The organism is Kitasatospora albolonga, from assembly GCF_039535905.1.
In the GTDB taxonomy this organism is placed as follows: Bacteria; Actinomycetota; Actinomycetes; order Streptomycetales; family Streptomycetaceae; genus Kitasatospora; species Kitasatospora albolonga.
Genome location: NZ_BAAAYB010000014.1, coordinates 1 through 55526, shown reverse-complemented (window position 1 = coordinate 55526; position 55526 = coordinate 1). Strand labels below are relative to the sequence as shown.

Sequence of the window (55526 nt, the reverse complement as noted above, 5' to 3'; positions counted from 1 at the left end):
GGCTGTTCCACCGGATCCTCGGGCCCCGGGACGGCCAGTCCCCGCTCCAGCAGCGCGAGTACCTGATCGAGCGGGTCGCCTTCGTCGCGGCGATCGAGCACTTCACCGCCTTCCTCGGCAACTGGGTGCTCAACTCCCCGGGCCTGGACCGGGCCAAGGCCGACCCCACCATGCTCGACCTGCTGCGCTGGCACGGCGCGGAGGAGGTGGAGCACCGCAGCGTGGCCTACGACCTGATGGTCCACCTGGACCCGGGCTACCTGCGCCGCCTGCGCGGCATGGCCATCGCCGGGCCCACCCTGGTCCACCTGTGGGTGCGGGGCGTCCGCTTCCTGCTGGCCGCCGACCCCTCGCTGCGCGGCTCCGTCCGGCCCACCTGGCGGGAGGCGCAGCAGATCGCCCGGCGCGGCCTGCTCCCCGAGCCCGCGAAGGCGTTCCGCTCGGCGCTGCGCTACTTCCGCCCGAAGTACCACCCTACTCAGGAGGGCTCCTCCTCCCAGGCCCTCGCCTACCTGGCCGCCTCCCCGGCCGCCCGCGCCGCCGCCACCCACTGACGGGCGGCCCGACCGGGCGCGGCCGGGGCCGGTCGGGTTTCACCCGCGCCGGGCCGCCGGCCGGGGGCGCCCTGACGGGCGGTCAGACCGAGCGGACACGGGAAGGAGCCCCGGCCGCCGCATCCGCCCCGGCAGCCCGTGGCCACGGCCGGCGCCGTGCCGCAGGCGGCCGCTGCGGACGCGGCACGGCCGACGCCGGTCACCGGGGCACCGGAACCGGCCCGCCACGGCCGGCGGAGCCGCAGGTGCGGTACCCGCCGGCCGGCCAGCACCGCCCTGCCTGCTTCGCCCGCTCGCCAGCCCGCTCCGCCCGTCCGCTCCGCTCGCCCCACCCCCACCCCACGCCCCGCCGTTCCTGCACCGAGAGGATCCCGTCCGGATGGACCTGGACCTGCCGCCCGACCTCTACGGCCGTCCCCGGGCGGACCGGTACATGAGCCGGCTGACGGCCTTCGCCGACTGGCTCAACCCGCGGTTCGGCGGCCCCGGGCTGCGCCGCAACCCGCGCCGCCCCGCCGCCCGGCCGGTGCCGCCGCTCCAACTGGTGGTCGTCTCGCACCGGTTGATCGCCGACGGCGTGGCCGAGCTGCGCCTCGCCGACCCGGGCGGCTCCCCGCTGCCCGGCTGGCAGCCCGGCGCCCGGCTCGAACTCACCCTCCCCTCCGGCCTGGTGCGGCACTACTCGCTCTGCGGCGACCCGTCCGACCGCCGCTCCTACCGGATCGCGGTGCGCCGCATCCCCGGGGGCGGTGGCGGTTCGGTCGAGGTGCACGACGCGCTCCACCAGGGCGTCCGCCTCACCTCCCGCCGCCCGCGCAACGGCTTCGCCTTCTGCGCCGAGCCCACCGTGCTGCTGCTGGCCGGCGGCATCGGCGTCACGCCGATCCTCCCGATGGTCCACCAGGCCGAACGCCTCGGCCTGGACTGGAAGTTGGTCTACGCGGGCCGCGACGAGGCCTCCATGCCCTTCCTCCCCGAGCTGCGTGCCCTGGGCGCCGACCGGGTCGAGGTGCTCACCGGCCCGCCCACCCCCGCCGAGGAGCTGCTCGCCCGGGCCCGCCCCGGCTCCGCCGTCTACTGCTGCGGCCCGACCCCCATGCTGGCCGCCGTCCAGCGGGCACTGGAGGCCTCCCCGGCCGCCTCGCTGCACTTCGAGCGCTTCGGCGCCGCCCCGGTCGTCGACGGGAAGCCCTTCACCGTCCGCCTCGGCGACGGCCCGGAGCTCCAGGTCCCCGCCGACCGCTCGGCACTCGACGTGCTGCGCGAGCAGAACCCCGCCCTGGCCTACTCCTGCCACCAGGGCTTCTGCGGCACCTGCCGACTGCGCGTCACCTCCGGCACCCCCGAACACCGGGACCGTCGCCTCACCCCCGAGGACCGCGCCGCCGGCGCCTTCCTGCCCTGCGTCTCCCGCGCCCCCGAGGGGGAGCACCTCACCCTGGAGGACCGATGAGCACCGGGACTTTCGGCTACACCGAGCAGGACCTCACCCGCTTCCGGGAGACCCAGCAGCTCGCCTACCACTGCGCCGAGCAGGTCGCGGCCTGGATCGAGCCGGGCGTGACGGAGCGTCAGGCCACCCTCAAGCTGCGCCAGTGCCTGGTGAAGGCGGGGGTGCAGGACTTCTTCCACGTCCCGTTCGCCTGGTTCGGCGACCGCACCGCCTTCCGCCACTTCCACACGCCGCTCCAGTTCTTCGCGGGCAAGCGCAAGCTCGAGGAGGGCATGCCGTACGTCCTCGACTGCGCGCCCGTGGTGGACGGCTACACCGCCGACATCGGTTACGGCGGCAAGGTCGGCGAGAACCCGATCTGGGACAAGCTGGCCGCCGACCTCCAGGTCTACCGGGAGCTGATCCTCCGTGAGGTGCGGGCCCGCAAGCCGCTGAACGAGGTCTACCAGGCCGTCGACGCCCAGATCGCCGCGCACGGCTACGACAACCGGCACAAGGTCTACCCGGGCCGGGTGATCGGCCACCAGGTGACCAGGAACACCGCCCGCGGCCCGGCCGGGGTCAACCTCTTCGGCTTCGGCGTGCGTACACTCCAGACGCTCGGCCGTGAGCTGATCAGCGAGCGGCTGCACGGCCGCTCGCCGCTCTGGGCCGACGGCCGCTCCTCCCGGCACGCGCCGACGCCGGGGATCTGGGCGGTGGAGCCGCACATCGGCTTCCGCGAGGTCGGCATCAAGTTCGAGGAACTGCTGGTGGTCACCGACGACGACGCCTACTGGCTCGACGACGACCTGCCGCACGTCCGCCGCTGGACCACCACCGAGGGGGCCGCCCGATGATCCGCCGCCGTACCGTCCACTCCCACGGCCTGCCGCTGGCCGTCTTCGAGCAGGGCGACCCGTCGCACCCGACCGTCATCCTGGTGCACGGCTACCCCGACACCCACGTGGTCTGGGACGACGTGGCCGCGGACCTGGCCGCCGACCACCACGTGGTGCGCTACGACGTGCGCGGGGCCGGCGAGTCCGGCGTCCCGGCCGACCGCGACGGGTACCGGCTGGAGTTGCTGGGCGCCGACCTGTTCGCCGTCGCGGACGCCGTCAGCCCGGACCGGCCGGTGCACGTGGTGGCCCACGACTGGGGCTCGGTGCAGTCCTGGGAGGCCGTCACCGAGCCCGGCTCCGAGCAGCGGATCGCCTCCTACACCTCGATGTCCGGCCCCTGCCTGGACCACATGGGCTTCTGGATGCGCAAGCGCTTCCGCCGCCCGACGCCCCGTCACCTGCGCCAGCTGCTGGTGCAGGGCGCGCACTCCTGGTACATCACCGCCTTCCACCTGCCGCTGCTCGCCCCCGCCACCTGGCGGCTCTGGCTGGCCCGCGCCTGGCCGCGGGTGCTGCACGACCTGGAGGGCGTCAACCCGCGCCCCGGGCACCCGCAGCCCACCCTCAAGCAGGACGCGGTGCGCGGCATCGAGCTCTACCGGGCCAACATGCGCCCGGCGGTGCGCGCCCCGCGCGAGCGCTACACCGAGGTCCCCGTCCAGCTGCTCACCCTCGACCGGGACCATTACGTGGAGCCCTTCCTCTCCGAGGGCCTGGAGCACTGGGCGCCCAAGCTCACCCGGCGCACCGTCCACGGCACCCACTGGTCCGCCCTGCTGGAGCACGGCGCGGTGGTGGCCGGGCACGTGCGGGAGTTCACCGCCGCCGTCTCCGCCGGGCAGGACCGAGGCCCGGCCGCACCCGGCGAACTGGTGGTGATCACCGGCGCGGGCAGCGGCATCGGCCGGGCCACCGCACTGGCCTTCGCCGCCGAGGGCGCCCGGGTGGTCGTCGCCGACCTCGACCTCGAATCCGCCGCCCGCACCGCCGAGCTGTGCACCCTGAGCGGCGGCACCGGCCACGCGTACCGGCTGGACGTCAGCGACGGCCCGGCCGTGGACGCCTTCGCCAAGCAGGTCGCCGCCGACCACGGCGTGCCGGACGTGCTGGTCAACAACGCCGGCATCGGCCACTCCGGCACCTTCCTGCAGACCACCGAGCAGGAGTGGCAGCGTGTCCTGGACGTCAACCTCTGGGGCGTCATCCACGGCTGCCGCGCCTTCGGCACCCTGATGGCCGAGCGCGGCCACGGCGGACACATCGTCAACCTCGCCTCGGCCGCCGCCTACCTGCCCTCCAAGGCACTGGCCGCGTACGCCACCAGCAAGGCCGCGGTGAAGATGCTCTCCGACTGCCTGCGGGCCGAGCTGGCCTCCTCCGGCGTCGGTGTCTCGGCGATCTGCCCGGGCCTGGTCAACACCAACATCACCCGCACCTCCACCTTCTCGGCCACCACCGAGGCGGAGCAGTCGGCCAAGCAGGAGCGCGCCTCCAAGCTCTACGCCCGGCGCAACTTCCCGCCGGAGAAGGTGGCCGTCGAGATCCTCAAGGCCGTCCGCACCGGCAAGGCCGTCGTCCCGGTCACCCCGGAGGCCAAGGGCGCCTACCTGCTCAGCCGCTTCGCCCCCGGCCTGCTCCGGCTGGCCGCCCGGCTCAACGTGACCTGAGGCCCCCGGGCCGTGGGCCCGGGACACACCCGGGACCCGCGCCTCATCCGCCCGGGACCGGCCCCACCGCAGACTGGGACGGACGTACGGCCCGGCCCCGCTCCGACGCACCGTCACCTCCGACGCACCGTCAGGGCGGGCCGGGCCCACCGCCGTCCAGCCAGCCGCTCCGGCGGCGAAGCGGAGGACCGAACCATGACCACCACACCCACCCCGCTGCCCGCCCTCCGGGTCACCGTGCACCTGGCCGCACCCGAGGACCGCTCCGGCGAACTGCTCGGCTACGGCCTGCTCGCCGCGCCCCGGACGGTGCTGGTGCCCAGCCCGCCGGCCGAGCTGGCCGACCCCTGGCAGCGGCTGTTCGTCCGGATCGCCGAGGTGCCGGACGGCGGCAGCGGGCCCGAGGGGGAGACCCCGCCCGAGGCGATCCGGGCCGGCGGTGTCTTCCTCACCGCGTACAAGGGCGAGGACTTCGACGTCTCGGCCGCCGTGCTCACCCTGGTCAGCGCCTCCCGCTACCGCAACGCGGTGGCCGTGCACACCCGGGCCCGGCTCGGCGAGGTGCTGCGGAGCCACCACGGCGACCTCTGGGAGACCTTCGCCGAGCTCGGCTACCCGGTGGCCCGCCCCGAGGTGGACCGCGGCCCGGGGGACTGGTGGTACGAGAAGGGCAACGACGCCCTGGAGTCCTTCCTCAACCCGATCTGCTGCGTGAGCTACTGCAAGCCCTGCGCCGCGGTCCGCTGAGCGGGGCGGCTGCCGTGCCCCTCTCCTGGCCGCGCTCGCCCCTGGTGCAGGACCTCGCCCTGGCGGTGGTCGCCACCTCCGCCGACGTGCTGTTCTGGGGCGGCCTGTTCTCCCCGGCCGCCACCGGCGGGGACCGGCTGCCGGTGCTGCTGCTGGCCCTGCCGGAGTTCGGCGGCCTGCTGCTGCGCCGGCGGCACCCCGCCGGTGCCTTCCTGCTGCTCTGGGCACTGGCCACCGGCACCGCCGCGCTGACCCTGTACCAGGACACCTTCTACTTCACGCCCTACCTGGGCTTCCTGATCGCCCTCTTCACGGTGGCCGAGCGTCGCCGCCTCCCGGTCGCGGCCGGGGCCCTGCTGCTCAGCCTGGCCCCGATGGCGCTCAAGGTCCGCTACGTGGTCACCGACCAGTCGATGCCCGGCTACGAGCTGGCCGCGCTGGTCTCCACCCTGGTCTTCTACCTCTGGCTCACCAGCGCAGCCTGGGCCGTCGCCCGCTGGACCGGGGCCGACCGGGCCGCTGCCGAGCGCGACCGCGAGCAGCTGGAGCAGGCCCGCCGGGCCGTGGTGCAGGAACGCACCCTGATCGCCCGCGAGCTGCACGACGTGGTGGCCAACGCGGTGGCCGTGATGGTGATGCGCGCCGAGGCCGGGCGGGTCGCCGCCGCCGGCCCGTCCGCCGAGGCCTTCGGGCACATCGAGGAGGTCGGCCGCTCGGCGGTCGCCGAGCTGCGCCGGATGCTGCGGCTGCTGCGCTCCACCGGCCTGGTCGGCGAGGAGAGCCTGGACCGGCACGGCCTGGCCGACCTGGAGCGGCTGCTCGCCGAGGCCCGCCGCACCGGCCTGGACGTCGAGCTGCGTACCGACGGCGTCCCGGTGCCACTGGCGGACAGTGTCGACATGACGGTTTATCGCCTGGTGCAGGAGGCCGTCACCAACATCGCCAAGCACGCCGGCCCCGGCACCCGCGCCACCGTCCGTCTCCGCTGGACCGACGCCCTCCGGGTCGAGGTCACCGACGACGGCGCCGGCCGCACCCCCGCCGCCCGCCAGGCCCTCTCCACCGGCCACGGCCTGCTCGGCCTGGCCGAACGCATCGCCGTCTTCGGCGGCGAACTCACCGCCGCCCCGTACCACTCCGGCTTCCGCATCACCGCCACCCTCCCGCTGGGCTGACCAGCGGCCACGCGCCGATACTGGGGAGAGCCACACCCCTCACTCCTGGAGGACACGATGGCCACCGGAAGCGTCAAGAGCTACAACATGCACCACGGCTACGGCTACATCACCCCCGACGACGGCAGCCCCGAGCTCACCGTCTACCACGACTCGATCCTGGCCCCCGAGCCGCACGAACTGACGGCCGGTCAGCACGTCGAGTACGACCCCACCATCCAGGAGTTCCGCCCGGTCGCCGAGCGCGTCCGCCCGACCGACTGAGCCTGCGGAAGGTCTCGGGCACCGGGGCAGGATTCGAACCTACGTCCACCCGGAAGTCGAGCCAGGCGCTCCACCGCAGAGCTTCCCGGTGCCCGAGGCCCCCGATCCTGGCCGTGCGGCCGTGCGGGGGTCAACCGATTTCCGCCCCCGCCGGCCGGAGCGGCCGCCCGGAGAACACCCCAGCAGACCGGAGCAGCCCCGCCAGCAGCGGATCCGCCACCGTGACGCCGTGCACCAGTTCCGGGGTGGCACGGAACGGCGCCGCCTGCGACACCCGCCGCGCCCTGGTCCAGCCGCTGAACGAGGGCTCCACCCCGTGCCGGCGGCAGACCTGCTCCACCAGCCACTGCGGACAGTCCGCCTCGCCGCGCAACACCAGCCAGGGCAACGGGAGTTCGGCCCAGATGTCGGTGTCCGGATGCAGGCCGCGGCCGGACCGCCGGTGCCAGTAGGCGACGTCCGCGGCCACCAGCATCATCACCTTCCCCGGGCAGACCTTGGCCAGCACCTCCTGCGCGCCCATCCCCTCCAGCAGGGCGAACCAGCCGTTCCGGGCGGTCCGCCAGGCACGGGCCGCCTGGTTCCAGCCCGTCGAGTCGTCGCCGCGGCGCACGATCATCGCCTCGCGGTCCACGTCCAGCCCCTCCCAGAGCGACTCCAGTTGCTCCGCGACCTCCACCAGGATGCGGTACCAGTGGCCGAGCAGCTGCCCCTTCTGGAGATCGGTCAGCCGCTCCAGGACCGGGAGCACGGGGTGCACGTGGGCGACGGCGAACCACTGTGCCCGTGCCGGGTCCAGCCGGTGGAACAGTGCGGACGCCACCTCGTCGTAGGCCAACTGCTGCCCGGAGATGGTGAATTCACTACGCAGGTTGGCCCGCGCCGTCAGGTAGGCGATGAAGGCCGCACTGTCCGGGTCGGCCGCGAACAGCTCGTACGGCAGCCGGGAGGCCAGGCCGTTCTTGCCGATCAGGGTGATCTCCCGCTTGCGGATCTCGGCCACCAGCCGGATCAGCTTGGTCTCCATCCGGGCGAGCAGCCGGAACCGCTTGTTGTACTGCCGCTTGGACAGCTCCCCGAGCCCCTCCCCGGCCCGCTCGGCCCGGTCCAGCCGGTCCTCCCGGAAGTCGCCGCATCCGAACTCCTTCCGGATCTCCGCCCCGGCCCGGCGGATCGCCGCCTCGATCGCCGTCGGATCGTCACCGGCCTCGGCGGGAAGCGCCCCCACCGTGGCGAACAGCTCGGCCGCGGTGGTGAGTTGGCGCTGCAGGCCGACCGGGCGGGCGAAGTCCTGGAGCATCGAGGTGTAGCCGTGCCAGAGGTTCTTCAGGGAGTTCTCGGACGCCTTCGCGAGGGCGGCCGCAGTCCGTTCGTCCACGGTGCCGGGGGTCGAGTCGAGGAGCTCCCTGATCAGCTCGGCCACGTCCTCCGGCCGCCTGCGCCGGCCGATGGAGGTGTGCAGCTCACGCAGGATCTGTTCGGTGCGGGCGGACATGCGCGCCAGGGTGGCACCGCGCGGTCCGGGCACGCCAGCGGTTTTCCGGGGCCGCCGTAGACTCCCGGGCATGACCGATCCTGCCGACCTGACCGCCGTCGCCGCCGACCTCGCGCCCACCGGGGTGCTCCGTGCCTCCGTCAACCTGGGCAATCCGGTGCTCGCGCACGGGACGCCGGAGGCGCCCGGCGGGGTCACGGTGGCGATCGCGCGGGAGGTCGGCGCGCGGCTGGGGCTGCCGGTGGAGCTGCTCTGCTTCGACGCGGCGCGGGACTCGTACCGGGCGATGGCGGAGGGGCGGGCCGACCTCTGCTTCCTGGCGGTGGAGCCCGCGCGGGAGGCGGAGGTCGCCTTCACCGCGCCGTACGTGATCATCGAGGGGGTGTACGCGGTGCCGGAGGGCTCGGCGATCCGGGAGGTCGGTGAGGTCGACCGGGAGGGCGTGCGGATCGGGGTGAAGGAGGGTTCGGCGTACGACCTGTACCTGTCCCGGACGCTCCGTCGGGCGGTGGTGGTGCGGGGCGCGGAGGGCACGGCGGTCTTCGCGGCGGAGGGGCTGGAGGTGGCGGCCGGGATCCGGCAGCCCCTGACCGCGTACATCGCCGCCGAGCCGGGGCTGCGGCTGCTGGACGGCCGGTTCATGGAGATCCGGCAGGCGGTCGGCACGACCAAGGGGCGCTCGGCCGGGACGGTCCGCTACCTCACCGAGCTGGTCGAGGAGTTGAAGGCCAGCGGATTCGTGGCGGACGCGCTGCGCGACTCCGGACAGTCGGACGGGTTGGTTGCCCCGGCGCGGTGACCACCCCCTAGGCTGACCGGGCATGGAGATACCCACGGCACTCTGGTCCTTCGCCCTGGTGGTCGGGCTGCTGACCCTGACCCCCGGCCTCGACACCGCCCTCATCCTCCGCACCGCCGCCCTCGGCGCCCGGGCCCGCGCCTGGGGCGTGGTGGCCGGCATCGGCAGCGGCACGATGATCTGGGGCACCCTCAGCTCGCTGGGCATCAGCGCGCTGCTCACCGCCTCCCACCTCGCCTACGAGACGCTCCGCTGGGCGGGCGTCGCGTACCTGGTCTGGATGGGCGTCCAGATGCTCCGCAGCGCCGGCGGCCCGGCCGCCCCGGAGGACGACGGTGACCTGGGCACCGGCGGCTTCTGGGCCGGCTGGCAGCGCGGCACCCTGACCAACTTGCTCAACCCCAAGGTCGGCGTCTTCTACGTCGCCGTCCTGCCGCAGTTCATCCCGGCCGGGGTGCCGCACCTGCCGATGGGCGTGGCGCTCACCTCGATCCACGTCGCCGAGGGCCTGCTCTGGTCCGCCGTCCTGATCGCCTTCGCCCGCGCCCTGCGGACCTGGCTGCGCCGCCCGTCCGCCCGGCGGGTGCTCGACCGGGTCGCGGGCACCGTGATCGTCGCGTTCGGCGCCAGGCTGGCGGTCGCCGACTGACGGTCCCTCACCCGGCTTCGGGGTAGGGGCGTTCGTCGTCGCGGTGCTGGACGCCGCGTCCCGCCAGCCGCCACGACCGGCTGTGGGCGCTCAACCCCCAGCCCCCGGACGCGGCCCGGGCCGCCGCGGTCCAGGCCGCGAACTGCGGCATCGCGTGCCCGAGCATCACCAGCCGGGCTGCGGTGCGGTAGGCGTCCGGGGTCGGGGCGATCCGGATCCGCAGGCTGCTCAGCGGGTCGAGACCCGAGTCGAGCGCCGGGACCCAGGCCACGTGCAGCAGGGTGCCGTCCTTCCACGGGCGGTCGTCGAACGCCAGGTCGACGGCCGCCGCCGGACCGACGCCCAGGGCGGCCCGGACGTCGTTCGGCCGGAGCGGCCAGGACAGGTGGCGGGGCAGGCGGCGGTTGCGTGCGGACATCCGCCCGAGAATGGCACGGCCCCCGGCGGAACGCGAGGTCGTTTATCCGCCGGTCCTCGGGCCGTCGAGCGGCCAGGCTGGTCGACATGACGACACTTCAGACCGCCAACGCCCTCCGGATCGACGCGATCGACCCCGCCACCTGCGAGCGGCTCCGGGAGCTGGACGACGCGGGCCGCCCGCCGGTCCTCTCCACCGACGAGACCGGCGGCGCCCCGCTCCGCTGCTGCCTCACCAAGGCCCGCCCCGGCGACCGGATCGCCCTGGTCTCCTACCGCCCGCTCGCCCCCTGGGCCACCGCCACCGGCGCCGACCCCGGCCCCTACGACGAGCGCGGCTCGGTCTTCATCCACGCCACCCCCTGCCCCGGCCCGGCCGACGCCTGGCCCGCCACCATGCACGGCGGCCCCCGCGTCCTGCGCGCCTACACCGACCGCGGCACCATCCTCGGCGGCCGCCTGGTCACCGACCCCGCCGCGTTGGAGACGGCCGCCGCCGAACTGCTGACCGACCCCGAGGTGGCCCTGCTGCACGTCCGCGCGGTCGAGTTCGGCTGCTACATGCACGCGGTCCACAGGATGTAGGAATGATAGGGAGTGGGTATCATTGACGCATGCTCTATCAGACTCCCCACCTCGATGCGGCCGATCAAGACGTGCTCGGACAGATCGATGCGAAGCGTGAACAGCTGCGGCACGCTGTCCAGCAGGCGCCGACGAAGTGGACCCTTGAGCTGCGGAAGGCCTTGACCGCGAGTGCGATCGCAGCGTCGAACACGATCGAGGGTTTCCGCGTCACGGAGCAGGACGTCGCTGACTTGATCGATGGCGAGAAGGAGGTCGACGCCAGTGACGAGGACAAGGCGGAGACGCTGGCGTACCGCCAAGCGATGACGTACATCCAGTCGCTCCACGATGTGCCCGACTTCCGGTACAGCAAGGAGCTGCTCAACGCCCTGCACTGGATGCTCCAGGGTCACCACCATCCACTGCGGCTTGCCGGGCAGTGGCGGCGGGGAGCCGTGAGGATCACGGCTCCCGGCGACCCGCTCGCCACCGACTACGAGGGTCCTGATCATGACCTTGTCGCCGGACTGATGGGGGAGCTGGTCGGCTGGCTCAATGACGGTGACCTGGCGGAGCACGTCCTGGTCCGTGCGGCGATGGCCCATCTGAATCTGGTCAAGATCCATCCGTGGACCGACGGGAACGGGCGCCTCTCGCGGTCGTTGCAGACGCTGGTCATCGCCCGGGGCGGCGTACTGGCGCCTGAGTTCTCGTCCATCGAGGAGTGGCTCGGCCAACCCGGCAACACCTGGGAGTACTACAAAGTCCTGCGCGTCGTCGGAGGGCCGGTGTGGTCGCCCGAGCGGGACACCCGACCGTGGATCAAGTTCAACCTGCTCGCCTACCACCAGCAGGCCCAGCGGGTTCAGCATCGTGTTGACAGGTCCAACCGATGCTGGATGGCCTTGGACGAGGAGGTCGGGCCGCTCGGGGTGAGCGAGCGTCAGGTGACGGCCCTGCACGAGGTGGCGATGGCGGGTCGTGTTCGACGCGCGCGGTACGAGCGGGCGGAGGCCATCACCACTCAGCAGGCCACGCGCGACCTGCAGTTCCTCACCAAGACCGGTCTACTGGAGGCGGTCGGACAGACGAAGGCCCGGCACTACGTAGCCGGTCCTCGCTTTCCCGAGCGGGTGATGGGCATCGCCCGTCAGCCGTACCAGCCGATCGACCCCTACGAGGCATAGGTGAGTCTTTCAAAGCGCGAACCGGGTGCTGAATCCGATGAGACGGTGACCGTGCGGTGCCGGGAGAACCGGGACGTTTGGGTGCGGTTCGGTGAAGCGGAGCGGACCGGGGACGGGCGGGTCCTGTTCACCGTCCGGCTCGGGGCGCCGGGGCTCGTGGCGCGGGCGACGGGGTGATGGCCTGGGAGGGGCGGGCCGGGGTGGGCGGGTTCCTGGGGGAGCTGCTGGCGGACTTCCGGCCGTGGGAGGGCCGGCGGGTGTGGGAGGGCGACGACCGGGACTTCGCGGTGGCGGCGGAGTTCCGCAGTCCTGGGCTGGTCGGGCTGACCTGGACGGTGCGGCCGTGGCGCGCGGTTGAGGGCGGGTGGGCCGCGGAGGTGACCACCTGGGTGGAGGCGGGGGCGCAGCTGTCCGGGTTGGCGGGGGAGTTGGAGCGGGTGCTCAGCTGACGGGGCGCGTCGGGGTCGGCGCACGCGCAGGGCGGCAGTTGGCAGCGGAGTTCCTTACCGGTGAGCCGGCCGGCGGCGCCGAGCGGCTGACCAGGGCTGTCCGGCTCGCCGCCGCGTTCACCCTGGCCATGGAGCCCGGCCCGCTGCTGCCGCCCAGGCTGCTCCCGAGGCCGTGGAGGAGGGCTGAGCGGTCGTCAGCCGCTGTCGCTGATCCGGCCGAGGCCGGTTGCGAGGTCCTCGGCGTTCATGCAGGGGGTGACGCTGACCTCGGCGTTGAGCTCCCAGAGCGGTTCCATCATCGGGACCAGCGCCGCCTCCTCCGGGAGGTCCGCGAAGAGGTAGGCACAGCGGCGGCCGTCGGTGGGGGAGAAGTACGCGGCCTCCGGCCTGATGGTGCTCATGAAGCCCTGGAGGGACTTCTGCATGGTGCCGTCGGCGATCAGCCGGTTGGCGGTCTCGGTGTCGAACTTGATCCTGATGAGCATGCGCATGGTCCTGGTGCCTTCCCGGTGGAGGGGACCCCCTACTCCAGGCTCCCGCCGACCGCCACCGGGCGCACCCGGACGGGTGAGGCGGGATCAGGCGGGGTCAGGCCGCGCTGGCGGGCACTGCGGGTTCGGCCACGGGCGGCCGGGCGGCTTCGTGGTGGATCGGGCCGTCCCCGGCGGAGAGCGGGAGGCAGGAGCCGCCCCGGCGGTGCGCGACGATCTCGGCGGCGACCGAGACGGCCGTCTCCTCGGGGGTGCGGGCGCCGAGGTCCAGGCCGATGGGGGAGCGCAGGCGGCCGATCTCGGCGTCGGTCAGGCCGACCTCGCGCAGCCGGGCGTTGCGGTCCCGGTGGGTCTTTCGCGAGCCCATCGCGCCGACGTAGCCGACCGGCAGGCGCAGCGCGCGCTCCAGCAGCGGGATGTCGAACTTGGCGTCGTGGGTCAGCACGCAGAGCACGGTGCGGCCGTCGATCGCGGAGAGCTGGGAGTCCAGGTAGCGGTGCGGCCAGTCGACCACCACCTCGTCCGCCTCGGGGAATCGGCGGGCGGTGGCGAAGACCGGGCGGGCGTCGCAGACGGTGACCCGGTAGCCGAGGAACTTGCCGATCCGCACCACGGCGGCCGCGAAGTCGATCGCGCCGAAGACCAGCATCCGGGGCGCCGGGACGTACGCCTCGACGAAGAAGGTGACGGTGCCCTGATCCTGGTCGTCGCAGGGGCGGCCGTCCAGACCGAGCGTCAGCTGCCCGGTGCGGCCCGCCTCCAGCATCGCCCGCGCCTCGGCGACCACGGCGCGCTCCAGCGGGCCGGTGGTGGAGGGGGCGGGGGAGAGCGAGCCGTGGTGGGTGTCGGCGGTGACGGCGACGGTGGCGCCGATCAGGCCGGCCGGGCCGGCGATGGCGCGGGCCAGGGCCACCGGCGTGCCGGAGGCGATGTAGGTGATGCCGGCGTCCAGGGCGGCGTCGGCTCCCGGGACCACCGGCTGGACGAAGACGTCCAGGATGCCGCCGCAGGTCAGGCCGACGGCGAAGGCGTCCTCGTCGCTGAAGCCGAAGCGCTCCAGCACCGGGGCGCCGGAGGCGATGGCCTCCTGGCAGAGCTCGTAGACCGCACCCTCGACGCAGCCGCCGGAGACCGAGCCGATCGCCTCGCCGGCCGCGTCCACCGCGAGGGCCGCGCCCGGGTCGCGCGGGGCGGAGCCGGAGACGCCGACCACGGTGGCCACGGCGAAGGAGCGCCCGGAGGAGTGCCAGGCCAGCAGCTGCTCGGCGATGTCCTGCATGTTCGGAGGCTCCTTACGAGGGATTGAGGGGTGGAACGGACCAGCCGCTGTGCGAGAGGGCAGGCCCCCCGCACAGCGGCTCTGGTACTAGTGAACTCCCAGCCAGTCCTTGATCGGCGTCAGGGCGAAGTACACCAGGAAGACGGCGGTCAGGATCCACATCAGCGGACCGGGCTCGCGCCACTTGCCCCGGCCGGCCTTGATCACGCAGTAGGTGATCACACCGGCCGCGACGCCCGCGGTGATGCTGTAGGTGAAGGGCATCAGCACACAGGTGAGGAAGGCCGGGATGGCCACCTCGCGGTCGGACCAGTCGATGTGCCGGGCCTGGCTCATCATCATGGAGCCGATGACGACCAGGGCGGCCGAGGCGACCTGGACCGGGACCATGCCCGCGATCGGGGTGAAGAACAGCATCAGGGTGAAGACGCCGCCGGTGACCACAGAGGCCAGGCCGGTACGGGCACCCTCGCCCACGCCGGTGGCGGACTCGACGAAGACGGTCTGGCCGGAGGCACCGGCCACGCCGCCGATCGCACCGCCGGCGCCGTCCACGAAGAGCGCCTTGGAGAGACCGGGCATCCGGCCCTGCTTGTCGGCCAGTCCGGCCTCGGTGCCGACGCCGATGATGGTGGCCATCGCGTCGAAGAAGCCGGCCAGCACGAGGGTGAAGACGGCGACGGAGGCGGAGATGGCGCCCATGCCCTGGCTGCCGAAGGCGCCGAACAGGTCGACGTGGCCGAAGAGGCCGAAGTCGGGGGCGTCCACCGGGCTGCCGGGCCACTTGGGCACCTGCAGGCCCCAGACCTTGTCGTCCAGACCGGCCGCCGCGTTCACCACGAACGCGATCACGGTGCCGACCGCGAGGCCGATCAGGATCGCGCCGCGGGTGTTGCGGACCAGCAGGACGAAGATGGTGAGCAGGGTGATCGCGAAGATCAGCACCGGCCAGCCGGCCAGCTCGCCGGTGGGGCCGAGCGAGAGCAGCGGGCCCTTGCCCTGGAAGACGAAGCCGGCCTTGTTGAGGCCGATCAGGGCGATGAAGAGGCCGATGCCGATGGTGATCGCGTGCTTGATCGGCAGGGGGATGCCGTTCATGATCTTCTCGCGCAGGCCGGAGACGACCAGCAGCACGATGGCGATGCCGTAGATGACGCAGAGGCCCATGGCCTGTTCCCACGTGGTGTGGGGGACCACGATCGCCGATATCGCGCCGGAGACCGAGAGGCCGGCCGCGGCGGCCAGCGGGACGTTGCCGACCACGCCCAGCAGGATCGTGGTCACGGCCGCGGCGAGCGCGGTGGCCGTGGTGAGCTGCGCGTGGTCCAGGTGCACGCCGTTCTTGTCGGCGCCGCCGAGCAGGATCGGGTTGAGCAGCAGGATGTAGGCCATCGCCATGAAGGTGGTGAGGCCACCGCGGAGCTCGTTGCCGAAGGTGGAACCGCGCGCGGAGATCTTGAAGTAGGCGTCCAGCGCGTTCTTCGGCGGCTTTGCCTCGGACGGCGTGAGGGAGTCGTCCGTGGCGGGTCTGTCGTCAGTGGTGCCGGGCTCCGTGGAGATCCGGGTCATGTCCACTCCCAAGGTTCATAGGGGGTTGGGGTGGGCGAGTCGACCTGATTGCCGGTTGGAGGAGGCACAGGGGGACATATCGACTCACGAGGTGCACTCAAGCGGTGCGGGTGGGGCGCACTGCTGCTGACCCCGGCGTGGGAGATGCGGCAGCGAGGGTGGTGCCTGATGGTGCGTCATGTTCTTTCTTGCGGTCTTGCGGGTGGTGCGCCCCGGGGCGGCGGGAAGACGTTGTGGCCGCCCCGGGGAGGTTCGGGTGTTAGAGCGTGCCCGTCAGGTGCTCCGGCCGGACCGGGATCCGGTTGAGGGCGATGCCCGTGGCGGCCCGGATCGCGGCGACGATCGACGGCGTGGCGGAGACGGTGGGGGCCTCGCCGACGCCGCGCAGCCCGTACGGGGCGTTCGGGTCCGGGAGTTCGAGCACGTCCACCGGGATCGGCGGGGTGTCGAGGATGGTCGGGATCAGGTAGTCGGTGAAGGAGGCGTTGCGCACCTTCCCGTCCTTGACGATGATCTCCTCCATCACGGCCAGGCCGAGGGCCTGGGTGCAGCCGCCCTGGATCTGGCCGACCACGGAGAGCGGGTTGAGCGCCTTGCCGACGTCCTGGGCGGCCGTCAGCTCGACGACCTTCACCAGGCCGAGCTCCACGTCCACGTCGACCACCGCGCGGTTGGCGCAGAAGGTGTACTGGACGTGGCCGAAGCCCTGCCCGGTCTCCTTGTCGAAGGGGACGGTCGGGCGGTGGTGGTGCTCGCGGGTCAGGTCGATCGCCTCGTCGCCGAGCAGGTCGACCATCGAGACCAGCACGCCGGCCGAGTCGGAGACCACCTTGCCGCCGACCAGGTCGATGTCGTTCTGGTCCCAGCCGTAGCGGCGGCGGCCCTTGGCGATCAGCGCCTGCTTGACCGCCTCGGCGGCCAGCTTCACGGCGCCGCCGGTCATGTAGGTCTGGCGGGACGCGGAGGTCGAACCGGCCGACCCCACCTCGGTGTTGGCCGGGTGGATGGTGACCTGCTCGACGCCCAGCTCGGTGCGGGCGATCTGGGCGTGCACGGTGACGCCGCCCTGGCCGACCTCGGCCATCGCGGTGTGCACCATCGCGACCGGCTCGCCGCCGATGACCTCCAGGCGGACCCGGGCGGTGGAGTAGTCGTCGAAGCCCTCGGAGAAGCCGACGTTCTTGATGCCGACCGAGTAGCCGATGCCGCGCACGATGCCCTCGCCGTGCGAGGTGTTGGAGAGCGCGCCGGGCACCGAGCGGATGTCCAGGTGCTCGAAGTCCATCGGCGGGGGCAGCGGCATGTCCTTGACCCGCTGGAGCAGCTCGGCCACCGGAGCGGGCGAGTCGATCTGCTGGCCGGTGGGCATGAACGAGCCCTCGGACATCGCGTTCAGCTGCCGCAGCTCCACCGGGTCCATGCCCAGCTCGGCGGCGAGCTTGTCCATCTGCGACTCGTAGCCGAAGGCCGCCTGCACCGCGCCGAAGCCGCGCATGGCGCCGCAGGACGGGTTGTTGGAGTAGAGCGCGATGGCGTGCATCCGCACGTTCGGGATCTCGTACGGGCCGTGGCCCAGCGAGGCCGCGTTGCCGACGACCGCGGGGGAGGCGGAGGCGTAGGCGCCGCCGTCCAGCACCAGGCGGGCGTCGGCGTAGACCAGCTTGCCGTCGCGGGTGGCGCCGTGCTCGTAGTACATCTTGGCCGGGTGGCGGTGCACGTGGCCGAAGAAGGACTCGTCGCGGGAGTAGACGATCTTGACGGGCTTGCCGGTGTGCAGGGCCAGCAGCGAGGCGTGGATCTGCATCGACAGGTCCTCGCGGCCGCCGAAGGCGCCGCCGACGCCGGCCAGGGTGAGGCGGACCTTCTCCTCCGGCAGGGCCAGCACGGGGGCCATCTGCTCGCGGTCCACGTGCAGCCACTGGGTGGCGATGTAGAGGTCGATGCCGCCGTCCTCGGCGGGCACCGCCAGGCCGGACTCCGGGCCGAGGAAGGCCTGGTCCTGCATGCCGACCTCGTAGTGGCCGGAGACCACCACGTCGGCCAGCGCGCGGACCTCGTCCGTGACGCCCAGGCCGGAGACCAGCTTCTGCTCGTGGCAGATGTTGTCGTAGCCGTGCGACTTGAACTCGTGCGGCTCGTGCACGTAGCCGTAGGTCTGCGGGTCGAGGCACTGCTCCTCGGTGACGATCGGGGTGAGCACCTCGTACTCGACCTTGATCTTCTTCACCGCGCGGCGGGCCGTCTCCGGGTGGTCGGCCGCGACCAGCGCGATCGCCTCACCGTGGTAGCGGACCTTGTCGATGGCCAGGGCCGGCTGGTCCTGGATCTCCAGGCCGTAGAACTTCGAGCCCGGGATGTCCTCGTGGGTCAGCACCGCGTAGACGCCGGGCACCTTGAGCGCCTCGGAGATGTCCACGCTCAGCAGGTTGGCGCGGGGGTGCGGGGAGCGCAGCGCCATGCCCCAGAGCATGTCCTCGTGCCACATGTCCGAGGAGTAGGCGAACTCGCCCTTGACCTTGAGGTTGCCGTCCGGACGCAGCGGCGAGCCGCCGATGCCGTCCTTGGAGGCCGTGTTGATGTTCTGCAGGTTCTTCTGACCCTGGATGGTGCGAGTGCTCATTCGCCCGCCGCCTTCGCGCACTTGCGGGCGGAAGCGAGCCGCACCGCGTCCATGATCTTCTCGTAGCCGGTGCACCGGCAGAGGTTGCCCGACAGCGCCTCGCGGATGTCGTTGTCGCTCGGCTGGGCGTCGTTCTCGAGCAGCGCGTCGGTCTGCACCAGCAGGCCGGGGGTGCAGAAGCCGCACTGCACGGCGCCCGCGTCCACGAAGGCCTGCTGGACCAGGCCCAGCTCGCCGTTCTCCTCGCTCAGGCCCTCGACCGTGCGGACCTCGCGGTCCTGCACCTGGCCGGCCGCGACCAGGCAGGAGCAGACCGGGGTGCCGTCCAGGTAGACGGTGCAGGAGCCGCACTCGCCCTGCTCGCAGGCGTTCTTCGAACCCGGCAGGCCGACCCGCTCGCGCAGCACGTACAGGAGGCTCTCGCCCTCCCAGACGTCGTCGGCCTCGACCGGCTTGCCGTTGGCGGTGAAAGTGACCCTCATGCCGCGCTCCTGATCTGCTTGCTGTAGTCGTTCCAACACCAGGTGAGGGTGCGGCGGGCCATCACGGCCAGCGAGTGCCGGCGGTAGTCGGCGGTGCCGCGCACGTCGTCGATCGGCGAGGCCGCGGCCTTCACCAGCTCGCCGAAGCGCTGGATCACCTCGGTGCCCAGCAGGTCGCCGGACTCCCACAGGCCGCGCTCGGCGAGCACGCCCTCCAGGTAGGCCTCGGCCTCCGCGGCGCGGCGCGGCGTGGGGGCAGCCGAACCGATCCCGGTACCGACCGTGCCGTTCTTCGGGTGCAGGGCGAAGCCGAACGCGCAGACCGCGATGACCATCGCGTTCCGGGTGCCGATCTTCGAGAACTGCTGCGGGCCGTCCGCCACCGGGATGTGGACGGCGCGGATCAGCTCGTCCTGCTCCAGGCTGTTGCGCTTGACGCCGACGTAGAACTCGTCGATCGGGATCATCCGGGTGCCGCGGACGGAGGCCGCCTCCACGAAGACGTCCTTGCCGGCCGCCAGCAGCGCGGGGTGCGCGTCACCGGCCGGCGAGGCGCCGCCGAGGTTGCCGCCGACGCCGCCGCGGTTGCGGATCTGCGGGGACCCGACGGTGTGCGAGGCGAGGGCCAGACCGGGCAGCGGCTCGGAGAGCTCGTTGATGATCCGGGTGTACGGCACCGAGGCGCCGAGCTTCACGACGGCGCCGTCGTTGGACCACTCGGTCAGCTCGGTGATGCGGTTCAGGTCGAGAATCGCGGATGGCCGGTGCACGTCGAAGTTCATCTCGACCATGACGTCCGTACCGCCCGAGATCGGCACTGCGGACGGGTACTCAGCCTTCGCCGCGAGCGCCTCGTCCCAGGTAGCGGGCCGAAGGAACTCCATGCGGGTCTCTCCTCAAGTCGTCACGCCGGACAGTGGGCACATTGCCCGGGGATTTCACTGGTTGTTCGGCGTGTGGCCAGTGAACCGCTGTGACCCGGCCCACTGGGAGTCACCGATGGCATGAAGCCCTCGCCTCGACGTCGCCCGGCATCCTGTACGTTCCTCTAAGGCGGACAATTGCCCTGTACAGCGATGTGCGAGGCCCCACTTACGACCGTAATCCGCCCGTGATTCGGAAGCTACGACCCCGTGACCACGCGTCGGTTGATACGTAACACCGACCTCCGGACCGATGGGGCACACTGTCCCCCCAGTGCCCAGCGGCACGACCAAGCACAGACGAAGGAGTCGCCGGATGCGCGTCCGAGACCTGCTCGCCCCCGGGGCCCCGAGGCTGCGGCTGCTCGCCGCCGAGGACGAGCTCGACCGGCAGGTCAGCGGTGTCATGACCACCGACCTCCAGGATCCGGGCAGGTACCTGCACGGCGGCGAGCTGGTGCTCACCGGCATGCTCTGGCGCACCGGCCCGGACGACTCCGAGCGCTTCGTGCGCACCATCGTGGCCGGCGGCGCGGTCGCCCTGGCGGCCGGCGAGGCCGAGGTCGGGCCGGTCCCCGAGGACCTGGTCGCGGCGTGTCGCCGGCACCGGATGCCGCTGCTGGCGGTGCCCGACGACATCGCCTTCGGCACCGTCACCGAGTTCATCGGCCGTCAGGTCTCGGCCGACCGGGCCGCCGACCTGGCCGCCCTGGTGGACCGGCACCGCCTGCTGGTCTCCGCCGCCGGCGGCGGAGGGCTGGACGCCGTGCTCGACCTGCTCGGCGGCGACCTCGACCTGGACTGCTGGGTGCTCGCCCCCACCGGCCGGGTGGTGGCCGGCCCCGCCGACCGGCTCACCGCCGAGGAGCGGGACCAGCTGGTCCGGGCCAACCTGGCCGCCCAGCGCCAGCGCCGCCGCCCCCCGCACCGGGCCCGGCTGGCCGGCGGCTCGTACTCGCTGCTGCCCGCCCCGGCCAGCTCCGAGGCGGACGTCTCGCTGGCCGACTGGGTGCTGGTGGTGGCCGGCGACGTCACCGAATGGACCGTCAAGCGCCAGCAGCTGGCCGAGAACCTGGCCCGTCTGGTCGCGGTCGAGCGGGTCCGCCGCGACGAGGGCCGGCGGCTGCGGCGGCGGCTCGCCGACGAGGTGCTGACGCTGCTTCAGCGGGACGCCGACCCGGGCGAGATCAGCCGTACGCTCTACGCCTCGGCGGCGATGGCCGCCCGGTACGAGGGCGATTCGGTGGGGCCCCTGGTGACCGAGGGGTCCTGGTTGGTGCTGAGCGCGGAAGGGACGGGGCTGCCGGACGGGGCCTGCCGGTCAATCCTGGAGGAAGCTCTCACCGACGCCACCGACGGAGCCCTGGTGGCCGGCGCCGGATCCGGTGCGGTGGTCGTGCTGCCCGCCCCCGCCACCCCCGTGCCCGCCGACGCGCTGCGCGAACTGCTCGCCCCGCTGGAGGCCGGCCTCGGCTCCGAGGGCCGGATCACCCTCGGCGTCTCCGCCCCCGCCTCCGAGGCGGGCGGCCTGCGCGGCGCCCTGGAGGAGGCCCGGCACGCCCGCCGGATCGCCGCCGCCCGGGTCGGCCGGGTCTGCGTGGCCGGCCCCGAGGAGCTCGCCTCCCACGTCCTGCTGCTGGCCGCCGTCCCCGACGAGGTCCGCCGTGCCTTCCGCAGCCGCCTGCTCGACAAGGTCATCGCCTACGACATCGAGCACCAGGCCGACCTGGTCCGCACCCTGGAGGCCTTCCTGCGCTCCGACGGCTCCTGGACCCGCTGCGCCGCCCAGCTCCACGTCCACGTCAACACCCTGCGCTACCGGATCGGCCGCATCGAGGAACTGACGGGCCGTGACCTCTCCCGCCTGGAGGACCGGGTCGACTTCTACCTGGCCCTCGAACTGGCCTGAGCGAGGCCGCGACACGCCGAAGGGCCCGCCGTCCCCGGAGGGGGAGGGCGGGCCCTTCGGGTCCGACGGTGCGTCAGCCGTTGGCCGGGATCACCGTGGTGAGCCACTTGAAGACGTCGGGGACCATGGGCTTCCAGACGTCGCTGGAGTGGGCACCGCTGGTCTCGACCGGCTGGACGGTGGTGGCGCCCTTCGCGGCGGCCTTCAGGGCCAGGGCGTCCTCGAAGCCGTCGCCCTTGTTGCCGCTGACGTAGAGGGCGACCTTGGGGGGCTGGGCGGCGTTCTTGATGATGTTCAGCGGGTTGGACTTCTCGCGCAGGGCCGGGTCCTTCGCGGTGAGCGAGGCGGGCTCCTTGGCCGGGTCGTTGTACCCGGAGAGGCTTATCCCGGCCCGGTAGCGGTTGGGGTGCTCCAGGGCGAGCTTGGCGGCGCAGTGGGCGCCGGCCGAGTACCCGGCGACGGCCCAGCGGTCGGAGGACGGGTCGGCGCGGAAGTTGTCGAGCACCATCTGCGGGACGTCCCGGGCCAGCCAGGTGGCGGCGTTGACCTTGCCCGGCACGTCGGCGCAGCCGGTGTCGGCGGTGTTGCCCAGCAGCAGGGTGCGCGGGGAGACCAGGATGAACGGCGCCACGGTGCCGTTCTCCATCAGCGGCTTGAGCTGCTCGGAGACCTTGAGGGTGCCGTACCAGGTGGAGGAGGAGCCGGGCCAGCCCGGGAGCAGCTCGACCACGGGGAACTTCTTGTCCTTGTACTCCGGCTTGTCGTACTGCGGCGGCAGCCAGACCAGCACCTCGCCGTCGACCCCGGAGGCCCGGCCCTTGAGCTCGGTGCGCTGCACGTCGCCCGGCACCTTGGGGTCGTCCACCTTCTTGAACTGCTGGATCACCTTGGGCTCGGCCGAGTGCGAGGCCTTCGGGTCGTCGGGCGTGACGTGCGGCACGGCGCGGACGTGGTCCCCGGTGCCGAGCAGGTCGTCCCAGCTGCCGTAGATGAGGTTGGCGTTGTTGACCATGACGAAGACCGTCAGCACGGCCGTCACCTGGCAGAACAGCAGCATCACCAGCCGGGTGAGCGCCCTGGCCGCTCTAGGCCCGCGGACCTTGCCCCAGTACAGCATCGCGACCGCGATGGAGATCGGCACGAGGATGATCGTGACGATGAGGAAGGGGGTGCCTGTCAGTTGCATCGAGTTCTCTTGTCCGGTCGCCAACCGTCACGGAGACCCTGATCGCCCCCGGACGCTTCGATGGGATCAGACGTTTTCGAACGGATGGTCAGTTGCCCCCGAAGCTGAGTGAAAGCTGAGAGGAACGTCACAGTCTCCATGAGAACCGTCTGAACGGCCCGGACCAGTGTGCCACCCGCTTGGGCGTACGCGTCGAACGGGTCCGGCCCGTTCCCAGCGAGTTGCCGTGCGGCGGCGGCCGCTTCCTGGAGACTGTCGGAGTGTCATACCGCCCTCGCCGCACCGCGGCTCTGGTCCTGGCCCCGTTCCTGGCCCTGCTCCTGACGGCGGCGGTGGGGTGCAGCAGCACCGGGGGGAGACGGGCGGAGCAGGCCCGCTCCGCGGCCGCCACGGCGGGCGGCGCGGTGAACACCCCGCGCTGGAAGGTGGCGATGGTCACCCACGCGGGGGCGGGCGACGCGTTCTGGGACGGCGTCCGCAAGGGCGCCGAGCAGGCCGCCGCCAAGGACAACATCGACTTCCGCTACACCAACGACGCCCAGACCCAGAACCAGGTGCAGCTGGTCCAGGCCGCGATCGACCAGCGGGTGGACGGCCTGCTGGTCTCGCTCGCCAAGGGCGAGGCGATGGCCGAGGTGCTCGGGAAGGCGAAGGCGGCCGGCATCCCGGTGATCAGCATCAACTCCGGCCAGGAGTTCTCCGCCCGGTTCGGTGCGCTCACCCACGTCGGCCAGGACGAGACCACGGCGGGCCGGGCCGCAGGGGCCGAACTGGCGAAGCGGGGGCGCAAGTCGGTGCTCTGCGTGATCCACGAGCAGGGCAACGTCGGGCAGGAGCAGCGCTGCGGCGGCGCGAAGGAGGGCTTCGGCGGCCCGTTCCAGACCCTCTACGTCACCGGCACCAGCCTGCCCGACGCCAAGGCCGCGGTCTCCGCCAAGCTCCAGGCCGACGGCGCGGTCGACACCGTGCTCACCCTCAGCGCCCCGCTCGCCGCCACCGCCCTGCAGGCCGTCGCCGACACCCGGCCGGGCGTGGAGCTGGACACCTTCGACCTCGGCACCCAGGTGGTGGACGGCCTGAAGAACGGCACCGTCGGCTTCGCGGTCGACCAGCAGCCCTACCTCCAGGGCTACGAGGGCGTCGACCTGCTCTGGCTCTACCGCTACAACCTGGACGTGCTGGGCGGCGGCGGACCGGTGCTGACCGGCCCTCAGATCCTCACCAGGGAGAACGCGGCCGCCCTCGCCACCTACGTCGCCCGGGGCACCCGGTGAGCCGCGAGCTGCTCACCGCCGGCCCGCCCGAACGCCGGCGCCGGGCCCGCCCCGAGCTCGGCGCGGCCCTGGCCGCGCTCGCGGTGCTGGTGGTCTTCGCCGTGGTCGCGGACGGCTTCCTGCGGCCCGCCTCGATCGGCACCGTGCTCTACGCGGCCTCCACCATCGGCATCATGGCGGTGCCGGTCTCGCTGCTGATGATCGGCGGCGAGTTCGACCTCTCGGCCGGCGTGCTGGTCACCACCGCCGCGCTCACCTCCTCGATGGTCAGCTACCAGCTGACCGCGGTGACCTGGGTCGGGGTGCTGGTCTCGCTGGCGGTGGCGCTCGCGGTCGGCTGGGCCAACGGCTGGCTGCTGGCCCGTACCGGCCTGCCCAGCTTCATCGTCACCCTCGGCACCTTCCTGATGCTGACCGGCGCCAACCTCGGCGTCACCAAGCTGGTCTCCGGCACCGTCACCACCAAGCCGATCGCCGACATGGAGGGCTTCGCCTCCTGCCGCTGGCTGTTCGCCTCCGAGCTGACGGTGGGCGGGATGTCGCTGAAGGCCACCGTCTGGTGGTGGCTCGGCCTGGTCGCGGCCGGCTCCTGGGTGCTGCTGCGCACCCGGTACGGGAACTGGGTCTTCGCGGTCGGCGGCGACGCGGCGGCCGCCCGGGCGGTCGGCGTCCCGGTGGCCGCGGTGAAGACCGCGCTCTACCTGGGGGTCGGCTTCTGCGCCTGGGTGCTCGGGCAGCACCTGCTGTTCTCCTTCGACACCGTGCAGTCCGGCGAGGGCGTCGGCAACGAGCTGATCTACATCGTCGCGGCGGTGATCGGCGGCTGCCTGATCACCGGCGGCTACGGCTCGGTGCTGGGCGGCGCGCTCGGTGCGCTGATCTTCGGCATGGTCAGCAAGGGCATCGTCTACGCCCAGTGGAACCCGGACTGGTTCAAGTTCTTCCTCGGCGCGATGCTGCTGCTGGCCGCGCTGCTCAACTCCTGGGTCAAGCGACGGGCGGAGCGTGGCGGCCGGTGAGCCTGCTGGAACTCGACGGCGTCGGCAAGAGCTACGGCAGCGTACGGGCCCTGGAGGGCATCTCGCTGACGGTGGCGGCGGGCCAGGTGCACTGCGTCCTCGGGGACAACGGCGCGGGCAAGTCCACCCTCATCAAGGTGATCGCCGGGCTCCACCGGCACGACGAGGGGCGGTACCTGATCGACGGTCAGGAGGTGCGGCTCTCCTCGCCCAAGGAGGCGATGGAGCTCGGCATCGCCACCGTCTACCAGGACCTGGCCGTCGTCCCGCTGATGCCGGTCTGGCGGAACTTCTTCCTCGGCGCCGAACTCGGCACCCGGCTGCGCCTGGACGTCCCCCGGATGCGGGAGGTCACCCGGGAGGCGCTGGCCCGGATGGGCATCGACCTGCCCGACGTGGACCGCCCGATCGGCACCCTCTCGGGCGGGCAGCGCCAGTGCGTGGCCATCGCCCGGGCCGTGCACTTCGGGGCGCGGGCGCTGGTGCTGGACGAGCCGACCGCCGCGCTCGGGGTCAAGCAGTCGGGCGTGGTGCTCAAGTACGTGGCGGCGGCCCGGGACGAGGGGCTCGGCGTGGTGCTGATCACCCACAACCCGCACCACGCGCATCTGGTGGGCGACCACTTCACCCTCCTCAAACGAGGGAGGATGGCGGGCAGCCACCCGCGCGCCGGGATCACCCTGGAGCAGCTCACCACCGAGATGGCGGGCGGCTCCGAACTGGCCGAGCTCAGCCACGAGCTCGGCCGCGACCCAGGCCGTGCCACCGGTTCCGACCCCGAGGAGTGACCCGCCCCGTGAGCAGCCCCCAACGTCCGCCCGTCCTGCCCACCCTGCTCGGCATCGGCCCGCGCGCGGAGCGCCGCCGCCGGGCGCTGCCGGCCAGCGTGCTGCGGCTGCCCACGGTGGGCGTGGACATCGGCGGGACGAAGGTGGTCGCGGGGGTCGTCGACGGTGAGGGCAAGGTGCTGGAGCGGATCCGCACCGACACCCCCGACAAGAGCAAGAGCCCCAAGGTGGTCGAGGACGTGATCGTCGAGCTGGTGCTCCAGCTGGCGGACCGTCACGACGTCCACGCGGTGGGCGTCGGCGCGGCCGGCTGGGTCGACTCCGACCGCTCCCGGGTGCTCTTCGCCCCCCACCTCAACTGGCGCGACGAACCGCTGCGGGACGCGCTCAGCGCCCGGCTGCGCTTCCCGGTGATCGTCGAGAACGACGCCAACGCCGCCGCCTGGGCGGAGTGGCGCTTCGGGGCCGGGCGCGGCGAGGAGCACATGGTGATGCTCACCCTGGGCACCGGCATCGGCGGGGCGGTGGTCCGCGACGGCTACGTCGACCGCGGCAAGTACGGCCTGGCGGGCGAGTTCGGCCACATGCAGGTGGTCCCGGGCGGGCACCGCTGCCCCTGCGGCAACCGCGGCTGCTGGGAGCAGTACTCCTCCGGCAACGCCCTGGTCCGCGACGCGAAGGAGCTGGTGGCCGAGGAGTCCCCGGTGGTCCAGCCGCTGCTCGCCCTGGCGGGCGGCACGGCCGACGGACTGACCGGCCCGCTGATCACCGAGGCCGCGCGCGGCGGCGACCCGGTCGCCACCGAGCTGCTGTACGAGGTCGGCACCTGGCTGGGCGTCGGCATCGCCAACCTCGCGGCGGCGCTGGACCCGGGGCGCTTCGTCATCGGCGGCGGCGTCTCGGAGTCGGGCGAGCTGCTCCTCGCGCCGGCCCGGCAGGCCTTCAAGCGGACCCTGACCGGGCGCGGGTTCCGGCCGGAGGCGCAGATCGTGCACGCGGCGCTGGGCAACGACGCCGGACTGGTCGGCGCCGCCGACCTGGCCCGGCAGGTGGCGCGCCGCTTCCGCACCATCAAGCGCCACCGGGTCGAGCGGGCGGCCGGCTGAGCGTCCGTCCGCTGGACACCGAACTCCCGTGCGGTCCCCGCTCCCTAGGCTGTCCTGATGAGTGATCAGCAGCTGCGCGTCTGCTTCATCGGCGACTCCTTCGTCCAGGGCATCGGCGACCCCGCGTACCAGGGCTGGGTCGGCCGCGTCCTCGCGGCCGCCGGCCCGGACGTCACTGCCTTCAACCTGGGCATCCGCCGCGACACCTCGGACGACGTCCTGGCCCGGGTCTGGACGGAGTTCTCCCCCCGCTCGGCCTCCGGCTCCGACCACCGCCTGGTCGTCTCCTTCGGCAGCAACGACACCGTCCTCGAGGACGGCGCCCCGCGGGTCGCCCCGGCCCGCACTCTGGCGAACCTCACCGCCCTGCTCACCGAGGCCGCCGAGCGCTCGATCGCCGTCCTGGTCGTCGGCCCCCCGCCGATCGCGCTGTACGGCGACGAGCACCTCGGCCGCCTGCTCGACCTGGCCGACGCCCAGGCCGAGGTCTGCGCCTCCCGCGGCGTCCCCTTCATCCCCCTCACGGCCGCCCTGGCCACCGACCTCGCCTGGAACGCCGAAGCCCTCGCCGGCGACGGCGCCCACCCGGGTACCGGCGGCTACACCCGTGCCGCTCAGGTGGTCCTCGACGGCGGCTTCCTGCTCTGGCTGACCACCCCTCAGGCAGTGAGCGACCGCCAGTAGGCGGCGTCCTCCGGGTCGGCCGGCCACTCGGCCAGCTGTTCGGCGCACGCCGCCACGGCACGGGTCATCGGGGGTCAGGCCGCTGTGCGCCGGTAGCTGCTGCCGTCCCGGGTGCGGGTCAGGCGGCTGCTCTCGACCAGGTAGCGGCGTAGCGCCGGGAAGTCCTCGTGCACGGTCGACAACGCCTCGTTGACCTGCTTCTCGGTGTAGGCGGTCCCGGGCTCGAACAGCGTCCCGGCCAGGTGGTCGAGCAGCTGCTCGCGGCGTGCCGCCTTGCGCGGGATGGAGACGAGGCGGCCGTCGGCGGCGAAGAGCGCGGCGACGGAGGAACTGGTGGTGTTCTCGGACATGTCCGGCAGCCTGCCGCCGGGAGGAGCGGACGGACAAGCGGTTTTCCGCGACGGCTGACCCCCGGCGGAGGGTGGCTGCGACCCAGCCTCGCGGGAACGGGGTTACCGGCTGGTAGTCACTCAGAAGTGCCATTGTGGTGGGCATGGCGGATGTGAAAGAACATGAAGCGCAAGGGAGTTGACGAGCCAGCAATGTCCTGGAGGGGCCCATGCGTCTGATCCGGATCGTCCCGCTCGCGCTGACCGGCGCGCTGATCTGCGCGGCCGCCCCCGCGCAGGCGCAGGCCGGTGTGCCGCCCAAGGTGCCGGAGGCGGTGGGCTGGGGCGGTGCGGTGGCCAGTGTGGACGCCGATGCCACCGCGATCGGCCTGGAGGTGCTGAAGCGCGGCGGGAACGCGGTGGACGCGGCGGTGGCGACGGCGGCCGCGCTCGGCGTCACCGAGCCGTACTCGGCGGGCATCGGCGGCGGCGGGTTCTTCGTCTACTACGACGCCCGCAGCGGCAGGGTCTCCACCATCGACGGCCGCGAGGTCACCGGCCGGACGGCCGACGAGACGCTCTTCCTGGAGAACGGCAAGCCGCTGGCCTTCGCCGACGCCGTGACCAGCGGCCTGAGCGTCGGCGTGCCCGGCGTGCCGGCCACCTGGGACGCCGCGCTGGACCGTTGGGGCAGCCGGAGCCTGGGCGAACTCCTGAAGCCCTCCGCCAAGTTGGCCGACCGGGGCTTCACCGTCGACCAGACCTTCCAGGACCAGACCGCGCTCAACCTGACCCGCTTCCGGGCCTTCCCGGACACCGCGAAGCTGTTCCTGCCCGGCGGGGAGCTCCCGGTGGTCGGCTCGACCTTCCGCAACCCGGAGCTGGCCGCCACCTACCGCGAGATCGGCCGCAAGGGCGTCGAGACCCTCTACAAGGGCCAGTTGGCGACCGACATCGTCAACACCCTCCAGCACCCGCCGGTCGACCCGGCCTCCGGCTGGAACGCCCGCCCCGGCAAGGTGGACCGCAAGGACCTCGCCGACTACCGGGTGATCCAGCGTCAGCCCACCCACCAGGAGTACCGGGGCTACGACGTCTACGGCATGGCACCGGTCTCCTCCGGCGGCACCACCGTCGGCGAGGCGCTCGGCATCCTGGAGGCCAAGGGCGACCTGTCGAAGGTCAGCTCGACCCAGTACCTGCACCGCTACCTGGAGTCCAGCCGGATCGCCTTCGCCGACCGCGGCCGCTGGGTCGGCGACCCGGCCTTCTTCCGGGTGCCGACCCGTCAACTCCTCAGCGACGAGTTCACCGCCTCCCGGGCCTGCCTGCTGAACCCGGAGCGCGCCCTCACCAGCCCGCTCGCGCCGGGGGACCCGTACCACCCGGCGGCCTGCGCCACCGCCGGCCCGGCCGTCCCCGAGACCTACGAGGGCCCGAGCACCACCCACCTGACGGTCGCCGACCGCTGGGGCAACGTGGTCTCCTACACCCTCACCCTGGAGCAGACCGGCGGCAGCGGCCTCACCGTCCCCGGCCGCGGCTTCCTGCTCAACAACGAGCTGACCGACTTCTCCTTCGCCCCGGCCACCGCGGGCGTCCCCGATCCCAACCTGCCCGGCCCGGCCAAGCGGCCGCGCTCCTCCATCTCGCCGACCATCGTCCTCAAGGACGGCAAGCCCTTCGTCGCGGTCGGCAGCCCCGGCGGCTCCACCATCATCACCACCGTCCTCCAGGTCCTGCTCGGCCGCCTGGACCGGGGCATGACGCTGGAGCAGGCCATCGCCGCCCCGCGCGCCAGCCAGCGCAACACGGCCGCGTCGGTCGCCGAACCCGCGTTCCTCGCCTCGCCCGAGAAGGCCGGCCTGGAGGCCCTCGGCCAGGTCTTCGCACCCACCCCGGAGATCGGCGCCGCGACCGGCGTCGAACGGCTCCCCGACGGCCGCTGGGTCGCCGCGGCCGAGCCCACCCGAAGGGGCGGCGGCTCCGCGGCCGTCGTTCACCCCAGTCGGTAATCCCGGGGGCGCGAGGAACTGCGCGATGCGGAAGGCGGCGCACCTGCAACTGAAGCACCGTCAGTCAGTTGCACGTGCTGCCGTTCCCCTGCGCGCAGTTCCTCGCGCCCCCAAAGGCGTAGCCACGCCCTGTCAGGGGGTGACGGTATGTTGCAGGAGTACATGTCCGTCGCACCTGCTCGGGAAGGCCGCCCGCCGTGACCGTCCGCATCGCCACCTGGAACATCAACTCCGTCACCGCCCGGCTGCCCAAGCTGCTGGAGTGGCTGGAGGGCAGCAGCCCCGACGTGCTCTGCCTCCAGGAGCTCAAGTGCGCCTCGGACGCGTTCCCGTACGAGGCCGTCCGCGAGCTCGGCTACGAGACCGCCGCCTACGGCACCGGGCGGTGGAACGGCGTGGCGATCCTCTCCAAGATCGGTCTGGAGGACGTGGTCCGCGACCTCCCCGGCCAGCCCGGCTTCCTGGCCGACGGCGCGATGATCCCGGAGACCGAGCCCCGCGCGATCGCCGCCACCTGCGGCCCGCTCCGGGTCTGGTCGGTCTACGTGCCGAACGGGCGCGAGGTGGGCCACCCGCACTACACCTACAAGCTGGAGTGGTTCGAGGCGCTGCGCCAGGCAGTCCTCGACGACGCCGCCGGCGACCGCCCGTTCGCCGTGATGGGTGACTTCAACGTGGCGCCCACCGACGAGGACCTCTACGACCCCTCGGTCTTCGCGGGCCAGACGCACGTCACCGAGCCGGAGCGCGCCGCGCTGGCCGCCCTCCGGGAGGCCGGGCTGGCCGACGTGATGCCGCGCGCCCTCAAGTACGACCGCCCGTACACCTTCTGGGACTACCGGGCACTGGGCTTCCCGAAGAACCTCGGCATCCGGATCGACCTCACCTACGCCAACAAGCCCTTCGCCGACGCCGTGACCGACAGCTACGTGGACCGCGAGGCCCGCAAGGGCAAGGGCACCTCGGACCACGCGCCGGTCGTGGTCGACCTGGACCTCTGAGCGGTACGAGTGCGCCCCCCGAACGGTCCCGAACGGTGGCCGTCCGGGGCGGCGCTGCCTAGCGTCGCAGGTGACAGGGTGTAGCTGTCCCCTCACGCGACGACGGAGTCCGTGTGCTGCGCCCGGAACCGGAGGAACGGCATGCGCGCTCCGCGTACCGCCGCCGCGCTGATCGGCGCGACCACCCTGCTCGTCCTGGCCGCTCCCGCCGCCACCGCCAAGAGCGTCGAGCCCGCCTGGGTGAGTCCCGCCGAGGCGGCGCCGGGGCAGAGCGTGACGGTCAGTGTCACCTGCGAGACCAGTTCGGTGAAGACCATCACCGCCAACTCGCAGGCCTTCTCCACCGGCAGCGCCACCCTGACGGTGGGTCCGGACGGCAAGTACAGCGGCAGGGCCCTGCTGGCCTCCGAGAAGGAGTTCGCCTCCAAGGCGCTCGGCAACCTCGGCAGCAACCTGGGCAACCTGGTGAAGGGGGCGAAGGCCTCCGGCTGGGGCATCGACGGCAAGTGCCCGAACGGCGACACCTTCAGCGGCGCGGTCGAGGTCAAGCTGGCCGGGCACGGCGGGCAGGACCAGGGCGGCAAGCTCCCGACCGGCCCGGTGCACACCGGCGTCGGCGGCTCGGCCTCCACCGGCCCGGGGCAGCTCGCGGCGGGCGGGGCACTGGTGGCCGCCGGGGTCGGCGGCTTCTGGCTGCTGCGCCGGCGGACGACGGAGTGACATCGCGGTGACGGCTGTTGCAGGACGGTGACGCCAGGGCGGGATGCGGCCCGGCGGCCCCCGGGTAGGAGGTGGTCAGTGGCCGTCACGGGGGTGGGGCATGGCAGTGGAGACCGTCATCGGTCTGGTGGGGATCGTCGTCCTGACGGCCTGTGTGGTGGGGATCGTGCTGGTCTGGCGGACCGGTTCGCCGATCTACCTGCCGCCGTACGAGGCGCCGCGCCCGCCCTGCCGGAACTGCGGGCACTCGGCCCACACCGGGGGCTGCGACCACGAGGAGGGCAGCGGCGACCGGTACGAGAACGGCGACTGGGTGGGGTTCTGGAACTACACCCACTGCCGCTGCTCGGAGTACGTCCCGGGGGAGTGGCCGCCGCCGCGCGCCAAGCGCAGGTGGTGGTAGCCACTCCCGTCCGGGAGCGTGCCGGGACCCGACGGGCCGTCAGCGGCCGGTGGCCGCCAGGGGAGCGGTGAGCGGGGCCGAGGCCGGGGCGGTGGTGGCCCGCAGGGTGCCGTCGGCGAGCAGGAACTGGGCCAGCACGTAGGTGGCCATGATCCAGACGCCGTGGCCGGGGAGGGCCTTCCAGTCGGCCAGTTCGGTGGCGATCAGGGTGTCCGAGAGCAGGAACAGCCCGCCGCCGAGCCCGGCCCGCCAGCCCAGGCCCGCCGAGGTGACGGCGGTGGAGGCCAGCAGCAGGCTGTAGACCGCGACCGGGATCTTGAGGTCGCCGAGGCCGGGCCAGAGCTGACTGATCATCACCGCCCAGGCGGCGGCGTACGCCAGCGCCAGGACCACGATGCGCCGCCGGTCCTCCAGGGCGCCCATCTTCACGAACATCGTGACGTAGCAGACGTGCGCCGCCGCGAAGGAGCCCATGCCGGCCAGGAAGGCGGCCTGCTGGTCGAACTGGAGCAGCACGTCCCCGCCGGTGGAGAAGGCCAGTGCGGGCAGCAGCAGCTTGGGCGCCCGCTCGGCGCGGGCCGCCACGTAGCCGGCCAGCAGCGGCACCAGTGCGGGCTTGGTGGCGTTCTGCAGCACGCTCGCCCCGGCGGCGATGGCGCCGAGGTGGGTGACCGAGGTGGCGGCGAAGGCGGTGAGCAGGCCGCGGGCGGTGCGCAGGCGGGTGGAGACGGTCATGCGGCGGTGCCCTCCGGGCGGTCGGTCGGGCCGGGCTGCCAGCCCGGGCCCTTGGTGAGGTGGCGCACCCGGTCGCGCCAGTTGGTCGCGGCGGCCACGTCACGGGCGATCGAGGCGTACTCGTGGGTGGCCACCCGCAGCGGGTTGTGGGTGCTCAGGTTCTTGGTCAGCCCGTAGACCGGCTTGGTGGTCTCGGGGGCGAAGGAGCCGAACCAGCGGTCGAACAGGATCAGGATGCCGCCGAAGTTGCGGTCCAGGTAGCCGCCCTGGGAGGCGTGGTGCACCCGGTGGTGGGACGGCGTGTTGAAGACGTACTCGACGGGGCGGGGCAGCTTGCCGATCCGCTCGGTGTGGATCCAGAACTGGTAGACCAGGTTGGCCGAGGAGCAGAAGGCCAGCGCGGCGGGGTGCACCCCGGCCAGGATCATCGGGACGTAGAACACCCAGGTTGTGGCCGAGGTCCAGGGCTGGCGCAGCGCGGTGGAGAGGTTGTAGTGCTTGCTGGAGTGGTGCACCACGTGGCAGGCCCAGAGGATCCGGATCACGTGGTGGCCGCGGTGGGACCAGTAGTAGAAGAAGTCCTGGGCCAGCAGCATCAGCGGCACGGTCCACCAGAGCACCGGCACCCGAAGGGGCGTCAGCTCGTAGAGCGCGGCGTAGATCGCCACGATCGGGATCTTCCAGAGCGCGTCGAAGACCAGGCTCCCCAGCCCCATGCTCAGGCTGGTCGCGGTGTCCTTGACGGTGTAGCCCTGCTCCTCCTCGTCGGGATGGAAGCGGTAGGAGACCACTTCCAGGACGGTGAGCAGCACGAAGGCGGGTATCGACCACAGCACGACGTTGGGCAGGTTCGGCATGCCCAGGACGATAGGTGACGGCGGGTGGCCTGCGGAAGAGGTAGTTACCCATGCGTAAGTAACGGGGTGCGGGTGGCAGCCACGCGGGGGACGTGCACCGTCTAGTCTGGTGGGCGACATGGAGCGGTACGAGGGCGGGGCGACGAGCGGGCGCGGGGCGGGGGCGGGGCAGCTCACCGCCGTCGTGCCGTCCGGCGCTGCCGTCGGCCACCCCGCCGCGGGCCCGCCCACCGGTCTCCCGGGCGCCGGCCACTCCGCTGCCGGGCGGCTCGCGGAGCTGCTGGCCGGCGCCGGGCCGTCCGAGGCCGATGCGCTCTTCACCGCCGCCTTCGGCCTCTACGGGGCCCGTCACCTGGGCGGCGTGCTGCCCGAGGACGAGGCCGACGACGAGGGCTGCAGCTGGTGGCACGGCCCGACGGTCCATCAACCCACCACCCTGCGCGGCCGCGAGGGCGGCCGCCGCAGCCGGGTCGCCCCCGGCCGGGACGCCCTGGCCGTCACCGGCCGCCGCGGCCGCCACCGCAAGCCGGTGCCCGGCAGCCCCGAGCAGGTCGCGGTCGAACGCCGCACCGCCGCCCGGCTGCTGGCCGCCCACCCGCTGGTCACCGCGGGCGGCCCGCACGGCGAGGGCCTGCCGCTGATCCACCGTCACGCCGACTGGCTGGTGGAACGCTTCGCCACCCTGCTCGGCTACCCCCTCACCGTCGGCGCCGGCTACGCCCGCCTGCACAAGGCTCCGCTGCCGGGCCGCGCCCTCGAACCGACCGAGCACGGCCCCTGGACGCCGCAGGCGTACGCGGCCCTGGTCCGCGCCCTGGCGGCGGTGGCCGACGGCGCCGCGCCCGACCTCACCGAACCGGCGGTCCGTCAGCAGCTGGCCGACTGGCGGGTGCTGACGGGAGGCCTCGCGGACCGGGAGCTGGCCGGAGCACTGCTCAGCCCGGGCCCGCCGGACTCCCCCGTACCGGACCCGGTCGCGGTACGGCGGCGCCTGGCCGAGACCCCGGTGGTGCTGCTCGACGAACTGACGCCGGACCAGCGCCGCTGGCTGCTCGCCCACCGGGCCTCGGAGACGGCCCTGTTCGCCGACTTCCTCGGCCTGACCGCCGAGCACCGGGCCGAGGGCATCGCCCTGCTCGACCCGGCCGACGAACTCACCGACCTGGCCCTGCCCGGAAACGGCACCCTCGCCCAGGCCGCCCTGCTGCTCGCCTGCCGCCTGGTGGAGGAGCTGCGCCCCCTCCCCGAGGAGTCCGCCCCGCCCGCCGTCCTGGTCCCCGACGCCCTGATAGACGGCGCCCTCGGCGACATCACCGACGAGCACGGCCTGCGCAACGGCTGGCGCCGCGCCTACCTCGCCGACCTCACGGCCTTCCGCCGCGACGCCCTCGACCTCCTGCACCGGATGCACCTGATCGCCCCGGCCGGCCGCGCCTGGCTCCTCCGCGCCCCCGCCGCCCGCTACGCCCCGGCCCTCGAACCCCTCCCCGAGACCCCGGGCCGCCACTCCCGCTCCTACGCGGGCTGACGCCGCGGCGCCCGCCCGGAGGGCGGTCAGGGGCGCGAGGAACTGCGCGAATCGGAAGAAGCCGACCCGAGTGCCGGGTGCGGACGTTCACCTGCAAGTGGTTCTCCGTACCCGGCACACGGGTCGTCGCCTGCCGCAGCGCGCAGTTCCTCGCGCCCCTGACCGCCCTCCGGGCGGTACCGGGCGGAGCCCTCAGCGGCTGGCGGTCGCTATGGTCTCCTGCTGGCGGGCCGTCTCGACGGTGGCCGCGACGCCGAGGGTGCCGAGGGCGATCGAGGCGGCGACGGCCGCGCAGGCGATCAGGCGGCGGTGGCGGCGGGGCAGGGGGAAGCGCGGGCCTGGCGGGGCCGCGGGTGCCGGGACGGGCTGAGCGTTCATGACAGTGAGCATTCCAGGGCGGTGTTAAACGGTGACGACACCGGGGTGAAGCCCAGGTGGGAGCTGGGCGACGGGTCATCGAGGCTGTTCAGCATGCCACCGGAGGGGAACGACGCTGACGAACCATCAGCCGCGTTCGGCCCAGTTCACTCGGAAGGGGGAGGCGGGGGCGGGGAGGCGCCGTTGCGGCGGCGCCCCACGCCGTGGTCGGCCAGGGCGTCGCCGACGGCGACCCGGACGGCGTCCCGCAGGCCGTGTGCGGCGTGCAGGCGGGAGGGCCCGGCCGCCGGGTCCGAGCGCAGCTCGCGCACCAGGGCCAGGCAGAGCAGCAGCATCACCACCACGAAGGGCAGGGCGACCAGGATGGTGGCGTTCTGCAGGGCGCTGAGCCCGCCGGCCAGCAGCAGGGCGGCGGCCACCCCGCCCATCAGGACGCCCCAGACCACCACCAGCCAGGTGCGCGGGTGGAGCGAGCCCCGGCTGGAGAGCGAGCCGAGGACCAGGGAGGCGGAGTCGGCGCTGGTGATGAAGAAGGTCATCACCAGCAGCACCGCGATCACGCTGGTGACCCCGCCGAGCGGGAGCGAGCGCAGGGTCTCGAACATCGAGGCCTCGGCGCCCTGGGAGATGGTGCCGACCAGGTCGGCCGCGCCGGTGGAGTCGAGCCGGATCGCGGTGCCGCCCATCACGCAGAACCAGATGACGGTAGCGCCGCTGGGCACCAGCAGCACGCCGAGCAGGAACTGACGGATCGTCCGGCCCCGGGAGATGCGGGCGATGAAGGTGCCGACGAAGGGCGCCCAGGAGAGCCACCAGGCCCAGTAGAAGATGGTCCAGGAGCCCAGCCAGGCCTCGTCGGTGAAGGCGCCGGTCTGGGTGGCCATGGTGGTCAGGTCGGAGAGGTAGCCGCCGACGGTGGAGGGGATGGCGTCCAGCAGGTAGACCGAGGGGCCGAAGACGAAGACGAAGAGCATGATCAGCGAGGCCAGCACCACGTTGGCGGTGGAGAGCCACTTGACGCCCTTGTGCACGCCGGAGAAGGCGGAGAGCACGAAGGCGGCGGTCAGCGAGCCGATGATGACCAGCTGGACGTTCTCGGTGGACTTCACGTCGGTGATGTAGCCGAGCCCGTCGGCGACCTGGAGGGCGCCGAGGCCGAGGCTGGTGGCGGAGCCGAAGACGGTGGCGAAGACCGCGAGCAGGTCGATGGCCTTGCCCATCCAGCCGTCGGCGCCCTGACGGCCGATCAGCGGGACGAAGGCGGCGGAGATCCGGTTGCCCCGGTTCTTGCGGAAGGTCGTGTAAGCGAGGGCCAGGCCGCCGACGGCGTAGATCGCCCAGGGGTGCAGGGTCCAGTGGAAGAGCGAGAACTCCAGCGCGGACTGGGCGGCGGCCGCGCTCTGCGGCTCGATCCCGGAGCCCGGCTGCGGGGCGGCGTAGAGCTGGAGCGGCTCGCCCACGCCGTAGAACATCAGGCCGATGCCCATGCCGGCACTGAACATCATGGCGACCCAGGCCAGGGTGGAGAACTCGGGCTCCTCGTCGTCCCGCCCCAGCCGGATCCGGCCGAAGCGGCTGAACGCCAGCAGCACCGTGAGCACCAGGAAGACGTCGGCGGCGACCACGAACAGCCAGCCGAAGTTGTGCAGCACCCAGTCCAACCCGGTCTTGGAAGCCCGGCCGAGCGAGTCCGCCGCGAACACGCCCCAGGCGACCACCGCCAGTACGGCGACGGCGCTGACGCCGAACACCACCTTGTCGGTCGGGAGGGTGGCCCCCGGTTGTTCGTCGGGTCGGGTGCTCATCAGGGGGGCTCCAGCGGTCGGACAATACGTACATCTCGTACTATCTGCGGCTTTGACACGCGAGCCGGTGAGGACGCGCCGGTCAGCTCCTCGGTTTCCCTGACGCCACGTCATCCGCACACCTAGGATCGTCCGCCGGACGGCGCTGCCGGGGTGGCGGGCGCCACCGAGGGAGGGGACGGACGGATGGACGAGTACGCCTACGACCGGATGCGGCGCGAGCAGTGGCTGGCGGGGGAGGCCCGGGCGGAGGGGGTGGACCGGCGGACGCTGCTGCGGATGCTGGCGGCGGCCGGAGTCGCGGGGCCGGTGCTGACCGCGGTGGGGGCGGGCGCGGCGAGCGCCGCCTCGCCGGTGCCGGATGCGGCGAGCGCCGCCTCGCCGGTGCCGGGGATCGTGAAGCCGCTGCCACCCGAGTGGTTCGTGCCGCGCGGCACCAACGCCGAGATGCGCTGGGACTCGGTGGCCGGCAGCGGGTTCCACACGCCGACCGAGCGGTTCTTCGTCCGCAACCACACCAGCACCCCGCTGATCGACCCGGCCGCCTGGCGGCTGAAGCTGACGGGCAGTGGACTGCGGCGCGGCGACGTGGAGTTCGACCTCGCGCAGCTGAAGCGGCTGCCGTCCACCCGGATCACCGCCCTGGTGGAGTGCGCGGGCAACGGCCGCAGCTTCTTCCTCTCGCAGCAGGGCCGTACGGTGCCCGGCACCCAGTGGACCCTGGGCGGCGTCGGCTCGGCGAGCTGGCGCGGCGTCCGGCTGGCCGAGCTGCTGCACCGGGCCGGGCTGCGCCGGGAAGCGGTGGACGTGCTGCCCTCCGGGCTGGACCCGGAGTACGTCACCGGTGGCGTCTCGCTCGGACGGGTCCGCCGGCCGCTGCCGCTGGCCAAGGCGCTGGACGACGTGCTGGTGGCGTACGAGATGAACGGCGAGCCGCTCACCCCCGACCACGGGGCGCCGGTGCGTCTGGTGGTGCCGGGCTGGATCGGGATCGCCTCGATCAAGTGGCTGGGCACCGTCGAGGTGGCGGACGAGCCGCTGTATTCGCCGTGGAACACCGACTTCTACCGCCTGTTCGGCGAGGCCTACCCAGAGGGCGGCAGCGCCCCGATCACCGCGCAGGTGGTGAAGAGCGCCTTCGAGCTGCCCTGGGCCGCCGTCCTGGAGGCGGGCCGCACCCACCGGCTGACCGGCCGTTCCTGGTCCGGCTCCGCGCCGGTGCGGGAGGTGGAGGTCTCCACCGACGGCGGTGCCGTCTGGCGGCGGGCGCACCTGCTGGACCACCCGCGCAAGGACGGCTGGGTGCGCTGGTCGTACGACTGGCGGCCCGGGCAGCCGGGCGCGTACCAGCTGCGCGCCCGCGCCACCGACCGGCGGGGGAACACCCAGCCGGTTACCGCGGTGCACAACCGCGAGGGCTACCTCTTCGACGCGGTGGTGGCCCACCCGGTGACGGTCACTCGGCCGACGGCGGGTCAGGCCGCCTCGTAGGGGGCCAGCACCAGGCGGACCACGCCCTCCAGGCGGCGCCGGGCGTCGTCGAGCGTGGTCCGCCCGGTCACCCAGGAGGTCAGCTCGCCCTGCCAGGAGTGGCCGACGATGTGGCGGACCAGCTCCCCGGCGGCGGGCGGCAGGCTGGGGCTGACGGCGTCCAGCGCGGCGCCGTCGGCCCGGGCCAGCGACTGCAGGGTCTCGGAGGCGAACGGGTCGGTGGACGCGGCCACCGCCACCCGGAGCCGGGCCAGTTGGGGCTGGCGCTGGTAGGCCCGCATGCCGTTGCGGACGAAGCGCACCACCCGGTCGGTCTCGGCCACCCCCCGCCGTGAGCCGCGCTGCTCGGCGACCAGGTCGTCCAGCAGCAGCCGGTGCCAGTCCGCGATGGCGGCGGCCAGCAGGTGGTCCTTGGAGGAGAAGTACCGGTAGGCCGTCCCGAGCGCGACTCCGGAGCGTTCGCAGACCTGTTTCATCTGGAGCCGTTCCACGCCGGTCTCGTTCACCAGCGTCAGGGCGGCCTCGATCAGGCTCTTGCGGCGTTCGAGCTGACGGGGCGACATCGCCTCCACCGGCCTTGGTGACAGGTCAACCTTGGTCACCCGCACCATGATACGGGCCGGGGTCCGCCGAGCGAACGTCACCTGAACGGCCAAGTGCCGGGCTGCGTCAGGTCGGGCCCCGCCGGAGGCGGGGCGGACGGGGCGTCAGACCGCCCGCCGCCGGATCAGGGTCTCCTGGACGGCGGAGGCGACCAGCCGCCCGGCGCGGTCGTAGAACTCGCCGTGCGCCAGGCCCCGGCCGTCCGAGGCGGAGGGGCTGCGCTGGGCGAACAGCAGCCACTCGTCGGCCCGGAACGGGCGGTGGAACCACATCGCGTGGTCCAGCGAGGCGAGCACGATCCGGGACGGCTCCGCGCGCTGGAAGCGGTGCGCCTGGAGGTCGATCGCGGCGGTGGAGGCCAGCGTCAGGTCGGAGAGGTAGGTGAGCGCGCAGACCTGGAGCAGCGGATCCCCGTCGGGCAGCCGGCCGCCGGTCCGCAGCCAGACGAACTGCTGCGGGGTGCCGGGGAGTTGGCCGGGCAGCCCGGGGGAGTCGGCCGGGACGAAGCGCAGCTCCAGGGTGCGGAAGACGGCGGCCCGCTCGTAGTCCTCGGGGGCCGCGGCGGCCCAGGCAGGGAAGGGGTCGGGCAGGTCCTCCGGGGCGGGCACCGCGGGCGCGGCGGAGTGCCGGTCGGGCTCGTCCTCGGGGGTCTTGAAGGAGGCGGAGAGGGTGAAGATCGCCTCGCCGTGCTGGACCGCGGTCACCCGGCGGGTGGCGTAGGAGAAGCCGTCCCGGACCGGGTCCACCTCGTAGTCGATGGGATGGCGGGGATCGCCGGGGCGCAGGAAGTAGGAGTGCAGCGAGTGCACGTGCCGCCCGCCGCCGATGGTCCGCCCGGCGGCGGTCAGCGCCTGGGCGGCCACCTGCCCGCCGAAGGCACGCATCGGCGCCCCGGCGTGGCAACGACCTCGGAACAGGTTCTCGTCCAGCCGGTCGATCCGGAGCAGTTCGACGAACCGCTCGGCGGTGTCCGCTGCGCTGGTGGCTCTGGAGGCTTCCGTCACGCGCACAGCGTACGACATCAGAGGTGGAACAGGTTTCAGGAATGTTCGTTCTTGACTGACCGTTCCTTTACTCCTAGGGTTTCCCGCATGGGACGACCACGCGCGTTCGACGAGGACGAGACCGTCCGGGCCGCCGCCCGGGTGTTCACCGACCGGGGTTTCGAGGGGACTTCGGTGGACGACCTGGTGACGGGCCTCGGGGTGCACCGCAACAGCCTCTACAAGGTCTTCGGCAGCAAGCGCGGCCTCTACCTGGCCGCCCTGCGCCGGCACCTGGACGAGGAGGTGCTCCCCGGCGCGGCGGCGCTCACCGCCGCCCCCGGCCTCGGCGTGGCCCTCGCCCGGGCCGCGGCCGCCTTCGACGACGGTCCGGCCGCCGGGCTGCTGCTGCTCGCGGCCGCCGAGCGCGCCCCGCACGACCCCGAGGTGGCGGCCCTGGTCGAGGAGGGGCTGACCGCCCTGGAGGCCGCCCTGGCCGCCCACCCGGAGGCCGGGCCCGACCTGGCCCCCGCGCTCGCCGCCACCGTGCTCGGCGTGCGGCTGCGCCGCTCCGGGAGCGGGCCCGCGCAGCTCGCCGCGCTCGCCCGTCGGATCACGTCAACCAGCTGAAGGAGTCGAGGAGATGGCAGTGGTATCGGTGGCCGACGGCGTCCTGACCGTCGAGGTCGAGGGGTGGGACCGGTTCTGGGCGCTGAAGAGCCGGATCGAGATCCCGCTCCGGCACGTCCGGGGCGCGACGGTGGACCCGGGCATCCTGCGCGAGCCCAAGGGGATCAAGGCCCCGGGCACCCACTTCCCCGGGGTGATCGTGGCGGGCACCTTCCGCCGGGACGGCGAGAAGGTGTTCTGGGACGTGAAGAACCCGGAGAAGGCCGTGGTGATCGAGCTGGTGGAGGAGGCCTACGCCCGACTGGTGGTCGAGGTGGCCGACCCCCGGGCCACCCTCGCCCTGGTCGAGCAGGCCCTGCGGACGGTCTGACGACCTGTCGACCGCCCGGAGTACGGCGCCGGACCTGACGGCTCGTCCGGTCCGGCGCGCGGCGGGTGCGGCGCCCCGGTGCGCCACGCCCTAGGGTTGCGGACCATGCTGCATCTGCGTCTGATCGTCCCGCACGACCTGCGGGACGCCGTCCTCGAACACCTCGACACCTGGGCCGGCGTCACCCACGTGGTGCTGCTGCCGGACGCCGCGCTGCGCCCCGCCGGGGACGTGGTGCTCTGCGACGTCGCGCGGGAGGCGGCCGACGAGGTGCTGGCCGGGCTGCGGGAGCTGGGGCTGGCCGAGCGCGGGGCGATCGACGTGTCGCCGCTGGAGCTCACCATCTCCAAGTCCGCTGAACGGGCCGAGGAGCTGGCCCCGGGCGACGGTGCGGACGCGCTGGTCTGGGAGGCGGTCTCCGAGATCACCCACGAGGAGTCCACGCTGAGCGTGGTCTACCTCGCCTTCATGGCCCTGGCCACCATGCTGGCCGCCTGCGGTGCGGTGCTGGACAGCGCGATCCTGGTGGTCGGCGCGATGGCGGTCGGCCCGGACTTCGGCCCGCTGGCCGGGCTCTGCGTGGCCCTGGTGCGGCGGCGGGCCAGGGAGGCGGGCCGTTCGCTGGCCGCCCTGCTGGTGGGTTTCGCGGTGGCCATGGTGCTCACCGCCGGGTTCTCCTGGGTGATGGACCAGCTGGGGCTGTTCAGTCAGGCCGCCTTCGACGCGGAGCGGCCGAACACCTCCTTCATCTGGAAGCCGGACGCGATGTCCTTCGTGGTCGCGCTGCTGGCCGGCGCGGCCGGGGTGCTCTCGTTGACCTCGGCCAAGGCGGGGATGCTGGTCGGCGTGGCGATCTCGGTCACCACCGTCCCCGCCGCGGCCAACGCGGCGGTGGCCTTCGGCTACCGGGACTACGCGCAGGCGGCGGGGTCCGGGGTCCAGCTGCTGCTCAACCTGCTGGGCATCGTGCTCGCCGGGGTGCTCACCCTGCTGGCGCAGCACTGGGCCTGGCGGATCATCAGGGCCCGGGCGGCGGCCTGAGCCACCACGGCCGCTGCCCTCAGACCGTGACCCCGTCGTCCTCCGCCCGGCGGGCGGGCCGGGCCGGTGCGGGCTGCAGCCCTTGCGGGACGAACAGTTCGGCGCCGCGCGGCATGGCCGCCACCGCGCGCCACCAGAGCCGGACCGGCGGTGGTTCGGCGGGCTCGAAGGGCTTGCCGGGGCGCGGCACCACCAGGCGGGCGCCCAGCGCCTGGGCGGCGCTGACGGTCCGTTCGGCCGGCTCCTCCCAGGGGTGCGGGGCCAGGTTGAAGGTGCACCAGTGGATCGGCAGCAGCAGCTCGCCGCCCAGGTCCAGGTGGGCCCGCACCCCCTCCTCGGGGGTCATGTGCACCTCGGGCCACAGGTCGCTGTAGGCGCCGATCTGCACCATCGTCAGATCGAACGGCCCCAGCCGGCCGCCGATCTCGGCGAAGCCGGGGAAGTACCCGGTGTCCCCGCTGTGGAACACCCGGTGCTCCGGCCCCGCCACCACCCAGGAGGCCCACAGCACCAGCGGGTTGTTCCGCGGCCCGCGGTTGCAGTAGTGGCGGGCCGGCGTGGCCGTCAGGGTCAGCCCCGCCACCTCGGCCGACTCCCACCAGTCCAGCTCGGCGATCCGGGACGCCGGGACGCCCCAGTGCTCCAGGTGCGCGCCGATCCCCAGCGGCACCGCGAAGGTGGTCCCGGTGGCGTCCAGCGCCCGGACGGTCGCCAGGTCGAGGTGGTCGTAGTGGTCGTGCGAGATCACCACCACGTCCACCGGCCCGAGTTCGGCCAGCGGGATCGGCATCGGGTGCAGCCGCTTGGGCCCGGTCCAGCCGAACGGCGAGCAGCGCTCGCTCCACACCGGGTCGAACAGCACCCGGCGGCCGTCGATCTCCACCAGCACGGTGGCGTGGCCCAGCCAGGTGGCGCGGAGCCCGGAGCCGGGCGGCTCGGCCAGCTCGATCGGGAGCAGCCGGTGCAGCGGCACCGCCGCGGCCGGTGCCCGGCGGTGCCGGCTGGCCGCGAACTGACCCCGGTTCAGCTCCAGCCGGTTGCGGGTCCTGGCCAGCCGGCTGGTGGGCACCGGATTGCGGAAGGCGCCGCCCCGGAAGTTGGGGGAGTTCCTGATCCGGGCCAGCCGGGCGCCGGTGGGCTCGGCCCCGAAGGGCTCGGTGCGGATCCGGCGCCAGGCGTCACCGGGCAGTTCCAGCAGCGGCGCGGTGCCGGTGCCGAGCGCGGCGGTGAGGGCGGCGACCCGGGACGTCCAGGCGACGGGGCTGGGCACGGCACCTCCATAAGCGGTTCTGTCCGTCTTGTCGGACATTACCGGCCGGGCCCCGCACCCACCCGGCGAGACGGAGCCGTACGCACCGTTCGGCGTAAGCGGTGGCCTGACGGTGGGTCAGGCGGCGTAGAAGCGGGTGATCGTCTCGGCCACGCAGTGCGGCTTCGGGCTGCCCTCGCTGGTGATCGTGTACCGCACCAGGGCCTGCACCCCGCCCGGCACCTCGGTCGCGGAGAGCAGCTCGGCGGTGGCCCGGACGGCGGTGCCGACCGGCACCGGGGCGGGGAAGCGGACCTTCTCCGAGCCGTAGTTGAGCGCCATCCTGATGCCCTCGACGGCGTAGCACTCCTTCGCCAGCACCGGGATCAGCGACAGCGTCAGGTACCCGTGCGCGATGGTCCCCCCGAAGGGGCTCTCCTTCGCCCGCAGCGGGTCCACGTGGATCCACTGGTGATCCCCCGTCGCCTCCGCGAACAGGTCGACCCGGCCCTGGTCGATGGTGTGCCACTCGCTGGTGCCCAGCTCGGTGCCGACCGCTGCGGTCAACTCGGCGAGGGAGGCGTACGTCGTCACGGCTGCTCCTGACGGAAAGGGGGACGGAACACCGGCAGAGTATGCCTACCCACGGGTCACTTGTCAGCGGTGGATCGCGAGGGACGAAGGTGGTGATGCCAGGGGCGCGAGGAACTGCGCGAGTACGGAAGGCGGCCCAGTGCTAGATCGGGGCAGTCGAGCCAGTTGCACGCGCTGCCGTTCCCCAGCGCGCAGTTCCTCGCGCCCCTACGGGGCGCAGCCCCGTGCGCCGGCTCAGCCCCGTTGGAGCGCCTGCCCCGCAGGGAGGACGCGGCGTCCGCTGACCAGCTCCGGGGCGATCCGGACGAACATCGGCTGCTGGCCGCTGCTCACCCAGGGCATCGGCCCGGTCCGCAGCAGCCGCCGGACGGCGGCCTCGTCGCGGACGACCTCCGCGCGGCCGTGCACCAGGACGGACCAGCCGGTCCGGGTGGAGGGGTCCAGGTGGTCGGCCTGGAAGGCGGCGACGGTGCCGTCGAGGGCGCGGCTGACGGTGGTGCCGGCCCGCAGGCCGAGGACCAGGGTGCCGTCGGGGGCCACCTCGAAGGCGACCGGGAGGACCGCGGGGAGGGCGTGCTCGGTGTACACCACGCGCCCGATGGGCACGGTGCCGAGCAGGCGCAGGCACTCGGCCTCGCCCAGGGTCTCCACTCGCTCGTCTCGGTCCATGTACCCGATGGTGCCGCTTCGGACGGCCCGTCAGTAGGGCCCATGGTCCCGCGATGGTCCCTGACCTGCGTGGACCCGCGTCATTCCGGTCGAAACGGCACGCGCGACGAGGGCGGCCGGATAGCTTGTGCGGCGGGGCCGGCGCACGGCGGCGGTGGTGGTGGGCAGGGAGGGATGCCGGTGAGCGGCGGGATCGAGTTGGTGGTGATCGGCGCGGACGGCGGGCCGGAGCGGGCCCACGCCGGGTCCGCGCGGGCGGCCGACGGGGCCCGGCGGCTGGCGGCGGAGCTGCCCGGACGGTGCTTCGACGCGGGGGCCCGGGGGAGCCGGGTGACCCTGGTGGCGCCGGAGGCGGACGCGAACGCGATGCTGACGGCGCTGCGGGCGGCGGCCCAGCGTCCGGCCCGGTGGCTGGTGGTCGCGCTGCTGGGTCAGCTGGTGGCGGACCCGCGCGGGCGGCGGCTGGCACTGGTGACGGGCGGGTCGACGCCGGACAACGCCTACCGGCGCGGGCTGGCCTGGGACTGGGTGGTGAGCACCATGGTGCACGGGGACCAGGAGGAGACCCTGCTGCTGGTGGACGCCGTGGCCGACAAGGACGCCTGGGGGGCGCTCGAACGGGGTGAGGAGGGGGCGGGCGAACTGCTCTCGCACTCCCGGGTGCCGCTGTGGGGACGGGTGGCGCGCTACCAGCCGCCCCGGCGAGGACGGGACACCGTGCTGCCGGGCGGGGAGGGCTCGTTCACCTGGGCGCTGGACCGGGTGCTGGAGCACGGCCTGCCCGGCGCCCCCGCGGCGGTGGCGCCGACGGACCTCCAGGCGGCCGTGGAGACCCAGCTGGCCTGGGCGGAGAGCGCCTACGGGGTGGCCGGGGCACGGCTGTTGGCACCGGGCGAGCAGGGGAGGCTGCTGCTCCGCAACCGGGCCGCCGTCCGGGGCGCATTGGCCGGATTGTCGCTTTCGGAGGAACTGTTGGCGGTTCTGTGGCGGGAAAGTGCCCCAATGGATCCGCCTTCCGCGTAAGGTCAGGACGCCCGAGGTGTTGCCGGGCAGGGGCGGGTTGGCGAAGAATCAATCCCCCGAAGCAGCACCAGGGGTGGCGGATTTCTTCTGCGGCGGCGGTCCCTCGCGGGGCGGGCCGCGACGAGGTGGGGCGATGCGGCAGCACGGAATTGTGGTGCGCCCAGGGAGGGTTGGGGCCGGCGGGGCACTCCTGCTGCTCCTCGCCGCCTGTGGCCAGAGCGGGTCCGCCGACCGGCTCTCCGACGTCTCCGCCGCCCCAACTGCTCCTGCTGTCACGGCAACCGCCACCGTGGGGGCCTCCGCCAAGCCGATGACCGGTCTCGAAGGGGCCAACGCCACCGTGGTGTTGGCGGCCTACCGGACGTGGTGGGACACCAGGACGGCTGCTTTCGGACAACCGGAGGCGGACGTTCTGCCGCTGAGGCTCTCCTCGAGCGGACAGGCGCTCAGCGACACGATGGTCACCCTCACCGAGCTCTCCGAGGCGAAGAAGGTGATGGTCGGGGCGCCGCGCAACGCGCCGCTGGTGACGGCGGTGGACCTGGAGGCCAAGCCCCCGACCGCCACCGTCGAGGACTGCATCGACGTCACGGACTGGCACCAGGCCGACGCGAGGACCAGGGCGACGGCGGAACCGAAGAACCGCCTCACCCGCTACACCGCGAAGGTCACCCTGCGCAAGACCGAATCCCGTTGGCAGATCGTCGAATTCATCCGCGAGGTGGGCCGAACATGCTGAACGGCGTCCGACGGAACGCTCTCCGAGCCCTGCTGGTGACCGGCCTGGTCACCGCCCTGTCCAGCCCGGCGGTCGCCGACGAGCCGGGCGGCACGGTCGACCCCTGCGAGGTGCGCGACATCTGCATCGTCGTCACCGAGCCCGGTGGCGGCGGCAGTACGACCCCCGGCCCCGGCACCCCGGGCGGCGGCGGCAGCGACAACGGCGTCCCGCTCTGCACCTGGAACGGCGTCGACCGGCCCTGCTGGGACCCGAAGCTGGGCTGGTTCAGCAAGGACAACGGCTGCTACTACCAGCCCGCCAACCCGCAGCCCCCGGTCACCGCGGCGGTCTGGGGCGGCAGGACCCCGGCCGACGGCGCCATCTACGACGTGGTCTGCCGCGACAAGGACGGCAACCTCTCGGTCTGGCCGCAGCAGTTCTTCCCGCAGCCGCCGATCCCGATGCCGGTCTACGACAACCCGGCCGACCTCGCGTCGAAGGCCGTCGCCAAGCTCCGGCTGCTCCCGCCGGACATGCGCACCGCGCCGGCCGGCAAGGCCGCGGTCGGGGTGCCGGTCTGGCTCTGGTACGAGCGGAGCGAACGCAGCTCCGGCCCGGTCAGCGCGGAGGCCAAGGGGAACGTGCTGACCGTGACCGCCCACGCGGAGCTGGACCACGTCGAGTGGACCACCGGCCTCGGCGAGCAGCCGGTCAGCTGCAAGGGCCCCGGCACCCCGTACACGGCCGGCTCGGGCGCGGTCACCTCACCGGACTGCCAGTACGTCTACGGCAACAGCTCGGCCGGGCAGCCCGACGGCAAGTACTACGTCGCGGCCACCGCGGTCTGGAAGATCACGGCCATCCGCGAGGACACCAAGCAGCGGGTCAGGCCGGACTTCCTCTTCCGGGTGCCCGCCCTCGCCCCGACGCCGGTCGAGGTGGCCGAGGTCCAGCTGCTCAACTGACGCGGCCTCACCTCGCCCCGCGCACCGGTCCCCAGGACCGTCCCCCGACCCCCCGTACGAAAGGCCGAAGCCCGGTGGAGCAACGAACCTTCCCCACGCCGAGCCCCGGCATCACCGTCCCCGCCGCCGAGGCGGCCCGGGTGGCTCCGCACGCGCCGCCGCGCACCCTGCGGGCCAGACGGCGGCGCCCGGCGGTGATCGCCATGGCGGTGGCCATGGTGGCGGCCGGCGGTCTCGGCGGGGCGGTGCTCTACAACTCCACCGGGCAGCGGATCGCGGTGCTCGCGCTGGCCCGGGACGTGCCCGCCGGACAGGCCATCGCCCCCGAGGACCTGGTCGTGGCACGGATCGCCTCCGACCCCGCGCTCAAGCCGCTGGACGCCGCCGACCGCTCCCGCACCATCGGGCTGCGGGCCTCCCGCGACCTCAGGCGCGGCGGGCTGCTGCTCAGGGCCGACGTCACCGGCGAGTCCCTGGTCGAGCCCGGCCAGACGGTGGTCGGCGTGGCGGTCAAGCGCACCCAGCTGCCGAGCACCCGGCTCAACCCCGGCAACCGGATCGTGGTGGTCTCCACCCCGGACAACGGCCCGAACGGGACCGTCCGCACCCCCGAGACCATCCCGGTCAAGGTGGTCGCGGTCGGCAAGGTGGACTCCGACGGCAGCCAGGTGGTCGACGTGGCGCTGCCGCTCGCCGACGGTCCCAAGCTGGCCGCCTGGGTGGCCGGCGGGCGTCTGCAGATCATCCTGGCCCCGCGCGACGGAGCGGCCCCGGCCGCCCCGACGCCCTCCCCGAGCGGGAGCGCGGGCTGATGGGCCGTCACCTCGGGACGGCCGCCACGGCCCGCCCCGCCCGTGCACCCGGGGTCGGCCGGGGGGTGGTCCCGTGGCGGTGATCGCGCTCGTCGGCGGTCCGGGCGCCCCCGGAGCCACCACCTCGGCGCTGGCCCTGCTGCTCTCCTGGCCGCTGCACCCGGGCCGCCGGGTGCTGCTGGTGGAGTGCGACCCGGACGGCGGCGCGGTGCTGGCCGGCGCGCTGGAGGGCCGGGTCGAGGCGGTCTACGGGCTGCGCAACCTGGCCGTCGCGGACCGCCGCGGCCTGCTCGCCCAGGCCCTCTGGGAGCAGCTGGTGGACATCTCGCCGGACGGCACCGGGGAGCGCCTGCTGCTGCCCGGCCTGACCGACCCGGCCCAGGCCCCCGGCCTGGCGTACACCTGGGAGCCGCTGGTGGAGGCGCTGCACGCGCTCGAACCCCAGGGCTACGACGTGCTGTTGGACCTCGGCCGGTCCGGCGCGTACGGGCCGGGCGCGGTGCTGGCCCGGCGGGCCGACGCGGTGGTGGTGACGGTGCGCAGCACGCTGCGCGGCCTGAGCTCGGCCCGGCCCCGGCTGGCCGCGCTGCGCGAGGACCTGACCCAGTCGGGCAGCGGCCCGGACGCGCTGGGCGTGCTGGTGGTGGCCGAGGGCCCGTACCCGGCCGCGGAGATCGCCCGCGAGTTCGGCGTGCCGGTGCTCGGGGTGCTCCCGCACGCGCCGCGCACCGCCCGGCTGCTCTCGGACGGCGGGGACACCGGGGATCGCCGGTTCGTCCGCTCCGAGCTGATGCGCACCGCCCGTTCGGCGGCCGACCAGATCCAACTGCTCGTCAGGCGCCGTCGGCAGCGCCTGGCCCCGGCCGCCGTACCCGGGGCTGTCGAACCGCAGCACCCGGGGCCGGCGCTGCCGTCCCCCGACCAGGAGTCGCACCCCTTGGCCTACCAGCAGCCCGGCGTCCCGCAGCCCGGCGTCCAGCCGCCTCCGTCGCAGGCCCAGCAGCCGTACCCTCAGCACGCCTACTCCCAGCAGGCCCACTTCCAGCAGCCCCAGCAGCAGGGCTACACGCTCGGCCCGCACGCCCCCCGGCAGCAGCCTCCGCAGGCCGCCTACCGCCAGGCCGCGTTCGCCGAGCCGGGCCGCCCGCCGGCCCACCCCACGTCGGTGTCACCGGGCGCTCCGGCGGACGGCCGGCCCGGCCCGGTGGTGCCCGCGCCGCCGGTGCCGCAGCCCGCCGCCCCGGAGCCGTTCCGGGCTCCGGCCGAGGCCGACCCGCCGACCTACGGGCAGGTGCTCCGTGCGCGGTAGCCCCCTCCACGACCCGCTGCAGAAGCCCTCGGCCGACCCGGCCGGGCTGCCCTGGACCACCGCCCAGCCGGTGATACCGCATGCGGCGCCGGTCGGTCAGTTCACCTCCGGGCCGGTCAGCTCCGCCGCCGCGCAGGCCGCTCCGGTGCCCGCCATCGAGCCCGTCGGGGTCCGCCCGGCGGTCGACCAGCAGGTCGCCCGGGAGCTCAAGCGCCAGGTCGCGGCCGAGCTGCACGAGCAGCTGGCCCGGCTGAGCGACCTGTCCGGGGTGGAGGCCGACCGGGCCACCCGGCGCCAGCGCGGCCGTGCGCTGATCGACGAGGTGGTGGCCCGCTGGTCCGACGCCTACGCCCAGACCCACGGCATCCCGCCGACCAGGGAGCAGGACCGGGCGCTGGCCGAGGCCGTCTACGACCTGCTGTTCCGGGCCGGGCGGCTCCAGCCCTACCTGGACGACCCGGAGATCGAGAACATCCTCATCAACGGCTGCGACGACGTGTGGATCTCCAAGGTCCACCAACCGCTGCGCCAGGTACCGCCGGTGGCGGACAGCGACGCCGAGCTGATCGAGCTGCTCCAGGACCTGGCCCGCCAGCACGGCGGCGGCGAGCGCAGCCTGTCCACCGCCAGCCCGATGCTGGCGCTGCGGCTGGAGGGCGGCATGCGCCTGCAGGCGATGACCGAGGTGACGCCCCGTCCGTACGTGGCGATCCGCCGCCACCGGGTGGCCTCGGCGACCCTCGCGGACCTGGTCCAACTGGGCACGGTGGACCACACCCTGGCCGCCTTCCTGGCCTCGGCGATCCGGGCCCGGAAGAACGTGATGATCACCGGCACCCAGGGCGTCGGCAAGACCAGCCTGCTGCGCGCGATGGCGGCCGAGATCCCGCCGGACGAGCGGGTCGGCACCCTGGAGTCGGAGTTCGAGCTCTGGCTGCACACCCTCGGCCACCTGCGTCAGGTGGTGCCGATGGAGGCCCGGGAGGGCAACGGCGAGCGGGTGGACGGCAAGGTGGCCGGCGAGCTGACGATCGGTGAGCTGATCCCGGCCGCGCTGCGGATGACGCTGTCGCGGATCATCGTCGGCGAGGTCCGCTCCGGCGAGGTGGTGCCGATGCTGCGGGTGATGACCAACGGCGAGGGCGGCTCGATGTGCACCCTGCACGCCCGTGGCCCGCAGATGGTGGTGGACCGGATCGCCGAGCTCTGCCTGGAGTACGGCGCCCACATGACCGACACCCTGGCCTACCGGCTGACCGCCAACGCGGTCGACCTGATCGTGCACGTGTCGATGGTGGACGAGACCGCGCTCGGCGGCCGCCGGCACCGCTTCGTCTCGCACGTGATGGAGGTGACCGGGATCGGCGAGAGCGGCCGTCCGGCGCTGAACACCGTCTTCGGCCCGCGCCCCGACCTGGGCGAGCCCCGGGCCGTGCCGCACACCCCGCCGAACTGCCTGGACGACCTGCGCCGGGCCGGCTTCGACGCGGGCCTGCTGTCGTCGGCGTACGGCAGTTGGGGCGCCCCGCTCAACCTGCGGATCGGGGGCGGTCGCTGATGCTGCTCTTCGTGCTCTGCGGACTGCTGGTGGTCGGCGGCCTGGTGCTGCTGGTGGTGGGGCTGCGCGGCGTCGACCGGTCGGAGCAGGACGCGGCCCGGCCCCTCGCGAGCCGTCTCTCCAACCGGACCAGGCGTCAACTCCCGTTCCAGGTGCTGGCGTTCGCCGTCGGCACGGTGCTGGTGCTGCTCTCCGGCCGTCCGCCGGTGGTGCTGGTGCTGGTCGCCCTGGTGGCCTTCGGTCTGCCCTGGCTGTACGGCGCCACCAAGGCCGACATGCACCGGATCGAGAAGCTGGAGGCGCTGGCCGAGTGGACCCAGCGGCTGGGCGACGTGCTGCTGCTCGGCGTCGGCCTGAACCAGGCCATCGTGACCAGCCGCCGGACCGCTCCGCCCGCCCTGGAGGCCGAGATCGCCGAGCTCAGCGCCCGCCTGCAGTCCCGCTGGCGGCCGGAGGAGGCGCTGCGGGCCTTCGGCGACCGGATCGCCGACGCGACCGCCGACAAGGTGCTGGCCGCCCTGGTGCTGCGCGCCGGGGACAGCGGCCCGGGCCTGGCCCGCACCCTCGGCGACCTGGCCGGGTCGGTCCGCGAGGAGGTCCGCCAGCGGCGAGCCATCGAGGCGGGCCGGGCCACGCACCGCACCACCATCCGCTGGCTGCTGGTGATCATCCTCGGGGTGCTGGTGGTCGGTGTGCTGAACGACCGTTACGTCCAGCCGTACGGCACCTTCCTGGGGCAGATGGTGTTGCTGGTGGTGCTGGTGCTGTTCGTCCTGGTGATCGCCTGGATGAAGAAGCTGGCCACCCAGCCGCAGCTGCCCCGGCTGCTGGAGCCCGACCGGCGGAGCAGGACCGGCGCGGTCCGGCTGCCCGCCCCGGACGGGCCGGACGTCTCGCCGGCCGGGACGCAGCCGACCGCCGGCGCGCCCGTGCCCGCCGTCCCCTCGCTGTTCCGGAAGGAGGCCCCGTGATCTCCCTCTGGTCCGTCCTGGCCGGTGCCGCGGTGCTCGGTGGCATCGCCCTGATCGCCTCCGAACTCAGGCCCGCACCACCGGACTTGGCGCAGGCCCTGGACCGGCTGCACCGGGTTCCGACGGAGACCCAGGAGCTCGGGGGCCGGGCCGCCTGGGCCGACCGGATCGGCGCCCGCTCGATCCATCTGGCCGGTGCGCGCATCCCGCACCAGCAGCTCGCGCTGATCGGCCGCACCCCGGCCCGCTTCATGGCGCACAAGCTGCTCTTCGGCCTGATCGGACTGATGACCCCCGCCTACCTGGTGCTGTTCACCACCCTGATGGACGTCCAGCTGCCGCTGCTGGTTCCCGTGCTGGTGGGCCCGGGGCTGGCCCTGCTGGGCTGGCTGGTGCCGGACGCCATCGTCAAGGGCGAGGCCAAGGAGGCCCGTACCGAGTACCTCAACGGGATCGCCGCCTACCTCGAACTGGTCGCCCTGGAGCGGGCCGCCGACCTCGGCCCGGCCGAGGCGCTGCGGCGGGCCGCCGTGGTCGGCCGATCGACCGTGCTGCGCCGGATCAGGGACGCCCTGGACCGCGCCACCACCGACCGGCTCCCACCCTGGGAGGGCCTCGACGCCCTCGCCACCGAACTCGGTCTGACGCCCCTTCAGGACGTCGCCGACATCATGCGGCTGTCCGGCACCGACGGGGCGGCCGTGTACGACACCCTCCGGGCCCGGGCGAAGAGCCTGCGCGACGAACTGCTCGCGGAGGACCTGGCCCGGGCCAACACCGACAGCGAGCGGATGGTGGCGCCGGGAGCGGCGCTCACCCTGCTCATGACGGTGCTGATCGCGTTTCCCGCGCTGTACCAGATGCTCAACTTCATCTAGCCGCCAACCGTAGACCCTGGAGAGCAGATCATGGCCGTACTGCGCTCGTTCCTCACCGCACTCTTCCTTCCCGTGCAACTCCTCATGTTCGCCTTCCACTACCGGATGGGCCGCCTCCGGGCGGCCCGGGCCACGGGCGATCGCGGCGCCATCAGCATCGAGCTGGCGCTCGCCGTGGTCGTGCTGGTCGCCATCGCCGGCGCCATCGTGGTGGCGGTGCGCAGCCTGGGCAGCACCGTGAAGGGGCACATCCCGACCGACGCGAACGTCACCCCCATTCCGTGATCCGCCGTTCGCCGTCCGCCCGGACCGGAGCCCGTCGGGGCGACCGGGGCGCGCTGAGCATCGAGCTCGCCCTGGTCTTCCCGATCGCGCTGTTCCTGGTCTTCCTCGTGGTGCAGGCCGCCCTCTACTGGTACGCGGGCCAGGCCGCGCTCACGGCTGCCCGCGAGGGCGCCGAGGCCGGCCGGGCCCAGGGCGCCGCCTCCGATTCGGGCGCCCGGCGGGCCGGGGACTTCCTGACCCGGGTCGGTGATCTCGCCGAGCGGGTCGACGTGAAGACCGACACCAGTGACGCGACCACCTACCGGATCTCCGTCACGGTCCGGCCGCTGGCCGTGGTGCCGGGGTTCGACCGGCTGCTGATCACCCGTCGGATCAGCGCTCCCCGGGAGAAGTTCGTCCCGCAGGGCGGGCGGCCGTGAGGCGCCCGCCCGCCCTGCGCGGGCCGCTCGTGCTCCGCCGGCGCCGCCCCGGCGCGGACCGCGGCAGCTTCGCGATCGAACTGGCGATCCTCGCCCCCGCGTTGGTCTTCTTCGTGCTGATCGCCGTCGCGGCCGGGCGTATTCAGACCACCGGCGGGGTAGTGGACGCAGCAGCCCGTTCCGGCGCCCGCGCGGCCTCCCTGGCGCGCAGCCCGGAGGGGGCGGAGCAGGCCGCACACGACGCGGTGGCCGCGGCGCTGGCGGGGCAGGGGGTGCTGTGCGAGGGCGCGGAACGCTCCGCGGTCGCGTACGGCACGCTGCCCACGCCGGAGGGTCCGCTCACCACCGTGACGGTGCAGGTCAGCTGCACGGTCCGGCTGGCGGACCTGCTGGCGGGGCTGCCCGCCGGCTCCAAGAAGATGACCGGCACCTTCACCTCGGTGCTGGACCGCTACCGGGCAACCGGCTGAGAGGGGAGGGGATTTGAGTCCGAATCGGTTCCGTCGACGGGCGGACGAAGGCTCGATCGCCCTCTTCGTGGCGATCTGCGTGGCCGGCCTGGTGATCATGGTCGGTATCGTGTTGGAGGGCGGTGGCCGGCTGCGGGCGATCGAGAACGCCGACGCGCGCGCCCAGGAGGCCGCCCGGGCGGTGGGCCAACAGCTGGACCAGGCCGCCCTGTTGAGCGGCCGCGGCTACGTGCTGAAGAAGGACCTGGACGAGGCCCGCAGCGTGGCCACCGCCTATCTGGAGCCGTACGGGCTGAAGCCCGCGGACATCACCTTCCGGGGGGACCGGACCGTGGTGGTGGAGATCCGGACCACGTACCGGACCACCCTGCTCGGCGCGATGCGGGTGGAGGAGTTGGACGTGCGCGGCGTCGGTTCGGCCGGGCTGGTGCACGGAGTCAGGCAAGCGGAGAACCCGTGAGGGGCGGGGCTCCGGTCCGGGCTGACGCCCGGTCAGGCGGGCGCCGCGGCGGCAGGGCCGCAGCGGCGCGGGGTGTGAGGGAAGCGGGGACGGGCTGATGGCGGCGCGAGGGACCAAGGGACAGGACCGGCGGGCCGGGACGGGCTCGCGGGTCGAGCCGGGCCCGGGCGTGCCGGCCGCACGGCGGCCGGTGCCGTTGCGGCCGCGGCGACGGCGCAGGACCGTCGGCTCGGTGTTCACCGCGCTCGGCGCCCTGGTGCTGCTGGCCGTGCTGCTGGCCGGGGTGCCGATGCTGCTCGGCTACGGCACCCTCGCGGTGGCCGCGATGGGCGGTCAGAGCACCTCCGGCCTGACCGACCTGCTGACCAGCCCCGACGACGGCCGGATCTTCCTCTGGGTCCTGGTCGCGATCGGCTGGATCGGCTGGCTCTGCTTCGCGCTCTCGGTGCTGCTGGAGATCCCGGCCCAACTGCGCGGCCGGGTGGCCCGCCGTCTCCCCGCCTTCGGCTGGAGCCAGCGGCTGGCCGCCGGCCTGGTCGGCTCGGTGATCGCCCCTGCTGCCGGTGGCCGGCTCCGCCTCGCGGCCGTCCCGGAGCTCGGGCCCGCCGCGGCCCCCG

Annotated in this window: 57 protein-coding genes, 1 tRNA gene and 2 pseudogenes (1 of these 60 running past the window's edge); 40 read left to right on the top strand and 20 right to left on the bottom strand. The window is 73.4% G+C overall.

Annotation, left to right across the window (positions count from 1 at the left end; all coding sequences use genetic code 11):
- From ABD946_RS04335 to ABD946_RS04305, 7 genes are all read left to right on the top strand, one after another.
- On the top strand, positions 1-554 hold the 3' portion of the coding sequence (locus ABD946_RS04335) for a metal-dependent hydrolase (protein WP_345280218.1). 340 nt of this gene lie to the left of the window's left edge; the window shows 554 of its 894 coding nt (coding positions 341-894); its start codon lies off the left edge, out of view; the stop codon is at positions 552-554.
- 379 nt (positions 555-933) lie between these two features.
- Positions 934-2007 (top strand): PDR/VanB family oxidoreductase, encoded by a 1074-nt coding sequence (locus tag ABD946_RS04330; RefSeq protein WP_345280216.1) that lies wholly within the window; start codon positions 934-936, stop codon positions 2005-2007.
- On the top strand, positions 2004-2846 hold the full coding sequence (locus ABD946_RS04325; RefSeq protein WP_345280215.1) for a M24 family metallopeptidase: 843 nt from the start codon (positions 2004-2006) through the stop codon (positions 2844-2846). The genes ABD946_RS04330 and ABD946_RS04325 overlap by 4 nt, the downstream gene beginning before the upstream one ends.
- On the top strand, positions 2843-4558 hold the full coding sequence (locus ABD946_RS04320) for an SDR family oxidoreductase (RefSeq protein ID WP_345280214.1): 1716 nt from the start codon (positions 2843-2845) through the stop codon (positions 4556-4558). The genes ABD946_RS04325 and ABD946_RS04320 overlap by 4 nt, the downstream gene beginning before the upstream one ends.
- Before the next feature lie 195 nt (positions 4559-4753).
- Positions 4754-5305 (top strand): hypothetical protein, encoded by a 552-nt coding sequence (locus ABD946_RS04315; protein WP_345280212.1) that lies wholly within the window; start codon positions 4754-4756, stop codon positions 5303-5305.
- A 14-nt stretch (positions 5306-5319) separates the two neighbouring features.
- Positions 5320-6480 (top strand): sensor histidine kinase, encoded by a 1161-nt coding sequence (locus ABD946_RS04310; protein WP_345280211.1) that lies wholly within the window; start codon positions 5320-5322, stop codon positions 6478-6480.
- Between the two features lie 57 nt (positions 6481-6537).
- A complete protein-coding gene (locus ABD946_RS04305) occupies positions 6538-6744 on the top strand; it encodes a cold-shock protein (RefSeq protein ID WP_345280209.1) in 207 nt (68 codons plus the stop codon).
- Positions 6745-6761: 17 nt separating this feature from the next.
- Here the strand turns inward: ABD946_RS04305 and ABD946_RS04300 are convergent.
- Together ABD946_RS04300 and ABD946_RS04295 are read right to left on the bottom strand one after the other, a co-directional pair.
- Positions 6762-6836: transfer RNA gene (locus ABD946_RS04300), tRNA-Ser, on the bottom strand.
- Between the two features lie 38 nt (positions 6837-6874).
- Positions 6875-8239, bottom strand: a complete 1365-nt coding sequence (locus ABD946_RS04295; RefSeq protein ID WP_345280208.1) for a hypothetical protein — start codon at positions 8237-8239, stop codon at positions 6875-6877.
- 70 nt (positions 8240-8309) lie between these two features.
- Between ABD946_RS04295 and ABD946_RS04290 the strand changes: the two genes are divergently transcribed.
- A complete protein-coding gene (locus ABD946_RS04290) occupies positions 8310-9038 on the top strand; it encodes a transporter substrate-binding domain-containing protein (RefSeq protein WP_345280207.1) in 729 nt (242 codons plus the stop codon).
- Between the two features lie 22 nt (positions 9039-9060).
- Positions 9061-9687, top strand: coding sequence for a LysE family translocator (locus tag ABD946_RS04285; protein ID WP_345280205.1), 627 nt, complete (start codon positions 9061-9063; stop codon positions 9685-9687).
- Positions 9688-9694: 7 nt separating this feature from the next.
- Here ABD946_RS04285 and ABD946_RS04280 read toward each other — a convergent pair whose 3' ends face one another.
- The gene (locus ABD946_RS04280) at positions 9695-10105 is read right to left on the bottom strand and encodes a hypothetical protein (protein WP_345280203.1); all 411 of its coding nucleotides are present in this window, start codon (positions 10103-10105) and stop codon (positions 9695-9697) included.
- Positions 10106-10191: 86 nt separating this feature from the next.
- Between ABD946_RS04280 and ABD946_RS04275 the strand changes: the two genes are divergently transcribed.
- From ABD946_RS04275 to ABD946_RS04265, 3 genes and pseudogenes are all read left to right on the top strand, one after another.
- Complete coding sequence (locus tag ABD946_RS04275) at positions 10192-10689, top strand: DUF1203 domain-containing protein (RefSeq protein WP_345280202.1); 498 nt, start codon at positions 10192-10194, stop codon at positions 10687-10689.
- 29 nt (positions 10690-10718) lie between these two features.
- Entirely contained in the window at positions 10719-11858 is a 1140-nt protein-coding gene (locus ABD946_RS04270; RefSeq protein ID WP_345280200.1) for a Fic family protein, read from the top strand.
- 164 nt (positions 11859-12022) lie between these two features.
- Positions 12023-12307: pseudogene (locus ABD946_RS04265) on the top strand (DUF6228 family protein); the annotation flags it as partial.
- A 194-nt stretch (positions 12308-12501) separates the two neighbouring features.
- Here the strand turns inward: ABD946_RS04265 and ABD946_RS04260 are convergent.
- The 6 genes from ABD946_RS04260 to ABD946_RS04235 all read right to left on the bottom strand — a co-directional run bounded on the left by ABD946_RS04260 (position 12502) and on the right by ABD946_RS04235 (position 19632).
- Complete coding sequence (locus ABD946_RS04260; RefSeq protein ID WP_345280198.1) at positions 12502-12792, bottom strand: hypothetical protein; 291 nt, start codon at positions 12790-12792, stop codon at positions 12502-12504.
- 103 nt (positions 12793-12895) lie between these two features.
- Entirely contained in the window at positions 12896-14077 is a 1182-nt protein-coding gene (locus ABD946_RS04255) for an XdhC family protein (protein ID WP_345280196.1), read from the bottom strand.
- A gap of 87 nt (positions 14078-14164) precedes the next feature.
- Positions 14165-15646, bottom strand: coding sequence for an NCS2 family permease (locus ABD946_RS04250; protein ID WP_345280195.1), 1482 nt, complete (start codon positions 15644-15646; stop codon positions 14165-14167).
- A gap of 259 nt (positions 15647-15905) precedes the next feature.
- Complete coding sequence (gene pucD / locus ABD946_RS04245) at positions 15906-18266, bottom strand: xanthine dehydrogenase subunit D (RefSeq protein WP_345280193.1); 2361 nt, start codon at positions 18264-18266, stop codon at positions 15906-15908.
- A complete protein-coding gene (locus ABD946_RS04240) occupies positions 18263-18748 on the bottom strand; it encodes a (2Fe-2S)-binding protein (RefSeq protein WP_345280190.1) in 486 nt (161 codons plus the stop codon). The genes pucD and ABD946_RS04240 overlap by 4 nt, the downstream gene beginning before the upstream one ends.
- The gene (locus ABD946_RS04235; protein WP_345280188.1) at positions 18745-19632 is read right to left on the bottom strand and encodes an FAD binding domain-containing protein; all 888 of its coding nucleotides are present in this window, start codon (positions 19630-19632) and stop codon (positions 18745-18747) included. Before ABD946_RS04235 ends, ABD946_RS04240 begins: the two co-directional genes overlap by 4 nt.
- Positions 19633-19987: 355 nt before the next feature.
- Between ABD946_RS04235 and ABD946_RS04230 the strand changes: the two genes are divergently transcribed.
- Complete coding sequence (locus ABD946_RS04230) at positions 19988-21580, top strand: PucR family transcriptional regulator (RefSeq protein WP_345280186.1); 1593 nt, start codon at positions 19988-19990, stop codon at positions 21578-21580.
- 73 nt (positions 21581-21653) lie between these two features.
- Here the strand turns inward: ABD946_RS04230 and ABD946_RS04225 are convergent, their stop codons facing one another.
- Entirely contained in the window at positions 21654-22766 is a 1113-nt protein-coding gene (locus ABD946_RS04225) for an alpha/beta hydrolase (RefSeq protein ID WP_345280184.1), read from the bottom strand.
- Between the two features lie 260 nt (positions 22767-23026).
- Between ABD946_RS04225 and ABD946_RS04220 the strand changes: the two genes are divergently transcribed.
- From ABD946_RS04220 to ABD946_RS04200, 5 genes are read left to right on the top strand one after another with little or no spacing between them, the layout of a single operon-like run.
- Positions 23027-24040: a substrate-binding domain-containing protein gene (locus tag ABD946_RS04220; RefSeq protein WP_446685262.1), complete on the top strand. Its 1014-nt coding sequence runs from the start codon at positions 23027-23029 to the stop codon at positions 24038-24040.
- Positions 24037-25059, top strand: coding sequence for an ABC transporter permease (locus ABD946_RS04215; protein WP_345280182.1), 1023 nt, complete (start codon positions 24037-24039; stop codon positions 25057-25059). Before ABD946_RS04220 ends, ABD946_RS04215 begins: the two co-directional genes overlap by 4 nt.
- Positions 25056-25847: an ATP-binding cassette domain-containing protein gene (locus tag ABD946_RS04210; RefSeq protein ID WP_345280180.1), complete on the top strand. Its 792-nt coding sequence runs from the start codon at positions 25056-25058 to the stop codon at positions 25845-25847. Before ABD946_RS04215 ends, ABD946_RS04210 begins: the two co-directional genes overlap by 4 nt.
- Before the next feature lie 8 nt (positions 25848-25855).
- On the top strand, positions 25856-26953 hold the full coding sequence (locus tag ABD946_RS04205) for an ROK family glucokinase (protein WP_345280178.1): 1098 nt from the start codon (positions 25856-25858) through the stop codon (positions 26951-26953).
- Between the two features lie 57 nt (positions 26954-27010).
- Positions 27011-27637, top strand: a complete 627-nt coding sequence (locus ABD946_RS04200; protein WP_345280176.1) for a GDSL-type esterase/lipase family protein — start codon at positions 27011-27013, stop codon at positions 27635-27637.
- A gap of 74 nt (positions 27638-27711) precedes the next feature.
- Here ABD946_RS04200 and ABD946_RS04195 read toward each other — a convergent pair whose 3' ends face one another.
- Complete coding sequence (locus ABD946_RS04195; protein WP_345280174.1) at positions 27712-27987, bottom strand: DUF2087 domain-containing protein; 276 nt, start codon at positions 27985-27987, stop codon at positions 27712-27714.
- A 209-nt stretch (positions 27988-28196) separates the two neighbouring features.
- On the opposite strand from ABD946_RS04195, the gene ggt reads away from it, so the two are divergent.
- The 4 genes from ggt (at position 28197) to ABD946_RS04175 (ending at position 32105) form a co-directional block, all read left to right on the top strand.
- Positions 28197-29981, top strand: coding sequence for a gamma-glutamyltransferase (gene ggt / locus ABD946_RS04190; protein ID WP_345280172.1), 1785 nt, complete (start codon positions 28197-28199; stop codon positions 29979-29981).
- Between the two features lie 197 nt (positions 29982-30178).
- Entirely contained in the window at positions 30179-30982 is an 804-nt protein-coding gene (locus tag ABD946_RS04185; protein ID WP_345280170.1) for an exodeoxyribonuclease III, read from the top strand.
- A 141-nt stretch (positions 30983-31123) separates the two neighbouring features.
- Positions 31124-31702 (top strand): hypothetical protein, encoded by a 579-nt coding sequence (locus ABD946_RS04180; protein ID WP_345280168.1) that lies wholly within the window; start codon positions 31124-31126, stop codon positions 31700-31702.
- Between the two features lie 100 nt (positions 31703-31802).
- The gene (locus ABD946_RS04175; RefSeq protein WP_345280166.1) at positions 31803-32105 is read left to right on the top strand and encodes a hypothetical protein; all 303 of its coding nucleotides are present in this window, start codon (positions 31803-31805) and stop codon (positions 32103-32105) included.
- Between the two features lie 39 nt (positions 32106-32144).
- Here the strand turns inward: ABD946_RS04175 and ABD946_RS04170 are convergent, their stop codons facing one another.
- The gene (locus ABD946_RS04170) at positions 32145-32840 is read right to left on the bottom strand and encodes a lysoplasmalogenase (RefSeq protein WP_345280164.1); all 696 of its coding nucleotides are present in this window, start codon (positions 32838-32840) and stop codon (positions 32145-32147) included.
- Positions 32837-33697: a sterol desaturase family protein gene (locus ABD946_RS04165; RefSeq protein WP_345280162.1), complete on the bottom strand. Its 861-nt coding sequence runs from the start codon at positions 33695-33697 to the stop codon at positions 32837-32839. Before ABD946_RS04165 ends, ABD946_RS04170 begins: the two co-directional genes overlap by 4 nt.
- 118 nt (positions 33698-33815) lie before the next feature.
- Here ABD946_RS04165 and ABD946_RS04160 point away from each other — a divergent pair, with 118 nt between their 5' ends.
- Positions 33816-35225: a DUF2398 family protein gene (locus tag ABD946_RS04160; protein ID WP_345280305.1), complete on the top strand. Its 1410-nt coding sequence runs from the start codon at positions 33816-33818 to the stop codon at positions 35223-35225.
- 192 nt (positions 35226-35417) lie between these two features.
- On the opposite strand, the gene ABD946_RS04155 is transcribed toward ABD946_RS04160, so the two are convergent.
- On the bottom strand, positions 35418-35603 hold the full coding sequence (locus tag ABD946_RS04155) for a hypothetical protein (RefSeq protein WP_345280160.1): 186 nt from the start codon (positions 35601-35603) through the stop codon (positions 35418-35420).
- Between the two features lie 146 nt (positions 35604-35749).
- The gene (locus tag ABD946_RS04150) at positions 35750-37408 is read right to left on the bottom strand and encodes a BCCT family transporter (RefSeq protein WP_345280159.1); all 1659 of its coding nucleotides are present in this window, start codon (positions 37406-37408) and stop codon (positions 35750-35752) included.
- Between the two features lie 186 nt (positions 37409-37594).
- On the opposite strand from ABD946_RS04150, the gene ABD946_RS04145 reads away from it, so the two are divergent.
- Positions 37595-38899 (top strand): sulfite oxidase, encoded by a 1305-nt coding sequence (locus tag ABD946_RS04145; protein ID WP_345280157.1) that lies wholly within the window; start codon positions 37595-37597, stop codon positions 38897-38899.
- Here ABD946_RS04145 and ABD946_RS04140 read toward each other — a convergent pair.
- Positions 38884-39501 carry a TetR/AcrR family transcriptional regulator gene (locus ABD946_RS04140; RefSeq protein ID WP_345280155.1) on the bottom strand — a complete coding sequence of 206 codons (618 nt, stop codon included), beginning with the start codon at positions 39499-39501 and terminating at the stop codon, positions 38884-38886. The two genes, ABD946_RS04145 and ABD946_RS04140, sit on opposite strands and share 16 nt — an antisense overlap.
- Positions 39502-39606: 105 nt before the next feature.
- On the bottom strand, positions 39607-40506 hold the full coding sequence (locus ABD946_RS04135) for an acyl-CoA thioesterase (protein WP_345280153.1): 900 nt from the start codon (positions 40504-40506) through the stop codon (positions 39607-39609).
- Positions 40507-40593: 87 nt separating this feature from the next.
- Between ABD946_RS04135 and ABD946_RS04130 the strand changes: the two genes are divergently transcribed.
- The 3 genes from ABD946_RS04130 (at position 40594) to ABD946_RS04120 (ending at position 42526) form a co-directional block, all read left to right on the top strand.
- Positions 40594-41115, top strand: a complete 522-nt coding sequence (locus ABD946_RS04130; protein WP_345280151.1) for a TetR/AcrR family transcriptional regulator — start codon at positions 40594-40596, stop codon at positions 41113-41115.
- Between the two features lie 13 nt (positions 41116-41128).
- Positions 41129-41485: a hypothetical protein gene (locus ABD946_RS04125; protein ID WP_345280149.1), complete on the top strand. Its 357-nt coding sequence runs from the start codon at positions 41129-41131 to the stop codon at positions 41483-41485.
- 105 nt (positions 41486-41590) lie between these two features.
- Positions 41591-42526, top strand: a complete 936-nt coding sequence (locus ABD946_RS04120; protein ID WP_345280148.1) for a DUF389 domain-containing protein — start codon at positions 41591-41593, stop codon at positions 42524-42526.
- 19 nt (positions 42527-42545) lie between these two features.
- On the opposite strand, the gene ABD946_RS04115 is transcribed toward ABD946_RS04120, so the two are convergent.
- The 3 genes from ABD946_RS04115 to ABD946_RS04105 all read right to left on the bottom strand — a co-directional run bounded on the left by ABD946_RS04115 (position 42546) and on the right by ABD946_RS04105 (position 45038).
- Positions 42546-43724, bottom strand: a complete 1179-nt coding sequence (locus tag ABD946_RS04115; protein WP_345280303.1) for an MBL fold metallo-hydrolase — start codon at positions 43722-43724, stop codon at positions 42546-42548.
- Between the two features lie 189 nt (positions 43725-43913).
- Entirely contained in the window at positions 43914-44369 is a 456-nt protein-coding gene (locus ABD946_RS04110; RefSeq protein WP_345280146.1) for a MaoC family dehydratase, read from the bottom strand.
- A 234-nt stretch (positions 44370-44603) separates the two neighbouring features.
- Positions 44604-45038, bottom strand: a complete 435-nt coding sequence (locus ABD946_RS04105; protein ID WP_345280144.1) for a pyridoxamine 5'-phosphate oxidase family protein — start codon at positions 45036-45038, stop codon at positions 44604-44606.
- A 180-nt stretch (positions 45039-45218) separates the two neighbouring features.
- Here ABD946_RS04105 and ABD946_RS04100 point away from each other — a divergent pair, with 180 nt between their 5' ends.
- The 13 genes and pseudogenes from ABD946_RS04100 to ABD946_RS04040 form a co-directional block, all read left to right on the top strand.
- Positions 45219-46061, top strand: a complete 843-nt coding sequence (locus tag ABD946_RS04100; protein ID WP_345280142.1) for a hypothetical protein — start codon at positions 45219-45221, stop codon at positions 46059-46061.
- A gap of 133 nt (positions 46062-46194) precedes the next feature.
- Positions 46195-46800: a hypothetical protein gene (locus tag ABD946_RS04095; RefSeq protein ID WP_345280140.1), complete on the top strand. Its 606-nt coding sequence runs from the start codon at positions 46195-46197 to the stop codon at positions 46798-46800.
- Positions 46794-47747, top strand: a complete 954-nt coding sequence (locus ABD946_RS04090) for a hypothetical protein (protein WP_345280138.1) — start codon at positions 46794-46796, stop codon at positions 47745-47747. The genes ABD946_RS04095 and ABD946_RS04090 overlap by 7 nt, the downstream gene beginning before the upstream one ends.
- A gap of 74 nt (positions 47748-47821) precedes the next feature.
- The gene (locus ABD946_RS04085; RefSeq protein ID WP_345280136.1) at positions 47822-48559 is read left to right on the top strand and encodes an SAF domain-containing protein; all 738 of its coding nucleotides are present in this window, start codon (positions 47822-47824) and stop codon (positions 48557-48559) included.
- A 73-nt stretch (positions 48560-48632) separates the two neighbouring features.
- Positions 48633-49868 carry a hypothetical protein gene (locus ABD946_RS04080; protein ID WP_345280134.1) on the top strand — a complete coding sequence of 412 codons (1236 nt, stop codon included), beginning with the start codon at positions 48633-48635 and terminating at the stop codon, positions 49866-49868.
- The gene (locus tag ABD946_RS04075; RefSeq protein ID WP_345280133.1) at positions 49858-51426 is read left to right on the top strand and encodes a TadA family conjugal transfer-associated ATPase; all 1569 of its coding nucleotides are present in this window, start codon (positions 49858-49860) and stop codon (positions 51424-51426) included. Before ABD946_RS04080 ends, ABD946_RS04075 begins: the two co-directional genes overlap by 11 nt.
- On the top strand, positions 51426-52397 hold the full coding sequence (locus ABD946_RS04070; RefSeq protein ID WP_345280131.1) for a type II secretion system F family protein: 972 nt from the start codon (positions 51426-51428) through the stop codon (positions 52395-52397). Before ABD946_RS04075 ends, ABD946_RS04070 begins: the two co-directional genes overlap by 1 nt.
- Positions 52394-53275 carry a type II secretion system F family protein gene (locus tag ABD946_RS04065; protein ID WP_345280129.1) on the top strand — a complete coding sequence of 294 codons (882 nt, stop codon included), beginning with the start codon at positions 52394-52396 and terminating at the stop codon, positions 53273-53275. The genes ABD946_RS04070 and ABD946_RS04065 overlap by 4 nt, the downstream gene beginning before the upstream one ends.
- Before the next feature lie 30 nt (positions 53276-53305).
- A complete protein-coding gene (locus ABD946_RS04060) occupies positions 53306-53560 on the top strand; it encodes a hypothetical protein (protein WP_345280128.1) in 255 nt (84 codons plus the stop codon).
- Positions 53557-53979: a TadE family protein gene (locus ABD946_RS04055; RefSeq protein ID WP_345280126.1), complete on the top strand. Its 423-nt coding sequence runs from the start codon at positions 53557-53559 to the stop codon at positions 53977-53979. The genes ABD946_RS04060 and ABD946_RS04055 overlap by 4 nt, the downstream gene beginning before the upstream one ends.
- Positions 53976-54449 (top strand): TadE/TadG family type IV pilus assembly protein, encoded by a 474-nt coding sequence (locus ABD946_RS04050; protein WP_345280124.1) that lies wholly within the window; start codon positions 53976-53978, stop codon positions 54447-54449. Before ABD946_RS04055 ends, ABD946_RS04050 begins: the two co-directional genes overlap by 4 nt.
- A gap of 13 nt (positions 54450-54462) precedes the next feature.
- Positions 54463-54909 (top strand): hypothetical protein, encoded by a 447-nt coding sequence (locus ABD946_RS04045; RefSeq protein WP_345280122.1) that lies wholly within the window; start codon positions 54463-54465, stop codon positions 54907-54909.
- Between the two features lie 97 nt (positions 54910-55006).
- Positions 55007-55526, top strand: a pseudogene (locus ABD946_RS04040) (hypothetical protein); the annotation flags it as partial.

Coding starts and splice junctions, on each gene's coding strand:
- ABD946_RS04155 (WP_345280160.1), bottom strand. CDS start 35,603: ATGAACGCTCAGCCCGTCCCGGCACCCGCGGCCCCGCCAGGCCCGCGC.
- ABD946_RS04200 (WP_345280176.1), top strand. CDS start 27,011: ATGAGTGATCAGCAGCTGCGCGTCTGCTTCATCGGCGACTCCTTCGTC.
- ABD946_RS04130 (WP_345280151.1), top strand. CDS start 40,594: ATGGGACGACCACGCGCGTTCGACGAGGACGAGACCGTCCGGGCCGCC.
- ABD946_RS04315 (WP_345280212.1), top strand. CDS start 4,754: ATGACCACCACACCCACCCCGCTGCCCGCCCTCCGGGTCACCGTGCAC.
- ABD946_RS04125 (WP_345280149.1), top strand. CDS start 41,129: ATGGCAGTGGTATCGGTGGCCGACGGCGTCCTGACCGTCGAGGTCGAG.
- ABD946_RS04285 (WP_345280205.1), top strand. CDS start 9,061: ATGGAGATACCCACGGCACTCTGGTCCTTCGCCCTGGTGGTCGGGCTG.
- ABD946_RS04160 (WP_345280305.1), top strand. CDS start 33,816: ATGGAGCGGTACGAGGGCGGGGCGACGAGCGGGCGCGGGGCGGGGGCG.
- ABD946_RS04095 (WP_345280140.1), top strand. CDS start 46,195: ATGCGGCAGCACGGAATTGTGGTGCGCCCAGGGAGGGTTGGGGCCGGC.
- ABD946_RS04195 (WP_345280174.1), bottom strand. CDS start 27,987: ATGTCCGAGAACACCACCAGTTCCTCCGTCGCCGCGCTCTTCGCCGCC.
- ABD946_RS04270 (WP_345280200.1), top strand. CDS start 10,719: ATGCTCTATCAGACTCCCCACCTCGATGCGGCCGATCAAGACGTGCTC.
- ABD946_RS04290 (WP_345280207.1), top strand. CDS start 8,310: ATGACCGATCCTGCCGACCTGACCGCCGTCGCCGCCGACCTCGCGCCC.
- ABD946_RS04305 (WP_345280209.1), top strand. CDS start 6,538: ATGGCCACCGGAAGCGTCAAGAGCTACAACATGCACCACGGCTACGGC.
- pucD (WP_345280193.1), bottom strand. CDS start 18,266: ATGAGCACTCGCACCATCCAGGGTCAGAAGAACCTGCAGAACATCAAC.
- ABD946_RS04230 (WP_345280186.1), top strand. CDS start 19,988: ATGCGCGTCCGAGACCTGCTCGCCCCCGGGGCCCCGAGGCTGCGGCTG.
- ABD946_RS04145 (WP_345280157.1), top strand. CDS start 37,595: ATGGACGAGTACGCCTACGACCGGATGCGGCGCGAGCAGTGGCTGGCG.
- ABD946_RS04165 (WP_345280162.1), bottom strand. CDS start 33,697: ATGCCGAACCTGCCCAACGTCGTGCTGTGGTCGATACCCGCCTTCGTG.
- ABD946_RS04070 (WP_345280131.1), top strand. CDS start 51,426: ATGCTGCTCTTCGTGCTCTGCGGACTGCTGGTGGTCGGCGGCCTGGTG.
- ABD946_RS04090 (WP_345280138.1), top strand. CDS start 46,794: ATGCTGAACGGCGTCCGACGGAACGCTCTCCGAGCCCTGCTGGTGACC.
- ggt (WP_345280172.1), top strand. CDS start 28,197: ATGCGTCTGATCCGGATCGTCCCGCTCGCGCTGACCGGCGCGCTGATC.
- ABD946_RS04120 (WP_345280148.1), top strand. CDS start 41,591: ATGCTGCATCTGCGTCTGATCGTCCCGCACGACCTGCGGGACGCCGTC.
- ABD946_RS04295 (WP_345280208.1), bottom strand. CDS start 8,239: ATGTCCGCCCGCACCGAACAGATCCTGCGTGAGCTGCACACCTCCATC.
- ABD946_RS04170 (WP_345280164.1), bottom strand. CDS start 32,840: ATGACCGTCTCCACCCGCCTGCGCACCGCCCGCGGCCTGCTCACCGCC.
- ABD946_RS04260 (WP_345280198.1), bottom strand. CDS start 12,792: ATGCTCATCAGGATCAAGTTCGACACCGAGACCGCCAACCGGCTGATC.
- ABD946_RS04275 (WP_345280202.1), top strand. CDS start 10,192: ATGACGACACTTCAGACCGCCAACGCCCTCCGGATCGACGCGATCGAC.
- ABD946_RS04180 (WP_345280168.1), top strand. CDS start 31,124: ATGCGCGCTCCGCGTACCGCCGCCGCGCTGATCGGCGCGACCACCCTG.
- ABD946_RS04235 (WP_345280188.1), bottom strand. CDS start 19,632: ATGGAGTTCCTTCGGCCCGCTACCTGGGACGAGGCGCTCGCGGCGAAG.
- ABD946_RS04255 (WP_345280196.1), bottom strand. CDS start 14,077: ATGCAGGACATCGCCGAGCAGCTGCTGGCCTGGCACTCCTCCGGGCGC.
- ABD946_RS04325 (WP_345280215.1), top strand. CDS start 2,004: ATGAGCACCGGGACTTTCGGCTACACCGAGCAGGACCTCACCCGCTTC.
- ABD946_RS04330 (WP_345280216.1), top strand. CDS start 934: ATGGACCTGGACCTGCCGCCCGACCTCTACGGCCGTCCCCGGGCGGAC.
- ABD946_RS04150 (WP_345280159.1), bottom strand. CDS start 37,408: ATGAGCACCCGACCCGACGAACAACCGGGGGCCACCCTCCCGACCGAC.
- ABD946_RS04250 (WP_345280195.1), bottom strand. CDS start 15,646: ATGACCCGGATCTCCACGGAGCCCGGCACCACTGACGACAGACCCGCC.
- ABD946_RS04225 (WP_345280184.1), bottom strand. CDS start 22,766: ATGCAACTGACAGGCACCCCCTTCCTCATCGTCACGATCATCCTCGTG.
- ABD946_RS04105 (WP_345280144.1), bottom strand. CDS start 45,038: ATGGACCGAGACGAGCGAGTGGAGACCCTGGGCGAGGCCGAGTGCCTG.
- ABD946_RS04280 (WP_345280203.1), bottom strand. CDS start 10,105: ATGTCCGCACGCAACCGCCGCCTGCCCCGCCACCTGTCCTGGCCGCTC.
- ABD946_RS04060 (WP_345280128.1), top strand. CDS start 53,306: ATGGCCGTACTGCGCTCGTTCCTCACCGCACTCTTCCTTCCCGTGCAA.
- ABD946_RS04175 (WP_345280166.1), top strand. CDS start 31,803: ATGGCAGTGGAGACCGTCATCGGTCTGGTGGGGATCGTCGTCCTGACG.
- ABD946_RS04240 (WP_345280190.1), bottom strand. CDS start 18,748: ATGAGGGTCACTTTCACCGCCAACGGCAAGCCGGTCGAGGCCGACGAC.
- ABD946_RS04320 (WP_345280214.1), top strand. CDS start 2,843: ATGATCCGCCGCCGTACCGTCCACTCCCACGGCCTGCCGCTGGCCGTC.